The sequence below is a fragment of the Deinococcus phoenicis genome (assembly GCF_000599865.1).
Lineage (GTDB): Bacteria > Deinococcota > Deinococci > Deinococcales > Deinococcaceae > Deinococcus > Deinococcus phoenicis.
The window spans coordinates 166,537-215,000 of record NZ_JHAC01000025.1 but is presented as its reverse complement, the minus strand read 5'-3'; the positions used below and the strand labels follow the sequence as shown (position 1 = coordinate 215,000).

Genomic DNA, 48,464 nt, shown 5'->3' with positions numbered 1-48,464 from the left:
GCCAGGCCGCCGCGTTCCTGTCCCCCTGCCCCTGTCCCGCTGCCCTACACTGCGGGGCGTGTTGCGCGCCGCCTTCTGGTTGACCGCGCTGGTGTTCTTGCCAGTCGGGCTGGTCCTGTACTTTCTGCCGCCGGGGCTAGCGTCCCTCCTGGGCGTCTCGCCGCTGTGGCTCGCGCGCGCGGCGGGCGGCCTGTTCGTGGCGTGGGGCGTGTTCCTGCTCGCGGCGAGCGCCCGCCCCGACAGCCTGAGTGCCTTTGCCCTGGCCGGAGGCAACCTGCTGACGGTCGCGGCGCTGGTGCCGCCGGCGCTGCGTCTGGGCGACACGCTGCCCGCCGCCGTGCGCACGGCCCTGCTGGCGCTCTCGACCGTCCTGACCTTGACCGCCGTCGTGGGCCTTTTCATGGTGCCGGCCCGCCGGAGCCGCCTGTGACGGGCGAGGCCGGGAACGGGGGAAGCGGACCGGCCGGGGGAGAGCGCCTCCAGAAGCGCCTCGCCCGCGCCGGGGTCGCCTCCCGCCGCGCCGCCGAGGACCTCATCACGGCGGGCCGCGTGACCGTGAACGGCGAGGTCGCGGCGCTGGGCCGCACGGTGTCGCCCACCGACGAGGTGCGGGTGGACGGCGCGCTGATCGAGACGGCGGCGCTGGAAAGCGTGACCTTTTTGCTGCACAAGCCCGCCGGCTACGTGACCACCGCCCGCGACGAGTACGGTCGCCGCAACGTCCTGGACGCCATGCCTCCGGTCCCCGGCCTGCATCCCGTCGGGCGGCTGGACAAGGATTCCGAAGGGCTGCTGCTCCTGACCACCGACGGCCAGCTCACGCTGACCCTGACGCATCCGCGCTACGGCCACGAGAAGGCCTACCGGGCCTGGACCGCAGGCGACGAGGACCCCGGCGAGGCCGAATTGCGGCAGTTGCTGGACGGCACCGAACTGGACGATGGTCCCGCGCGCGCCCTGAGCGCCCGGCCCGCGCGGGGCGGCGCCTTCGTCACGCTCGGGGAAGGCCGCAACCGTCAGGTGCGCCGGATGCTGGAGGCCATCGGCCACCCGGTCACGCGCCTGCTGCGCTACCGCGTCGGCGGCCTGTGGCTGGGCGATCTGGACCCCGGCGAATATCGCCCGCTTTCGCCCCGCAACCTCCACGACCTGCTCAACCCTGGGCTGGTGCCCCGCCACGCCTGGGAGCGGGCCGAGCGGGAGACGCTGGAACGCTGGGGCTGAGCGCGCGGGCGGGGACCAGAAGCGGAAGCGTTGGCGGCGGCCCTCTGCTAGACTGTCCAGCGCGGGGAGGTTCACGGTCGCGCCCTGGCCACAGGGTGAGGAAAGTCCGGGCACCGCAGGGCAGGATGCCAGCTAACGGCTGGTCGGCGAGCCGAGCGCCTGCATGAACGCCGAAAGCGTGCGGGCAGCGGCGAAGCCGAAGGACAGTGCCACAGAAACCAGACCGCCACCCCTCGGCGTGCAGAACGTGGAGCCTCAGGCGTGGGCGGGGGGGTGGTCAGGGTGAAACGGTGCGGTAAGAGCGCACCAGGCCCCCCGGAGACGCGGGGCGCTGGTAAACCCCATCCGGTGCAAGACCCGACAGTGCGCGAGGGGCGGCCCGCCCCACTGACCGCCAGGATGGTCGCTTGAGGCGCGCGGCGACGTGCGTCCCAGAGAGATGACCGTGACCCCACCTCCCGGTGGGCCACAGAACCCGGCTTATCGCCTCCCCGCACCATCAGACAGAGGGCCACCCACCGGCATGGTGTGGGTGGCCCTCTGTCTTCTCCGGTTCCCCGTGGACTGTGGAAAAAGAGGGGTCTCTTTCCAGACCCTCTACGCTCGGCGGGCGTCCAGCGCGGCCAGCGCAAATCCCGCGATCAGCAGCACGCCGCCGATGGGCGTAACGGCCCCCAGCCACCGCTGCCCACTCAACGCCAGAATGTAGAGCGACCCGCTGAAGATCACGGCTCCGGCCAGGAGGAGCGCGGGGGCGCGGCGTTGTGCCGGTTGCGTGCCCAGAACGAGGAGCGCCAGGGCGGCATACATCTGATACCGCACGCCGGTTTCGAAGTTGGCGAGCATGGCGGGGTCGAGTCTGTTCTTGAGGGCGTGCGCGCCGAAGGCCCCCAGGGCGATGCCCAGGGCCGCGAGGACCGCGCCGGTCGTCATGGAGTTCGGGGAGCGTGGGGGCAGGTTCTGCATGGGCAGAGGCTAAGGGGGAGCCGGTGGGGAATTGTCCCACGGCCAGAGTGGGGAAGGGGGGAAAGCTGCCTCTTCCGTGTCCCCAGCCTGCTCTGGAGGGCTGAATGCCGTTCCAGACGTACTTTTCGGGTCTAAGGGTTCGGGCTTCCGCCGCATTCCTCCGCGAGGGCCGGGGTGGCCGGGTGGGAAAGAGGGGCCGAGAGCGTGGAAGAAGAGGGGAAATTGTGGGGATCGGTGGTAAATCGCGAGCTGGACTGTTACACTCGCGGCAACAGCCCAGAACTGCGCCCAGAGCGTGTCAAAGGGCTGTCAGACACGTGCCTTTCGCCGGCCCGCCCGGTGGCTGACCCGTGGGAATGAGGAGAGCATTGCCCTTTGGAGAGTACCCCTACACCATCGACGATAAAGGCCGCGTGGTCATGCCACCCGCCTTTCGGGAATTCGTCGAGGACGGGATGATTCTCACACGGGGCATGGAAGGCTGCCTGTATGTGTTCCCGCTCGCCAGCTGGCGGCGCGTGGAAGAACAGCTGGAGGGCCTGCCGATCACGGACGCCGGGTCGCGCGCGTTCGTCCGCTTCTTCTATTCCGGTGCGAACAAGGCGCGGCTGGACAACCAGAGCCGCGTCTCGGTGCCGCAAACCCTGCGGGCCTTCGCGCAGCTGGACAGCGACGTGATCGTGGCGGGCGCACCCGGACGGCTGGAACTCTGGAGTCCGCCCCGCTGGGAAGCGGCCATCCAGGCCGTGCAGGACGACCCGCCCAAACCCGACCTTCTCGCCAACTTCGTGGCGTGACCAACATGAACACTGCCTCCCCCGACCTGCCCACTTCCCCCGATTCGCTCTCTCATACCCCGGTTCTGGCCGCCGAGGTGCTGGACGCCCTGGCGCCCGCACCGGGCCGCGTGATCGTGGACGGCACCCTCGGCGGGGCCGGACACACCCGGCTGCTGCTGGAGGCGGGCGCGGCCGTGATCGGCATCGATCAGGACCCCTACGCCCTGAACCGCGCCCGTGAGGCCGGTCTGCCCCACCTGACCGTGCTGGAAGGCAACTACCGCGACATGCGTGAGCTGCTGGCCGCTTCCGGCGTCACGCAGGTGGACGGCGTGCTGCTCGACATCGGCGTGAGCAGCTTTCAGCTCGACGACGCGGGGCGCGGCTTTTCCTATCACACCGACGCGCCGCTCGACATGCGCATGGCTCAGGCGGGCGAGAGTGCCGCCGACGTGGTGAACACCTACGCCGAGGAGGATCTCGCGGCGATCATCTACGAGTACGGCGAGGACCGCCACTCGCGCCGCATTGCCCGAGCCATCGGACAGGCGCGCGAGAAGGCGCCTATCGAGAGCACCGTGCAGCTCGCGGAGATCATCAAGCGGGCCTACCCCGGGTTTTCCAAGGGCATTCATCCGGCCCGCCGGACCTTTCAGGCGCTGCGCGTTCACGTGAACGACGAACTGGGTGCCCTGCGCGACGGCCTCCAGGCTGCCGAGGCGCTGCTCGCTCCGGGAGGCCGCCTGGCGGTGATCTCCTTTCACTCGCTCGAAGACCGCATCGTGAAACGCTTCCTGCGGGGCAGCACCTGGCTGACCCCCCTGACCAAACGTCCGGTCGAGGCCAGCGAGGCCGAGCAGGTGGGCAACCCCCGCGCCCGCAGCGCCAAACTGCGCGTCGCCGAGAAGACGGCCCTTGAAAAGACGGCCCCTGGGGAGACGCCGTGATGGCCCCCCGGTTTGACCTGAGTGCCGCGACCTGGCGGGCACGGGCCATTCGCTACGTCGCCATCTATCTGGTCCTGGCGCTGATGCTGGTCGGCGCGCGGCTGCTGACACAGGATGTGCGGCCCACGCTGCGGACCGCCCAGGACCGGGAAGTGGCGCTGACCACCCAGCGCGATGAACTGGAACTGCGGGTGCAGGCCCTGGGCAATCCGCAGCGGGTGCGCGACTGGGCCTTTCAGAACGGGATGCGCCGCTTTGCCGAAGCGCCCAAGACCACCCAGGACCTGACCGGTGTGCCCGCCCCCGCCCCCGCCGCTGCCCACACCACCCTGGAGGTGACGACCGAATGGAAGTGAAGATTCACCACCGTTCCCGCCTGATGCAAGTGATCGCGCTGATCCTGTTTCTGACCCTGGTGTGGGCCTACGCCCAGCTGGAATGGAACGTGCCCCAGGGTGTCAAACGCACGGTGATGCAGGCGCGCGGCACCATCACCGCCGCCGACGGAACCGTTCTGGCCCGCAGCGTGAACGGCAAACGGGTGTATCCGCAGGGCAAACTGGCCGGGCAGGTCGTCGGCCTGATGGGCGCGACCGAGGGCCTGGAAGGTCTGGAAGCCGCCTACAACCGCGCGCTGGAGGGGGGCAAGAACCTGAAACTCACCCTCGACCCCGGGGTGCAGGCCGCCGCCGAGGCCGCGCTGGCCCAGGCGGTCCCCAAGCACCAGGGCGAGTACGGCTCGGTGGTCGTGCTGGAAACCCGGACCGGCCGCGTCCTGGCCGCCGCCAGCTACCCGCCCTTCGATCCCAATGCCTGGCGCGACTACAGCCCCGAGGCGCGGCGGAACCGGCCCTTCCTGGACGTGTTCGAACCCGGCTCGACCATCAAGGGCCTGGTGGTCGCGGCGGCCCTGAACGAGGGGCTGACCACCCCCGACACGGTCTACAACACCCCCATGCGCCGCTACGTGGGCGGGCGCTGGGGCAGCACCATCGGGGACGCGGTGCAGCACCCCGGCAGCCTGACCACCCGGCAGGTGCTGCAATTCAGCAGCAACGTGGGCATGAGCCACATCGTCGAGCACTTTCCCGCCGACCGGATGCGCGGCTACCTGAACCACTACGGCTTCGGGAACTATGTGGACCTGCCCACCGTGATCACCAGCACGGGCCGCTTGCAGCCGCTGCGCAACTGGGACGAGCTGGTGCGCGCCACCAACGCTTTCGGCCAGGGCATGAGTGGCACCAACCTGCAACTGGCGGCGGCCTACAACAGCCTGGCGAACGACGGCCTGTATGTCTCGCCCCGGCTGGTGGAGGGCGAACCGGCGGGCGAGCGGCGTGAGGTCCTGCGCCCCGAGACGGCCCGCACCACCCGCGCCATGCTCCAGGCCGTGATCGACAAGCAGATTCCCCATCAGGCCGGGATCAAGGGGTACGCGCTGGCGGGCAAGACGGGCACCGCCCAGGTGGCCAGCGCACACGGCTATTCCAGCAACCTGTTCGACAGTGTCTTCGCGGGGTTCTTCCCGGCGGATGCGCCGCGCGTCACCATCACCGTGATGGTTCATGGGGCCAAGATCGACTACCACGGCTCGATGCTGGCGGCGCCGATCTACCGCGACGTGGCTTCCGAGATCATCTCGCGCTGGGCCGCTGCCCCCAGCGAGCAGGAACAGCCCGAGGAGAAAAAATAAGAAGTCTGTGAGGACATCTCTGCGGTCAAGCGGGCGAGCGACACGGTCAGGTGTCCTCGCCCGCCGTTGTTAAGCCTTCAATGGAGAAAGGATTACGTATGGGGGGCTTCGGGCCAGAGATCTGGCCTGTGGGCAGCATTTTCCTCCGGGGATTGGGCCAGCTTTCATGAGGGAGTAAATGAGAGCATTAGAAGCCGTCTCATCTGAAGGATGCGTCTATAACGTGATGTAGCTTGCCCGACAACTCAGATGTGCGGACTGTCGGCAGACGAAATGAGAGAAATTGCCCCGTTTCCACATCAGGCTCCCAGACCTCATCTTTAGGCTCAGTCCTGAAGAGAGCCTGGCTTCAGGGCCGCTCCTTATTTCTGATTTCACTTAACGGCCGTGCCTTCCCGTACGGCCTCTGGAGATTGCATGTCCCATACGCTCTACCGCTGGATGGGTGTCATCCTGCTGACTGCTGTTGGTGCCGCGAGCGCCACCCCGCTTCTTCCTACCCCCAGTGTCGCCGCTCAGGCTGTGCGTGACGCCCTGGCCCCCGAGGCGCCTGTCCTTCCCCAGCCCTCCGTCAGTGTTCAGCCCGCTGCGCCCACGGCGGCGGTCCAGCCTTCCGGGGCCGTTCAGGCGGCGCAGACCCGGGCACTCGGGGTTCAGCTGGCTGAAACGGAACTGGCCCGGGGCACCAGCCGCACGGGGCGCAGCGCCGTGGTGCGCGCCACGGCGTACAACAGCACCCCCGGCCAGACAGACAGCACGCCCTTCATCACCGCGACGGGCACCCGCGTCCGCAGCGGGGTGGTCGCCCTCAGCCGTGACCTGCTGCGCAGCTTCCCCTACGGCAGCAAGATCATGATCGAGGACCTGAGTGGCAGGTACAACAACCTGTTCCGGGGCCGCGTCTTCACGGTGGAGGACACCATGGCCGCCCGCAAGACGGGAAGCCTGGATATCTGGATGTCCACCCGCAGCCAGGCCATCCAGTTCGGGGCGCGCCAGGTCCGGATCACCGCCGTCCGCTGAGCCTGCTCAAACGTTCACCCCGGCAGCAGCGTGGGCAGACCCGAGCGGTCGCCCACGCTGCCGTTTTGTCTGTTGGAGCGCCGCCTGGTCTGAAGGCTGGCTGCCGCACGGCCCGGGCGTTCAGGGGCCGCAACCGGGCGGGCCGGGCGGCCTCTGTTATCCTCCGCAGACGTGGCCCCCTCTCCCCCCGATCTCGCCTGGACGCTCGCCCGCGCGCACCTGTCCCGCCGGCGCACCCAGAATCTCCTGACTGTGCTGGGGATCGCGGTGGGCGTGATGGTGCTGATCGCCGCGCTGAGCCTGACCAACGGCTTCACGCGCGCCCTGGTGGACGCGACGTTGCGGGCCAGTCCGCACCTGAGCCTCACGGCCTTCACGCCGGCTCCACGCGACCCCGCCCTGGAAGCCGAGATGCGCGCCGACCCGCGCGTGACGGCGTTCGTGCCCTTCCTGGGTGACAAGGGCCTGCTGACCCGCCCGGCGGGGGCGGGAAGGCGCGCGGGCGTGGACTTCACCACCCTCTTCGGCGTGACGCCGGAGGCCGCGAACGTCCTGCAACTCAGCCCCGAGGAGGGCACGCTCTTGCGGACCCTGGGTCAGAACGAGGTGCTCCTCGGCTCGGCGCTGGCCCGCAGCGTCGGGGCCTTTACCGGCGATGAGGTCCGGCTGCTGAACAGCGGGCAGCGCCGCGCGACGTTGCGGGTGAAGGGTGTCTTCAGCACCGGCAATTACCTGATCGACTCCGGGTACGCCTTCACCAGCCTGGGCACCCTCCAGGCGCTTCAGGACACGGGCACCATCAGCGGGTATCAGTTGCGGCTGAACGATCCGGAAGCCGCTCCACAGGTCGGGGACGCCCTGACACGCACGCGGCCCTACAGCGCGGTGCCCTGGCAGAACCTCTACGGCACGCTGCTCGACCAGCTCGCCCTCCAGAAGCGGGTGATCGCCTTCGTGGTCTTTCTGATCGTGATTGTCGCGGCCTTCGGGATCGCCAACGTGCTGACGCTGGCCGTGTTCGAGAAGACGCAGGAAATCGCCATCCTGCGCGCCATCGGGGCCACGCGGGGCGTCATCCTGCGGACCTTTCTGATCGAGGGGGCGCTGCTGGGGCTGGCGGGGCTGCTGCTGGGCAACCTGCTGGGCCTGGGCATCAGCGCGTATTTCAAGGTCCGGCCTTTCCAGTTGCCGGGCGACCTGTACTTCATCACGGCCCTGCCGGTCGAGGTGCGCTGGACGGACCTGCTATGGGTCAACGCGGTCGGCCTGGGCACCACGCTGCTGGCCGCCCTGATTCCGGCGCGGCGGGCCGCCAACGTCGAACCCGCACGCATCATCCGCTGACCGCCTGCGATGTGAAAAATGTCGTGTCAGACGGGCATCACCTTCCTGACCGTGGGCTGAAGCACCATTAAGTTTCCCCCCCACCCGGCTCATGGCCCGTCAAGTTGGTCCCCGTACTCTGCTGTTCGGAGGTACCACATGAAAAAGCTTCTGATGATCCCCGCCGCACTGCTGCTCAGCACCGCGGCCGCGGCCCCCAAGATCAGCGCCCAGAGCATTATCGTGAACCCCGTGCAGCCCGACCTGAGCGTCAGCGTGCGCGTGGACAAGGACCAGAGCGGGAACAACAACCCCACCTACCGTGCCGGTGAGAACATCCGCATCAGCACCACCGTGAACCGCGACGCCTACGTGTACCTGTTCAACGTGGACGCGACCGGCGAGGTCACGCAGATTCTCCCCAACCGCCTGAGCGACAGCAACTTCGTGAAGGCCAACACCACCACCGTGTTCCCCGCCGCCGGCGCCAACTTCACCTTCACGGTGGGCAACGATATCGGCCTGAACAAGGTGCTGGCCCTCGCCAGCCTGACGCCGCTGAACCTCGACCAGATCAGCTCCTTCAAGACCGGCCAGGACCAGTTCGCCACCGTCACCGCCCGCGGTCAGCAGCAGCTCGCGCAGGCGCTGAGCATCGTGGTGAACCCCATTCCCCAGAACAGCTGGGTGAGTGACACAGCCTTCTTCACCGTGGTCGGCCAGACCCCCGTGCAGACCGGCAACCTGTTTGTGGGCACCAACGTCGCCAACGCGACCGTGATCCTGAACGGCCAGCGTCTCGGCAGCGCCAACACCACCTTCAGCAACATCCGCCCCGGCAGCTACCCGGTGCGCGTGCAGGCCCCCGGCTACCGTGACTACACCACCACCATCACGGTGCGTGCCGGGACCACGACCAACCTGAACGTCGAGTTCGCGCAGGTCGTCACGCCCGCCCCGGTCGTCAGCAACCAGTACACCCTGGCCATCCGCAGCAACGTGACCGGCGCGCGCGTCTTCGTGGACGGCGAAGAGGTCGGCACCATCCGCAACGGCGGCCTGAGCCTCACGGTCGCCCGTGGCAGCCACGAGGTCGTGCTGATCGCCCCCGGCTACCGCACCTTCGTCAACACCTACAACGTGCAGCGCGACGCCCAGATCACCGTCACGCCCGCCCGCTGAGCCAGCGGCCCGACCGGGTTCCAGCATTCACCCTCACCCCCGTGGTGGGGGTGTTTTCCTGTCTCCTGGCCCGGGTCACGGCCCATGCTGGAGGAGGTCGTGCAGAACCCGCGCCGTCATGCCCCAGATGTCGTGCCCGCGCCAGGGAAAGCGGTAGAGCGGCACCTGCTGACCGCCCGGGAGGGTGCGCGTCTCATGAATTACGTCCAGGCCGCGCAGTTCGCCCAGCGTGGGCGTGATGATCTGCGCGACCTCCGCCGTGAGGGTCAGCCGGGGTTCGGCGGGAACGCGGGCCAGCACCGGCGTGACGTGAAAGCCGACCGGGGTGAACACGTCGTCGAGTTCCCCCAGGACATGCACCGTCCGGGGATCGAGGCCCACCTCCTCCTCGGCCTCGCGCAGGGCCGCCTGGACGGGTGTCTCGGCGGCTTCCAGGCTGCCCCCCGGAAAGCTGATCTGGCCCCGGTGGGTGGGCAGGTCCGCGGACCGGACCGTCAGCAGCACGCGCGGGTCGCGCTCGCGGGTCAGGGCGACCAGCACGGCGGCGCGGCGGTAGTCCGGCAGGTGGAGGGGCGTGCGGGCGCGGCGGCCCAGCCACACGGCCCAGGGATCGTCCAGCGCCCGGTCGAGCGGGTCCGGTGTCTCGCCAGCAGACGTCACGCGTGGGTCTCCGGGTCGGGCAGGGCGGCGAGCGCGGCGTGGGTGCGCTCCCGCAGGGCCACCTCGGCCTCCACACCGGCGCGGCGTGCCCAGGCGACGACGGCGGAGAGGACCTCGGCCACCCCCACCGCCGTCTCGGGGGCCGACTGGAGCACCTCGGCCACGGCCTCCCGCCCGGTCTTCCCGCGCCCGGCCAGCTTCTGCGCCTGCGTCTCGCGGGCCAGGGCACCCAGCGCGGAGGGGACCCGCTCGGCGGCGCTGCGCGGACGGCCCGCGCGCTCGGCGGTCTTGATGGCCTCCCAGTTGGTGACCACCTCGTCCGCGCCCGACACCGTGACCTCTCCGAAGACATGCGGGTGCCGGCGCACCAGCTTCTCCACGATGCCGCGTTCCACGTCCGCATAGCTAAAGGTGCCCGCCTCCTGGGCAATCACCGAATGAAAGGCCACCTGCAACAGCACGTCACCCAGTTCCCCCGCCAGGGCGGCGGGTCCCTCGCTGACGGCGTCTACAGCCTCGGCGGCCTCTTCCAGGAGGTAGGGGCGCAGGGATTCGTGCGTCTGCTCGCGGTCCCAGGGGCAACCGTCGGGGGCGCGCAGGCGGCGCAGGGTGTCCAGCAGCTCTTGCATCTGCCCATGCTAAACCTGACCCGGAACCCTCCGTGCGCCTGACCCACGGAAGACGCCCTGTGGCGGCCCGCGACCCCTCACGCCCGCTTCACCGTTCATCAGGTGGGGTGTGCTGCACTGTGACGCATGAACAAAGGTCTGAAAGCCGGTCTCCTGACGACGTTGCTCGGTGGGACGGCCCTCCCGGCCCTGGCGCAGGGCACACCGTCCGGCGCGTGGACTTCCCCGGCCCTCGCCACCGCGAAATATGTGATTCTCGATCCGCGCATCGAGGGGAACCCCAACATCGTCAATGCCGAGCAGCGCGCGGGCATCCTCGCCGCCATGAAGCGGGACTCGGCAGGAGCCATCCGTCGCCGTTATCCCGGGGCCACCGTCATGACCGGGGGGCAGGCTGCTGGAGCTATCCGGGTGACGCCGGTCCTCGTGACCCCGGACGCGCTGGTGCCCTGGGCGAAGCTGACCGCCCGGCTGGATTTCGACCTGGCCAGCGGTCAGCGGGTCACGCTGGGCGACCAGTTCGGTCTGCTGACGCTCTGGCAACACCAGGCTGACGCCGCCACCTATCTCTACGGTGAACTCGTCAAACAGCTTCCCTGAAGGCCAGGTTCCCTGAAGGCCGGGCGTCTGCCCTGTGCCCGGACTTGAGCGCCCCTTCACCTGCCCGGAAGCGGTGAGCGGGGCGTGTTAGCTTCGCCGCATGACCCAGAGTGATCCTCAGGCCGCCAGCCGGAAAAGCGCCTTTGTCACGGGGGCCAGCAAGGGCATCGGCTTCGCGGTCGCGCGGGCGCTGGCCAACGCCGGCTACGCCGTGACCCTGACCAGCCGCCACGCAGGCGAGGTGGAGGCGGCGGCCCATGACATCGGCCGGGACGCCCGGGGTGTCGCGTGCGACGTGCGCGACCCGCAGGCACTTCAGCAGGCGGTGGACGCCCATGTGGCCGCGTTCGGTGGGCTGGACGTGCTGTTCGTGAACGCGGGGGTCGGGCGCTTTGCCAATGTCGCGGACCTGACCACCGAGCAGTGGCAGGAGGTGATCGACACCAACCTGAACGGCGCGTTCTACACCATCAAGGCGGCCCTGACGGCCCTCAAGCGGCGCGGCGGGTACATCTTCACCCTGTCCAGCCTGGCCGGGAAGAACCCCTTTGCGGGCGGAGCCGCCTACAACGCCAGCAAGTTCGGCCTGAACGGCCTCTCGGAGGTGCTGACCCTCGACCTGCGGCAGCACGGCATCAAGGTCACGCAGATCATGCCGGGCAGCGTCGCCACCCACTTCGGCGGGCACACGCCGAGTGAGGCCGACGCCTGGAAAATCCAGCCGGAAGACATCGCCCAGCTCACCCTCGACCTGCTGGAGATGCCGGAACGCACGCTGCCCAGCCGCATCGAGGTCCGGCCCAGCCGGCCGCCGAAGAAGTAGGGGAGAGCAGAGGAGCGCGCCCCTGGCCCCGGGGGCTTTGGGGGTGGCCCCGTTCCTTTCTGCGCCCTTCGTCCTTTCCGGGAGGCCCTGCTAGAATGCGCCGCGTGTACACGAACCGCCGCGCGCACCATGAATATGAACTGCTGGAGCGCTTCGAGGCGGGGATCAGTCTGACCGGCAGCGAGGTCAAGAGCGTCCGGGCAGGCGGCGTGGACTTCCGGGACGCGTTCGCGCGCCTCTCGGGCGGCAACATCGAGCTGGAGGGCCTCTACATTCCGACCTACACCGAAGCGACCTACAACAACCACGAGCCGCGCAGAAGTCGCCGCCTGCTGCTGCACCGCGAGGAGATCAGCAAACTGAGGCGCGCGCTGGAGCAAAAGGGCCTGACGCTGGTGCCCACCCGGCTGTACCAGAAGGGCCGGGTCTTCAAGGTGGAACTCGCCCTGGCGCGCGGCAAGAAGCTGCACGACAAGCGCCGCGCGGAGGCCGAGAAGACCGTGCGCCGGGAGCTGCGCGAGCTATGAGCGGACGCGCCGCGAGCAGGCGAATGGAAAAAGGCCGCCTCTCCAGACCCCTACTGCTGTCGGCGGCGTTGCTGTGCGCGGGGCTGGCGGGGGCGCAGGTTGCCTTTACCAAGCTGAATCTCGCCGGGCAGCAGGTCCAGAGCATCAACCTGTACGGCGCGGAATATGCCAGCGAGACGGTGCTGGGCCGCGTGCTGAACGTGACCCGTGACGGCGGGATCGCCCGCGTGGAGGCCTACGGGCACACGCTGCTGCTGCCCATCGACGAGGACCAGCAGCGGGCCACGACCGATTTCAACACCGTGCAGCTCGATACCGGGCGCGTCCGGGCGCGGACCGCGACCCTGGTGAACGGAAATCTCTACCTGCCGCTCGACACGCTGGCGCGCGGGCTGGGGGCCAGCTATCAGGCGGGAAACTTCCGGGTGGTGCCGGCCATCCTTCAGGGCGTCAGCAGCCGGGCGGGCAAGGACACGGACCGGCTGGTGCTGGACCTCAGCCGCGACGTGCCGGTCAGCGACGAGCTGCGCGGCACCACCGTGACCGTGACCCTCAGGGGCGCGCAGGGCGAGGCCCGGCGCTACACCACCCGGGGAGCCTTCGTGCCCCAGGCGGAGGTGACCCGCAGCGGCGACGACCTGAAGCTCAGTTTCACCCTGCCACCGGGCAGCGGGTACCGGGTCTACCGGGTGGTGCGCCCCGGCGGCGCGCGCCTGGTGGTGGACGCGGGGCCGGGCGTGCCCTACACCAGCCCGGCGCTGCTGGAACGCATCTCGCGGCCCCTGATCGTGCTGGACCCGGCCCGCGTCAGTGGCCTGGGCCGCGACGTAACGCTGGACGTGGCCCGCCGCGCCGCCGAGCTGCTGAACAAGGCCGGGTGGCAGGTCAAGCTCACCCGCGACGCGCAGACCGCGCTGGGGCTGAACCAGAAGCTGGACCTGGCCCGGCGCAGCGACGTGTATCTGGCGCTCGATCTGGGCCGCTTTCCGGGCAGCCCGCGCGGCGGCGTCACGGTGTATGAACCGACCGGCAGCTCGGCAGCGCAGATCGTGAACGCCGTGCGCGGCGGCGCGCAAGCCCCCTACATCGACCTTGCGGTGGGGAACGGCGGAGGCACCCGCCGCCTCAGCGAGTTGCTGCGCGGGGAACTGCGCGGCGGGGGCGTAACCGCCAAGGCCGAGAACGTGACCCGCACCCTGACCCTGGGAGAGGCCCCCGAGGCCGCGCTGCTGCTGGAACTCGGCTGGGTGAGCAACGCCGACGACCGCGCCAAACTCGGGGTGGATGACCGTCTTCAGGCGATGTCGGTGGCGGTGGCGCGCTCGATTGCCACCTACCTGACCGCCCGCGCCGCGAACGCGGGCCGCGCGGCCCCCGCCGCGACACCCGGGGCGGGCCAGAAAGGAGCGGGGCAGTGAGGCGGCTCTTTTCCCTCTTCAACGTGGTCACCGCCGCGCTGCTCGCCGCCGCCGCCTACGCCTATCAGGAGGTGCAGCGGCCCCCCGCGACGCCCACACCCCCGAAGCTGGAGCTGGAAGAACGGCACGACGTGAAGGTGAAGGTGTACTTCACCGATACGCAGGTCCAGTCCCTGAAACCCGAAACGCGCACGGTGCAGGTCACCGAGGAGAATCCCACGACCCTGGGTCAGGCAGCCCTGAACGTCTGGGCCAGCGGTCCCAGCGCCTCCGGTGCGTTGCGGCTGGTGCCCGAAGGCACGGCCGCCCCCAAACTCTGGATCCGCGGCCAGCACTACTACGTGAATCTGCCCGCCGCCTATCAGAAACTCCGCTACGGCACCAGCGGTGAGCGCATGCTGCTGTGTACCCTCACCCGCACCCTGCTCGACACGCGTGGCCAGGACGTGACCTTTCTGGTCGAGGGGCAGAATGTGGACACCCTGGGGCACCTCGACGTGCGCGAGCCGTACACCCGGCAGGACTGCGCGGATTAGGGTGCTGCGCACCTGTCTGACTGTCAAACCGGCTGACCGTCTAAAAGCCACTCCCTCCCCCTGCCGTCAGACGGTTGGACCGTCAGACTGTTAGACCCCCTATGCTCCAGAGCATTACCCTCCAAGGCTTCAAGAGTTTCGCGGACCGCACCCGGCTGGAGTTCGGCCCGGGCGTGTCTGCCGTGATCGGTCCCAACGGCAGCGGCAAGAGCAACGTGGTGGAGGCGCTGCGCTGGGCGACCCATCAGGCGCGGGCGCGCGAGCTGCGGGCGGGGCGCGGCACCGAGCTGATCTTTCACGGCAGCGGCGGCAAGGCTCCGCTGGGGCTGGCCGAGGTACAGGTCGAACTGCTGACTGCGGAGGGCCGCGTGAACGTGACCCGCCGGGTCTACCGCGACGGCACCGGCGAGCAGGACCTGGGCGGGCGGCCCGCCCGGGCGCGTGACGTACAGAGTGCCCTACGCGGCACCGGGCTGGGACCGGGGGGCTTGGCGGTGATCGGTCAGGGCGAGGTGAGCGGCGTCGTGCAGGCCGAGGGGCGCACTCTGCTGGGCTACGTGCAGGAGGCGGCGGGCCTGTCGCGCGCCGTTACCGCCCGGCAGGACACCGAGGCGCGGCTGCGTGAGGCCGACGGGCATCTGGCGCAACTGCGGCTGGTGCAGGCTGAGCGCGCGGCGGGGGTGGAGCGGCTCGCTCAGGCCGCCCGCGACGCCCGGTCCTGGCGCGACCTCACCTTGCGGACGCTGATGCTGGAGGACGCCCTGAAACGCGAGCGCCAGCTGGCCCTGGGGCGCGAGATCATGGCCGCCCGGACCGAAGCGGACACGTTGGACGCCCGCAGCGCCCAGCTCGCCGCCGAGGTGCAGGCCGCTGCCGCCCGGGTGGAGGCCGCCCGCGAGGCGGTGGGCGACGCCCGCGCCCGCGCCGACGCCTTCGCCGGGGCGCTCGATGCCCTGCGCGCCGCCCGCGACGCCCACGCCCAGGCCGAGCGTTACGCGGGCCACCTCCAGACCGAGGCCGAACGCCTGCGCGCCGAACTCGCCGCCCTCCCCAGCCGCCCACCCGCTGACGCCGCCCCCGATCTCCCCGCGCTGGAAGTCGCTGTGACCGCCGCCCGCACCGCTGCCGAGGCCGCTGAGCGCCGCGCCCGCACGCTGGACGCCGAGCTGACCCGCGCCCGCCAGCAGGCCGCCCGCGCGGCCGAGGCCGCCGCCCGCGTGGACGCCAGCCGGGAAACGCTGGGGGGCGAACTGGAACGCGCCGAGGGCAACCTGGAAGCCGCCTCGGAGGCCCTGGCCGCCGCCCGTGAGCGCCTGGAGGCCGCCGCCCACGCCCGCCAGCAGGCCGAGGCCGGATATGCGGCGCTGGCCGCCCGCCGCTCGGACGCGCAGGCCCACGAGCGGCACCTCACCGCCGAACTCGCCCGCCTGAATGCCGGCGCCGCGCCGCTGCGCCGCGAGCGTGAGCGGCTGGAACAGACCCTGGGTTCCTACGCCCGCTACGGGGAGGGCGCGCGCAACGCCCTACGGCTGGACCACCCCGGCATCGTCGGCTCGGTGGCGGACCTGCTGACCGTTCCCGCCGAGTACGAGACGGCGATCACCGCCGCGCTGGGCCGCCGTCTGGAGCAGATCGTGGTGGGCAGCGGCGAGGACGCCCGGACGATCATCGAGGAACTCAAGCGCGCGGGCGGGCGCGCGACCTTCCTCCCCCTCGACCTGATCCGCGCCCGGCCCCGCCGTGACGGCCCCCTGCTGCGCGAGGCCGGTGTGATCGGCAACCTGGCCGACCTGTGTCCCACCGACCCGCCACTGGTGGGCGAGGCGATTCTGGCCGACACCCTGGTGGTGGAGGACCTGCGCGCCGCCAACCGGATTGCCCGCGCGCATTCAAACCGGCCGCGCCTGGTCACGCTGGACGGCCAACTGCTGGAGGCCGGCGGCGCGATCACGGGCGGACGCCTGCGCGATACCGGTTCCAACGTCCTGGCCGACCAGCGCCGTTTTCAGGAACTGGACGCGGAACTGGAGGACACCGGCCGGCAGACGGCCCGCCTGAGTGCCGAACTGAAGAAGGTCCAGGCGACCCTTTCCGGCGATGCGGACGGACACGGCACCCTGCTGGCCGCCCGCGATCGCGCCACCCGCGAGGAACAGGATGCCGAGAAGCGTGTGACCGAACTGGCCGCCCAGGTCCGCAGCCTGAGCGCGCACCGCGACCGCCTGCTGACGCGCGTGGCCGCCCAGACGCCCACACCTTCGGAACTGGACATTCCGGCTGCCGACCCCGCCGAACTGGAAGCCGACCTGCTCGAAGCCCGCGCCTCTGCCGAGGGCCACCGCGACCAGGAACGCGCCGCCCTGGAAGCCCTCGCCCTGGCCCGCGAGCTGGACGCGGCGTGGCGGGCCTTCCGCACCGCCCGCGCCCGCGCCGCCGACCTGAAGGGGCACCTGACCGCCAACGCCGAGGCGGCCGGGGCGCAGCAAACTCACCTGAACGCTGCCGCCGCCGAGGTCCAGCGCCGCGAAACGGCCCTCGGGACGCTGGATGAACACGAGCTGTACCACGCCGAGAGGGCGCGGGACGCGGCGGCCCAGGCGTACACCTCCCTGATCGGGGAGCAGAACAAGACCCGCGCCCGCCTGGAAGACCTCCGGTTGCTGGTTGCCCGGCGCGAGGGCAGCCTGGACGCCGTTCCCGACGGGTGCAGCCCCCCCGGCACGCCCCGCGAGTGGACGGCGGACCTGAACCGGTCGCGCGCCGAGCTGGAGCGCCTCGGCCCGGTGAATGCCCGCGCGGAGGCTGACCACGCCGCCGAGCGGGCGGAACTGGAGCGCCTGACGGCCGAACTGGACGACGCCGAGAGCGCCGCCGCCGAACTGCGCGCCCACCTCACCGGGCTGGAAACCGCCGAGGGCCTCGCCACCCGCGCCGCCTTTAGCCGGGTGAACGCCGCCTTCCGCGAGTATTCCGCCGAACTGCTGGGCGGCCAGGGCGAACTGGAACCCGAGGAGGACGGGACGGGCCGCCTGACCGGCCTGCGTCTGGCCGTGCAGCCGAGGGGCAAGCGCACCCGCTCCATGACCCTGCTTTCGGCGGGCGAGCGCACGATGGCGGGGCTGGGCTTCCTGTTCGCGCTGAACCACGCGGGCGGAGAAGGCAGCGCCGGGGGACTCCCCCTCGCCGTGCTGGACGAGGTGGACGCGCCGCTGGACGAGGCGAACATCCGCCGCTTCACCGCCTTTCTGGAACGCTTCTCGGCCCGTGGGGCACAGTTCCTGCTCGTCACGCACCAGAAGGCGACGATGGAGGTCGCGCACGCGCTCTGGGGCGTGACGACCGACCAGACCGGAGCCAGCCGCGTCCTGAGCATCCGGCAGGCGGAGGAGGCGGTGGGGCGGTGAGTGCGGCTACTCCCGCACGTCTCGGAACGCCACCTCTACCCCGGCCCGGCAGAGTGGGCAGGCTTCTGCCGCAGAGGTCTGGAACGGCGCGCCGCTCAGGGTGACCAGCCGCTCACCGGCCAGCGGCGTCCGGCTGAGCCAGGCACTCACGCCGCTCACCGTGTGGCCGGCCCGCCGCAGGAAGGCGAGCACCGCGCGGGCGTCCGTGCCGGTGCAGATCAGGTCGTCCACGTAAACGGCCTGCTGACCGGGTGCGGGAAGGTTCATGCGGTGCCACCCCGGGTGCGGGCCGGTCAGGACGTAGGCCACCGGCAGGCCCAGGTGCCGCCCCACGAAGGAGGCCAGCACGGCCCCGCAGGCGGGCGCGCCCACCAGCAGCGTCGTGTCCGGAAAGGCGGCGCGGAGGCTGGCGGCCTGGGCCGCCGCGACCGCGTCCAGCGCGGCAGGATCACGGAACACGTCCCCTTTCTCGGTCCAGCCGTCCGCGTGCCGTCCATTCCGAAAGACCGTATGCCCCCGCCGCAGCGCCCCGCGTTCCTCCAGCACGTTCAGCAGGTCCATATCTACCCGTCCAGCCGCTGCACGCTGCTCCCGGCCACGCTCTTGGTCACGATCAAGCGGCTAGGCAGGCGTTCGGACAGGCTCTCGACGTGTGTGACCACGCCCACCATGCGCCCCTGCGTCCGCAGGTTTTCCAGCGCGCCCGCCACCGCCTCCAGCGCTTGCGGGTCCAGGGTGCCGAAGCCCTCGTCCAGAAAGAGCGCCCCCAGAATCTTGTTGCCCGCCAGATAATCACTCAGGGCGATGGCGAGGGAGAGGCTGGCGAGGAACGTCTCGCCGCCCGACAGGGTCTTGACCGCCCGCGTCTCCCCCGCGTTCCAGAGGTCCTGCACGACGTACTCGCCGCCCTCCAGCGCGAGGCGGTAGCGCCCGTCGCTGATGTCGTAGAGCAGCGCGCCCGCGCCGGTCAGCAGCCGCGCTTCCACCTCGGCCAGGAGGTACTGCTGGAACTCGTTGGCCCTCAGGGTGTTGGTGAGAGTCTGCCAGGTGTCGAGGGTGGCGGCCAGGCCCTTTGCCTGCTCCTCGATCTCGGCCTTGCGCTTCAGGCGCTCACGGGCGCTGCGTTCCTGCTCGGCCAGGCTCCCCGCCCGCTCGCGCGCGCCGCTGAGGGCCGCGTCGGTGGCGATCAGGTCGCGCTCGGCCTGCCGCAGCCCCGCCGGATCGAAAGGTTCCAGCCCAAGCTGCCGTTCGAGTTCCGCCAGTTGCGCCCGGAGCTGCTCCACCTGCGCGGCGTGGGTACGGGCGGCCTGTTCGAGCGCGGCGATATCGGCCTCGGGGAGGGCGGCGGAACGGGCCTGGGCGGCGTCCAGACCCAGGGACGCCAGCGCCGTGTCCAGCGCGGCCTGCGCCTCCTGCGCTTCCCGCGCCCGGCCCCCGGCGGCGTTCCGGGCCGAGGTCAGGGACGCCTGCGCCGCCGCGTGGGCGCTCTGCGCGCGGGCGAGGGCGGCCTGGGCCTCGGTCAGCCGGGTCCGGAGGGCCTTGACTTCCGTCAGGAGCTTCTGGCGTTCGCGGGCCGGGTCGCTGCCCGCCGCCCGCACCTGTTTCGCCAGCCCGGCCAGCAGGCGCAGCACCAGGTCGTGGGGATCGCCCGTGATGTGGGCCTCGAGCTGTTTTAGGTCATGTTCGCGCTGCGTCAGGGCCGCTTCCCAGTCGGCCAGTTCGGCGGTGCGGGCCTCGGTGGATTTGTTCAGGTTGCCCAGTTCCAGTCCGATTTCCTTGTAGCGCAAGCGTCGGTTTTCCAGCGTGCCTTGCCGGGCGCTCACCTGCGTTTCGAGGGCGGCGAGGTCCACCCCGGACGCTTGCGGCAGCGCCCGCACCGTCTGCTCGCACAGCGGGCAGGGGTCGCCCACGTGCAGGTGAGCGCGGTAGGCACTCAACCCCGCTTCCAGCCGCGCGGCCTGCAAGTCCGCCTGGGCGCGGTCGAAGTCCGTCTTGGCGCTTTTGCCCTCGCGTTCGACCCGCTGCTGCTCCAGCTTCAGGGCGGCCAGCTGGTCCAGCTCGGTCTTCTGGCGTTCGCGCCCCGCCTCCAGCGCCGACTTCTGCGCCTCCAGCTGAATGCGTTCCTGCCGCAGCCGGTCGAGCTTCTGGCCCGCCTCGCGCGCCGCGTGGTGCGCGTCCTCGTCCCAGGGGAGGGGAGAGGCGTGGGTGGTCTGCGGGGTGCCGCCCGCGCGTTTCAAGCGGGCCGCGTCGGCCTCGGCCTCGCGCAGGGTGCCCTCACGGGCTTCCAGGTCGGGAATGCGGGCCTCGGCCTCCCGGGCGGCCTCCAGCGTGACCGTCGCCGCTTCCACCGCCTGCCGCGCCAGGGCCTCGGCCTCGGCGGTGCGCTGGGCTTCCCCGGCTTCCCGTGCCGAGGCGATGCGGGCGCGTTCCGCCGCGTCGAGCAGGGGCAGCACGCCCGCCACCCGCCTGGCCCGCGTGGCCCGCGAAGCCCCCTCGCGCACCCCCGCCGCGCGGGCTTCGAGCGTGGTCAGGCGGCGGGCGGTGTCCTGGTGGGCGGTCCAGACGCCCTCCAGCGCGCGCAGGCGGTTGACCTGTCCCTGCAAGCTTTCCCGCGTCTCGCTCAGGCGTTCGGCTTCGGCGTCCACCGCCTCGCGCTCCGAGCGCAGCGCCTTGACCGCCTCAAGGGTCACGCCCGCGTATTCGCCGTCCAGCAGCGCGTGGAGGCTGCCCAGCGTGTGCTTGAACTCCCTGGCGCGGTCGCCCGCGAAGGTATGCATCGCCTTGACATGCTCCAGGCCCATCAGTTCGCCCAGCAGCGCCTGCCGTTCGCGGCCCGTACCGTGCAGCAGCCGTGAAAACTCGCCCTGCGGCAGCAGCACGCTGCGCGCGAAGGTCTTGAAGTCCAGCCCCACCGCGCGCTGGATGCGGTCGTTCACGGCCCGGGTGCCGCCGTCGCTGAGGTTGATCCAGCGGTCCTCCTCCCGCCGCTCCAGCCGCACCTCGTTCTCGGCCTGGCGGCGGCCCTTGGAGCGCGCCACCCGGTACGTCTCGCCGCCCACCTCGAAAGTCAGGCTGACCGACAGCCCCCGCTCGCCCTGCGAGATCAGGGCGTCCAGGCCGGTGCTGCCCAGCCGGGGCGTGTTGCCGTACAGCGCGAAGGTCACCGCGTCCAGCAAGCTGCTCTTGCCGCTGCCGGTCGGCCCGACCAGCGCGAACAGTTCCAGGTCCGAGAAATCCAGCGTGGTGTGCTGCCGGAAGGCGGTAAAGCCCTGCACTTCGAGGCTGAGGGGCCTCATGGGCGCACCTTCAGTGCGGGTCTGATGGTCAGGAGATGGGGAAGGGTTGGACGGTCAGACCGTTTGACGGTTCGACGACGAGCCAAGCGGGTCACGCCACCTCCTCCCCGCGCGCCGCCTCGTCCGCCTCGCGGAAGGCCGTGCGCAGGTCGTCCGGCAATTCGCCCCGGCGTTCCTGATGAAAGCGCTCGTACAGCTCCGTCAGGCTCAGGCCCTCGCGTTTCAGCTCCGGCAGGGCCAGATCGTCCTGCATGGCGTCCAGCTCGACCGCCAGCGCCCCCGGCACCTGACGCAGCACCCGGTCTTTCAGGCCGGGCAGGGCCGTTCCGGCGGGGGCCTGCACGACCACCTTCACCAGCCCGCCGAAGTTCGCCAGCGAGGCCAGGCGCGACTCGACCTGATCGAGACCCACGCGCACCGTGCGCAGTTCGCGCCCGCTGGTCAGCGGAATGGGCGTCACGCGGGCGGGCCGCCCGGCCTCCACCTCGACCAGATTGACCTGCTTCTTCTCGCCCGCCTCCCCGAAGTCCAGCTGGATGACGCTGCCGGGATAATGCGCCAGCGGCATCTCGCTCGACTTCTGCGGTTTGTGGACGTGCCCCAGCGCCACGTACTGCGCCTCGGTGGGCAGCTGCAAGGGCGAGAGGGTGTAGGCGTTCATCAGGTCGAACTGCATGGTGCGTTCGGAGCCGCTGGGCACCGCGCCGTCCATGGTCGCGTGCGCCATCAGCATGTTCACGCTGTTCCCCCGGAACCCTTCCGCGAGCTTCCGCAGGAAAAAGCCCATCCCCTCGCGGTACTTCTGCCGCCACGCGCCCACGTCGCCGCCCAGCAGGTCGGCGGCCTTGACCAGCCGCCGCTCGGACAGGAAGGGCAGTGCCCCCACCGTCAGCTGCTCGCCGCTCCGGGTTTCCACCGTGCGGATCAGGTCCAGCGGATTGGCGGTGGGCTGCGCGACGAGTTGCACGCCCACCCAGCCCAGCAGCCCGGCGAAGCTGTGCAGCCGCGCGGCGCTGTCGTGGTTTCCGGCGATCACGACGGCGGGAATGTCGGCGTCACGCAGGCGCAGGAAGAAGTCGAAGACGGCCGCCTCGGCCTCCGCCGACGGGTTCACGGTGTCGAAGAGGTCGCCCGAAACCAGCACGGCGTCGGCCTTCTCACTGCGGGCCAGCCCCGCGATTTCCACCAGGGCCGCGTGGACCTCCGGCGTCCGGTCAAAGCCCCTCAGATTCCGCCCGGCATGGAAATCTGCCGTGTGAAGTACGCGCATGACGGAAAAAATAGCACGGGCACGTGATTGGCGCTGTTCGGGTGGGAGCGCCTCCCCGCCGGGCGTTTCCACCGCTACTCCCCGCCGCCCCCTACCCCGTGGAGTAGCTCTGCGCCGAAGCTGGGGCATGACCGAGGCCCAGCCTGCCCCCCGACCTGGCGCGCAAACGCTCTGGAACCGCAATTTTCTCCTGTGGTGGCTGGGGGCGGCGCAGAGTGCGCTGGGGAGCGCCCTGGCGGGCATCGCCCTGAGTTTCCTGGTGCTGCACCAGACCGGCAGCGCGGGGGCGATGGGCGTGAACCTCGCGCTGGCGATGCTGCCCGCGCTGTTTGCGCCCTTGTTCGGCACGCTGGTGGACCGTCTGCCCCTCAAGCCGCCCCTGGTCGTGTGCCACCTGCTGCGCGGGGGAATGCAGCTCGGCATCGGCTTCGCGGCCTTGCGGGGGCCTGTGCCGATCGAGGCGATCTACGCGGTGTCCTTCCTGACCGGGCTGATCGGTGCCTTCTACACGTCCGCCAGTATGGGCATCACGGTGCGCCTGGTGCCGCGAGAGCAGCTTCAGCGGGCCACCGGGCTGATGCAGGGCAGCGCGCAGACCATGCAGATGGTCGGCCTGCTGGGCGGCGGCTTCCTGGTGGCGGTGCTGGGCCGGGGGGAGGCGCTGATCTTCGACGGGGTGACGTTTCTGGTCTTCGCGGCCCTGCTGCTGCCGGTGCAGTTTCCCGTCCGCGGGGCGGCAGGGGCGGGCGAACGCTTCTGGGAGTCGTTCCGGGGCGGGCTGAAGTATGTGCGGGGCAGCCTCCTGCTGACCGGTCTGCCGCTGGTGGCGCTGGTGCTGAATGCCAGCTTCGCCCCGCTGGACATGCTGATTCCCAAACGGATGCAGGTGCTGGGCGCGGGAGCCGCCGGGTACGGCCTCTTTTTCGGGATGCTGGTGGCTGGGATGGCGGCGGGCGGCTTTCTGGTGGCGTGGCTGGGCGAGCGGGTGAAGCCGGCCCGTGCGTCCGTGTGGGGCATGGCGCTGATGGGCGCGCTGACGCTGGCCCTCGCGTTCACCCACACGGCCCCGCAGATGTACGCGCTGGCCCTGCTGATGGGCCTGGCAAATGCCTTTTGCAACGCGGGGATCGGCATCCTCTTTCAGACGCGGGTGGACCCCGACTTCTACGGGCGGGTCGGCAGTCTGCTGAGCGCGGTGGGCATGGTGGGGATGCCGGTCACGCTGCTGGCGCTCTCGCCCTTCGCGGACCGGATTCCCGTCGCCATCATCTTCGCGGTGGCGGGGGGGCTGACGCTGCTGGGGGCCGCCGTGTGGGGAGGCATCCTGCGGCGCGACGGTGCCTTTACCGCTCCGGCAGTCGCCCCGGCGTGAACATCAGGCCCAGCAGGCAATCCTCGGCGTCCTCCGATTGCCGCTCCTCCTGTTCGCGGGCCAGGCTCCAGTCTTTCAGGTCACGCAGCCGCCGTTCCAGCTCAGCGCGCGTGATGGGGGAGAGGCGCACCTCCCCGATGGTCCCGAAGCCCCTGGAGGGTTCGTTTCCTGGCCTGGGGCCGCCGTAATTCACCTGAAGCTGGCCCTGACTGTTCATCACGAGCAGCACCTCATGCGCCTGCTGACGGCAATTGGCCGCCATTTGTGAGAGATAAGCTTCCAGAAAGGGCCGATGCAGCGCTGCGAGCAGGTCACGCAGGTCGTCGGCCTCGGTCAGCTCGAAGGGGACGCGGTAGGCGGGCGCGGCGGCGCGGTAGAGCTTGACCGGCCTGCCGCCGCGTTTGCGCTCGCCCGTCACCGCCACCAGCCCGGCCGCGCACAGCCGCGTCAGGCGGTGATGGGCCTGCTTGACGGTGAGTTCGGCGTCACGGGCGACCTCCCCAGCGCTGGCCTCCCCCTGCATGGTCGGCCCCAGCACGCGCTGATAGGCGAAGTCCAGCAGCAGCCGCGCCTGCTCCGGGGTGCGCGCGGTGAAGATGCCTCCGGGCCGGGTCACCCCTTCAGGATGGCGCATCCGGGCCGCCGCGCCCCATTACGCTGTATACAGAACGCTGGCCCTCGCGCTATCCTGCCTCCCATGACCGCCGCTCCCCCCACCGAGCCATTTCGCGTGACGGGCGGCGTGAACCGGGTCCGTTTCCGCGCCGACAGCGGCTTTACCGTGATGACGGCCCGCCTGCGCAACGCTGAGGGCGAGGACCCCGACGCCACCGTCATCGGCGTGATGCCGCCCCTCGAAGCCGGGGACACCTTCAGCGCCGACGTGCTGATGGAAGAACACCGCGAGTACGGCTACCAGTACCGCGTGCTGAACATGGTGCTGGAGGCGCAACCCGCCGACCTCACCGAAGCCGGGGTGGCGGCCTACCTGGAAGCCCGCGTGGGCGGCGTCGGCAAGGTCCTGGCCGGACGCATCGCCCGGACCTTCGGCCCGGCCACCTTCGACGTGCTGGAGCAGGACCCCGAAAAGCTGCTGCAAGTGCCGGGCGTCACCCAGAGTACGCTGCACAAGATGACCTCCAGCTGGAGCCAGCAGGGGCTGGAACGCCGCCTGCTCGCGGGCCTGCAAGGGCTGGGCCTCAGCATTTCCCAGGCACAGCGGGCGGTGAAGCACTTCGGGGAGGCGGCGCTGGAACGCCTGACGGCGGACCTGTTCGCGCTGACCGAGGTCGAGGGCATCGGCTTCCTGACCGCCGACAAGCTCTGGCAGGCCGGGGGCGGGGCGAACGACGACCCCCGCCGCCTGACCGCCGCCGCCGTGTACGCGCTTCAGCAGGCGGGGCAGCAGGGCGGGCACAGCTACCTGCCGCGTGGGCGGGCCGAGCGGGGCGTGGGCCACTACACGCGCGTCTCGCCGGAACAGGCCCGGATCGCGGTCGAGACGGCGGTCGAACTGGCCCGCCTCTCCGACGACCCCACCTCGGAGGGCGAGAGCCGCATCTACCTCCCCCACGTCCTGCGCGCCGAGAAAAAGCTCGCCACCCTGATTCGCACCCTGCTCGCCACGCCGCCCGCCGGCGACGAGTGGCCCGCCTATGAAGACCTGCCCCCCGGGGCCGCGAAAGGGCTGTCGGAGGAACAGGCGCAGGTGCTGGACCTGCTCGAAGACCACCGCCTGGTCGTGCTGACGGGTGGCCCCGGCACCGGCAAAAGCACCACGACCCGCGCGGTGGCGGACCTGGCCGAAAAGCTGGGGCTGGAGGTCGGCCTCTGCGCCCCCACCGGCAAGGCCGCGCGCCGCCTGGGCGAGGTGACCGGGCGCCCTGCCTCCACCATTCACCGCCTGCTGGGGTACGGTCCGGCGGGGTTCCGCCACAACCACCTCGAACCCGCGCCCTACGACCTGTTGATCGTGGACGAGGTGAGCATGTGCGGGGACGGGCTGATGCTCTCGCTGCTGGCCGCCGTGCCGCCGGGGGCGCGCGTGCTGCTGGTGGGCGATACCGACCAGCTTCCCCCGGTGGACGCGGGCTTGCCCCTGCTGGCGCTCACGCAGGCCGCCCCCACCGTGCGCCTGACCACCGTGTACCGCCAGGCCGCCGAGAATCCGATTATCCGCGCCGCGCACGGCCTGCTGCACGGCAGTGCCCCCGAGTGGGGCGACCCCCGCCTGAACCTCACCGAGACGGACCCCGACGGCGGCGCGCGCCGGGTGGCCCTGATGGTCCGCGAACTCGGCGGGCCGGGGCAGGTGCAGGTGCTGACGCCGATGCGCAAGGGGCCGCTGGGGGTGGAGATGCTGAACCAGCAGCTCCAGTCCCTCTTCAACCCCGGCCAGGGCGGTATCCGCATCGCCGACGGCGAGGCCCGCCCCGGCGACGTGGTGGTGCAGACCAAGAACGACTACGGCAACGAGGTCTTCAACGGCACCCTCGGGCTGGTCCTGAAAGCCGAGGGGAACCGCCTGACGGTGGACTTCGACGGCAACATCGTGGAACTGGCGGGGGCCGAACTGTTCAACCTGCAACTGGGCTACGCCCTCACCGTCCACCGCGCCCAGGGCAGCGAGTGGCCCACGGTGCTGGGCGTGCTGCACGAGGCCCACATGCCCATGCTGTCGCGCAATCTGGTCTACACGGCCCTCACCCGCGCCCGCGAACGCTTCTACGCGGCGGGGTCGGCCTCGGCCTGGGTGAAGGCGGCGGGGCGGCAGCGCGAGGAGCGGAATACGGCGCTGCTGGAGCGGGTGCGGGGGCGGTAGAAGGCGTATACTCCTTGTCTCTACAGGAGGGACCATGAAAGGACAGATTCAGAAGTGGGGCAACAGCCTGGCCCTAAGGATTCCCAAGGGCATCGCGGAAGAGGCTCACCTCCAGCAGAGGACGCCGGTAGAGATTCGCATGTCGGAAGGCCAGATCGTCATCACGCCCCTGCGCGCGCCCCGTTACCGGCTGGAAGAGCTGCTGGCGAACATTCAGCCTGGACAGCTGCACGGGGAAACGGACTGGGGTGTGCCCCAGGGTCGCGAAGAATGGTGAGTGACCCGGCCTATGTCCCCGAACGCGGTCACATCGTCTGGCTCAACTTCACGCCACACGCTGGGCACGAGCAGGGCGGGCGGCGTCCAGCGCTGGTGCTGACGCCCGCGAGTTACAACGGTCTGACGGGCCTGATGATCGCCGTGCCCGTCACGAGCCGCGTGAAAGGCTATCCCTTCGAGGTGGCTCTGCCCACAGGTGGAGCCGTACAGGGTGTTGTCCTCAGTGACCAAGCCCGCAGCCTGGATTGGCGTGCCCGGCGCGCGGAATACGGGGTGGATGTTCCGGAAGAGGTGCTGGACGAGGTGGGCGGCAAGCTCGCTGCCCTGCTCCATCTGGGCTGAGCGCTGTTCCTTCAGCCTCAAAAAGGAGGAAATGAAGTGAGGCAAGCCACCGTCTGTTTCCTGCTGCGCCGCCATGAGGTGCTGTTGGGACTCAAGAAAGTGCGTTTTGGGGCTGGCCGGTACGCGGGCATCGGCGGAGGTGTGGAGGCGAGGGAGATGCCCGAGCAAGCCGCCCTCCGCGAACTGGCCGAGGAAATCGGCGTGACCGTCGAGGAGGATCAGCTTCAGTTCCGGGGTGAGGTGACCTTCCTCTTTTCCGCGCGCCCGGCCTGGCATCAGCGGGTCCACATCTACACCCTGACCCGCTGGCAAGGCGAACCGCAGGAAAGCGAGGAGATGCGCCCCGAGTGGTTCTCCGTCTCGGCCCTGCCGCTGGACCGGATGTGGGCGGACGCGGCCCACTGGCTGCCGGAGGTGCTGACGGGGAAGACGGTGCGGCTGGAGTGCGTCTACGCTGACGACGGAGCCACGCTCTCCAGTGTGATGGCGCTCTGAGTCCGGTCCGCCCCCCGCCGTGCTATCCTGTAATCCCGGAGGCCGAGCGCCCCGGCTTTTCTTTTTGGCCCCTCTGACACCGGATTTTGGGGGTCAGGCGCTCGTGTTCAGACATGAAATACATCTTCGTGACGGGCGGCGTGGTCAGCAGCCTCGGCAAGGGCGTGGCAAGCGCGTCCCTGGGGGCGCTGCTGCGGGCGCGCGGGTACAAGGTCACTGCCGTTAAGATCGACCCCTACATCAACATCGACGCGGGCACCATGCGGCCCTACGAACACGGCGAGGTCTTCGTGACGGCGAGCGGGGCGGAAACCGACCTCGACATCGGCAACTACGAGCGCTTCCTCGACCTCGACATTCCGGCGGGCAGCAACATCACGACCGGCCAGGTGTACCTGGAAGTCATCCGCAAGGAGCGCGCCGGGGATTACCTCTCGCAGACGGTGCAGGTGATCCCGCACGTCACCGACGAGATCAAGCGCCGGATTCGCGCGGCGGGCGAGAACGCTGGGGCAGAAATCGTGCTGATCGAGGTGGGCGGCACGGTGGGCGACATCGAGAGCCTGCCCTTTCTGGAAGCCATCCGCCAGTTCAAGTTCGATGAGGGTGACGAGAACGTGCTGTACCTGCACCTCACGCTGGTGCCGTACCTGGGCACCTCGAACGAGTTCAAGACCAAGCCCACCCAGCACTCGGTCGCCGAACTGCGCTCGGTCGGCATCAGCCCCGACATCGTGATGGTCCGTTCCAAGGAAAAGTTGCCCTCCGACATCACCCGCAAGATCGCACTCTTTACCTCGGTGCGCGAGAACCGGGTCTTTTCCTCCTACGACGTGGGTCATGTCTACGAACTGCCGCTCGCCCTGGAGGAACAGGGCCTGGGCAAGGCGGTGGAGGACCTGCTGGGGCTGGAGCGCACGCACCCCAACCTCGGCGTGTGGCAGAACGCGGTGCGCACCATCAAGCAGCCGAAAAACGAGGTCACCATCGCCCTCGCGGGCAAGTACACCGAGATGCCCGACGCCTACCTCAGCCTGCTCGAATCGCTGACGCACGCCGGAATCGCCAACGACGCCCGCGTGAACATCAAGTGGGTGAACGCCGAGGAGCTGGCGGGGGGTGACCTGGAAGCGCAGCTCGGGGACGCCGACGGCATCCTGGTGCCCGGGGGCTTCGGCATTCGCGGGATCGAGGGCAAGGTGCGCGCCGCCGAGTACGCCCGCACGCGCGGCGTGCCGTACCTGGGCATCTGCCTGGGGATGCAGATCGCAGTGATCGAGTACGCCCGGCACGTCGCCGGTCTGGCCGGAGCCAACTCCGCCGAGTTCGACCCCTACGCGCCGCACAAGGTCATCGACCTGATGCCCGAACAGCTGGAGGTCGAGGGCCTGGGCGGCACCATGCGCCTGGGCGACTGGCCGATGGACCTGCGGGCCGGAACGAAGATCGCGGAACTGTACGGTGTCCCGCAGGGCGGCACGGTCCGGGAGCGTCACCGCCACCGCTTCGAGGTGAACCCCGCCTACACCGGGCCGCTTCAGGACGCGGGCCTGGTCATCAGCGGCGTGACGCCCGGCGTGGAGGGGCGCGGCGCGGGCCTGGTCGAGAGCATCGAGATTCCCGGCCATCCTTTCTTCGTGGCCCTGCAAGCCCACCCCGAGTTCAAGAGCCGCCCGATGCGGCCCAGCCCGCCCTTCGCGGGGTTCGTGGCGGCGGCGCTTCGGAGCGATCAGCCGTCAGCCGTCGGCGGGCAGCCGGAGAAGGCGGGAGCGTAGGCCGCAGCCTGGGAGAAAGCCTCAGCGGGTGCTGGGGCTTTTTTCTTGCTGGGGGCTGTGGATGCCCAGCCCTGCCAGCGCGGCGTCCACCTGACGTTCCAGCCCTTCGCGATCGCCGCTGTTGTCCAGCACGAAGGTCGCCCGCCTGCGTTTCTCGGCGGCGGGCATCTGCCGGCTGTCGCGGGCCAGCACGTCTTCCTCCGTCAGGCCGCTGCGGGCGACCACGCGGGCCACCCGCACGTCCAGCGGCGCGTCCACGACCAGCACGGCGTCCATCTGGGCCTCCAGGCCACCCTCGAACAGCAGCGGCACGTCCTGCACGACCCAGGCTTCGCCCCGGGCCGCCGCCGCCTGCTCCAGCGTCAGCATCCTCTGCCGCACGCGCGGGTGTGTGATCGCGTTCAGCACCGCCAGCCGCGCCGGGTCCGTGAAGGCGACCTCGGCCAGCGCCGCGCGGTCCAGCACGCCACCCTGCACCGCGCCGGGAAAGGCGGCCCCGATCTCGGCCAGCACGGCCGGATCGCGCGTGACCTCGCGGGCCGCCTCGTCGGCGTCTAGCACGGTCAGGCCCCGGGCGCGCAGCAGGGCGGCGACCGTGCTTTTGCCCGCGCCGATGCTGCCGGTCAGGCCCAGGCGTTGTGGGGAGGAGGAGGGGGGAGAGGACACCCCCCGAGTGTAAGGCCCCCACCGGCGGCAGATGCTTCGCTGGCGCGGCGGACAGCTCGTCAGAAGCCGGTCAAGCAGACCTCTTTCCCGGCGCGTATGCTTGCCCTGTCCCGGTGTGGGGCCGTTTCCCCCTCTCACAGGGGTTTCACCCCGCCGCTGGGCACGTTCCCTATCCTGTTCCCGTGATCCTTTCCATGCCGGACATCGGCTTGCACCCCCTGTGGAGCGGTGTTAGCCTCACCCCGGAGGTTTCTGAGTGAAACGACGTACCCTCGGCCTGCTCCTCGCGGCAGCCACCCTGTCCGGCGCAGCCGCGCAGACGCAACCGACGGCTCCGGCCACCGCTCAGCCTGCTCCCCCGGCGGCCGGCCCCTCCGCCCCGGCCCGGCCTATGCCCCCCGCCGCCAATTACGTGGTGCTGGGCAACTACTGGTATGGCGACGGCAAGTACGATCAGGCCTACGCGGCCTTCCGCGCCGCCACCGAGATCGACCCCAAGAACACCGACGCGCTGCTGGGCCTGGGCCGCTCGCAGATGCGGTTGCGGCTGTATGCCCCGGCCATCGAGACGCTGCGCCGCCTGACCGCGCTGGACAGCCAGGATATCAGCGGCTACCTTGCGCTGTCGCAGGCGTACCAGCAGCAGTTCATCGGGGCCGGAGACCGCTCGGCGGTGACGGGTAACCTCGCGCTGGCGCTGCGCACGCTCTCGGACGCCGAGGCGGTCGCGCAGAAGCTCGGCGGGGGCGACAGGAACCTCGGCCTCAGCAAAGTCTGGAACGAGCGCGGCTACGTCTACAAGCTTCAGGGCGACGGGGCCAGGGCCATCGACGCCTTCAAGCAGGCCAGCACCCTCAACCCCGAAAACGGCGTGATTCTCTCTAACCTGGGGGAGATGTACTACCTGACCGGCAACCTGGTCGCCGCGCTGGGCAGTCTCCAGCAGGCCGTGATCGCCGACCCGCGCGACGCCTACAACCGCGCGTACTACGCCAAGCTGCTGGCCCTGAGCGGCAACACGGTGGCCGCCAAGCCGGAAGCGGCGCAGGCCGCACGCCTCGCGCCCAGCAACGCCTACGCGGTCGGGCAGTACGGCGTGGTCAGCTATCTCAGCAAGGACAGCACGACCGCCCGCGCGCAACTGGCCCAGGCCGTCAAGCTCGACCCCCTGCGCTATCCCGAGTTCTACTACTACCTGGGCCGCCTGGACCTCGACGGCGGCGATCTCAAGGCCGCCCGCGAGAACCTGACGCGCGCCGCCGCGCTGGGCAGCACCACGCCCGAGTACATCTACTATCTGGGCCTCAGCTATGAGCGGGGGGCGGGGGCCGTCGCGCCCGACCGGATCAAGGCCCGCGAGAACTACGAGCGCGCCCTGAAGCTCAACCCGAACTACGCGCTTGCCAAAGAGGGCCTCGCCCGTCTCCGCTGAGCTGTTATGCCGCACCCTGGCCCCTTCCTGTACTGGAGGGGGCCAGTGGTGTTGGTGTCACTCGTCTTGGGCCGCCTTCCTCTGAACGTTCCCTTAAGCCCCTCCCGCCGCCTCCCCCTCACCGGGCGCAGGTAAGATGAGAACCGTTGCCGCCCCCGCCCACCGTGGGCGACGGACACGGCCCGAAAGGAGCAACACCCATGGCTTACCAACTGCCCCCGCTGCCCTACGCCTACGACGCCCTCGAACCCTACATCGACGGGCGCACGATGGAGATTCACCACACCAAGCACCACCAGACCTACATCGACAACGCGAACAAGGCGCTGGAAGGCACCGAGTTGGCCGACCTGCCCGTCGAGCAGCTGATTGGGCAGCTTGACCGCGTGCCCGAAGGCAAGAAAAACGTGCTGCGCAACAACGCGGGAGGCCATGCCAACCACAGCCTGTTCTGGACCGTCCTGCGCGGCGGCAACGGCGAAGGCAACGCGCCCAGCGGCGACCTGATGCAGGCCATCAACGACGCCTTCGGCTCCTTCGACGCCTTCAAGGAGAAGTTCGAGGACGCGGCCAAGACCCGCTTCGGCTCGGGCTGGGCGTGGCTGGTCGTGCAGCCCGGCGGCCAGCTCGCCGTGGTGTCCACCGCCAACCAGGACAACCCCCTGATGGGCGAGGCCGTCGCGGGCGTCAGTGGCACGCCGATCCTGGGCGTGGACGTGTGGGAACACGCCTACTACCTCAACTACCAGAACAAGCGCCCCGATTACCTCAAGGCGTTCTGGAATGTGGTGAACTGGGACGAGGTCGCCCGCCGCTACGCGGAAGCCAAAGCGCAGTAAGTAGCTGGCGGGTGATGATGCCATCATCACCCCGAGCGGAGCGAGAAGCCAAAAAGTGGCGGGTGGCGGAGGTGAAGCGCTTCCGGGTGTCGTTTCCCGGAAGGGCGGAACTGTAGCCGCCTGCCACTTAGGACGAAAGGTCAATGGAATGCCCCCAGTGCCACGTGGCCTGGGGGCATTCTGTTGAATTCCGTTGACGCTGAGCCGTGGGCTACGAGCGATAAGAGAGGGGGCCGGGGCAGAGCGGAAGCGCTCCGGGTGCCGGTTCACCGCTCATGGCCCAGCGCTTCTGCTTACGGGGCTGCTGTTGCCCGCCGGGCCGCCCGCGCCCTCAGCACCGGGGGCAGAATCAGGGCCAGTGCCACGACGATCAGGATGAAGGCGGTGAGGGGCTGCCGCGCGAAGATGCTGAAGTCGCCGTTGCTCTGCTGGAGGGCGGTGCGGAACTGGGCCTCGGCGGTCGGCCCCAGGATCACGCCGATGATCGCGGGCGTGACCGGGAAGTCGAAGCGGCGCATGCCGTACCCCAGGACGCCGAAGAGGGCCAGCAGGAACAGGTCGAACACGCTGTTGTTCAGCGAGTACACGCCGACCGTCGAAAAGACCAGAATCCCGGCGTACAGGAACGGGCGCGGAATCAGCAGCAGCCTCGCCCAGATCGGCGCAAGCGGCAGGTTCAGCGCCAGCAACATCACGTTCCCGATATAGAGAGAAGCGATCAATCCCCACACCAGGTCGCCGTTCGTGACGAACAGCAGCGGCCCCGGTTGCAGGCCGTACTGCTGGAAGGCGGCCAGCAGGATCGCGGCGGTCGCGCTGGTCGGCAGGCCGAGGGTCAGCAGCGGCACCAGCACCCCGGCGGCGCTCGCGTTGTTGGCCGCTTCCGGCCCCGCCACGCCCTCGATGGCCCCCTTGCCGAATTCCTCGGGGTGCTTCGTGAGCCGCTTTTCCAGGGTGTAGCTCAGGAAGGTCGGGATTTCCGCGCCGCCCGCCGGAATCGCGCCGAAGGGAAAGCCCAGGGCCGTGCCGCGCAGCCAGGGTTTCCAGCTTCTGCGCCAGTCCTGGCGGCTCATGCTGGCACCCCCTTCCAGCTTGATCACGCTGCCCTTGTCCTTGCGCAGGCGGGTGGCGACATACAGCGTCTCCCCGATGGCAAAGAGGCCGATGACCACCGTGATGAAGTCGATGCCGTCGAGCAGTTCGGGTCGGCCCAGGTCGAAGCGTGACTGTCCGCTCTGGAGGTCCGTGCCGACCAGCCCGATGGCGAGGCCCACGAACAGGCTGATCAGACCGCGCAGGGGGCTGCCGCCGAAGGTCGCACTGATGGTCACGAAGGCCAGCATGATCAGCGCGAACTTGGCGCTGGGCGGAATCTGCACCGCGATGTCCGCAATGGCGGGCGCGGCGAAGGTCAGCAGCATGGTGCCGATGGTCCCCGCCACAAAGGAACCGATGGCGGCGGTGGCGAGCGCGGCGGCGGCGCGGCCCCGGCGGGCCATCTTGTTGCCCTCCAGCGCCGTGATGATCGAACTCGACTCGCCGGGGGTGTTCAGCAAGATACTGGTGGTCGAGCCGCCGAACATCCCGCCGTAGTAGATGCCAGCGAACATGATGAAGGCGCTGACGGGCGGCAGTTTGGCGGTGACGGGCAGCAGCAGCGCCACCGTCAGCGCCGGGCCGATGCCGGGCAGCACGCCGACGAGGGTGCCCAGCGTCACGCCGACGAGTGCCCACAGCAGATTGAGGGGCGTGAGGGCCGTCTCGAAGCCCGCGAAAAGCGAATGCAGGGCGTCCATCTACAGCACCCCTTTCAGCACGCCGGGCGGCAGGGTCAGCCCCAGCCCGTGCGTGAAGACGAGGTACGTGACCAGCGCGACGGCCAGCGCGACGAACACCATCAACCCCCAGCGGCGCTCCCCGAAGGCGTAGGCCACGCTGAAATACATGATGGCGGTGCCCAGCACGAAGCCCAGCGTGGGCAGCAGCACCGCGCCCAGCAGGAATCCGCCCAGGATGATCCCGGCGGCCCCCAGGTTCACGGGCGCGTCCGGATCGGTGTCTTCCTCGGCGGCGGGTTCGGCGCGGTCGCCGCGCAGGGCGTTCACGGTCAGCAGCGCGCCCAGGGCCGTCATGCCGACGCTGACGATCAGGGGAAACACGCGCGGCCCCACGACCGCGTTGATGCCGAAGGGAATCTTGAGGCTGCCCAGGAGCAGGGCCGCGCCCAGCAAGGTGACGCCCAGGGCGACCAGCAGGTCGGGCGCACTGATGCCGCGCCGGGCCGTGGAGGGCGGGGGAGAGGGAACATCTGTCATGGCATCTCCTCACGGACGGCGGACCTTCATCCTGCCGTCAGGAATACAGGAAAAAGCGGGCGGGGCGGCTGTTTCCAGCTCGCCCCGCCGCACGGACATTACTTGACGAGGCCGATGTCCTTGAGGATGCCCTTGGTCCGGTTGGCCTCCACCTTCAGGTACACGTCGAACTTGCTGCCGCTGAGGTACAGGTCGGTCCAGTTGCGGGTCGTCAGGATGTCCTTCCAGGCCTTGCTGGCGTGCATCTTGTCCAGCGCGGCGACCAGCGCGGCCTTTTCCGAAGCGCTGATGCCGGGAGGGGCCACGATGCCGCGCCAGTTGGCGAGGTCGATGTTGTAGCCCTGCTCCTTGAGGGTCGGCACCGGAATCCCCGTCTGACGCTTGGGCGCGCTGATGCCGATGGCACGCAGTTTTCCGGCCTTGATCTGCGCCTCGAACTCGCCGTAACCGGCCACGCCCGCCGCGACCTGGTTGCCCAGCACCGCCGCCAGCGTCTCGCCGCCGCCGCTGAAGGGCACGTAGTTCATCTTGCGGGGGTCCACGCCCGCTTCCTTGGCGAGCAGGCCGACCAGCATGTGGTCCGTGCCGCCCGCGCTGCCGCCCGCGAAGGCGACCCCGCCCGGGTTGGCCTTCCAGGCGGCGGCCAGGTCCTTCATGTTCTTGTAGGGGCTGGCGGCGGGCACGACCACGACCTCGTACTCGCCGGTCAGGCGGGCGATGGGCGTGACGCGGCTGAGGTCCACCTTGCTGTTGTTGGTCTGGATCGCGCCGATCATCACCAGGCCCATCGTCATCAGAAGGTTGCCGTCGCCCTTGGCGTTGTACAGCTGCGCCAGGCCGATGGTGCCGCCCGCGCCGGGCACGTTGAACACCTGCACCGGCTTCACGAGGTTTTCCTCTTGCAGCACGGTCTGGATGGCGCGGCTGGTCTGGTCCCAGCCGCCGCCGGGGCTGGCGGGCGCCATGATTCGCAGGTTGTTCAGGCTTTGGGCGCTACTCAGGGGCGCGAGAGCCGTGAGCAGGGCGAGGGACAGCGCGGTCTGAAACGGGACTTTTTTCATGGTTCCTCCGGGGGTGCGGGCCGGGTCGGGCCGCGCAGGTGTCAGGCTGTGAGAGCGCCCTCACCTTACTCCCCGCCACCGGGGGAAGCAAGAGGTTTTTGACGTTCTGCACGCACTTTTTCCTGAGCATTATTTACAGTCCCGAACGCAATGCACGCAACGGGGGGCCGCAGCCTGCCAGCCTCTAGAATGGCCGCACCACCATGCCGCCCTTCGCCCGCACAGAACCGGGACCCGGAGCCAGACCGGGGTTGCCCAGGCCGGGCTTTTCCAGACTGGGCCTACAGGGCCGCCTGGTCTGCCTGCACCTGCTGGTCCTGGCGGCCATGACGCTGGTGCTGGTCGCGGTGCAGACCGTCTCCCTGTACGGGCAGGCGCGCGAACGCCTGGGCGAGCGGGCAATCACCACCAGCCGGCTGGTCGCCCAGCTTCCCCTGGTGGTCCGGGGCGCGGCGGCCGGTGGGCAGAACCCGGCGCTCAATGCCCAGGTCAACGCCCTGCGGGGCGCGGCGGAGGCCGATTTCATCGTGGTGGGGAACCGGCAGGGCCTGCGGCTGGCGCACCCCGTCCCGGACCGGCTGGGGCAGCCGATGGAGGGCGGCGACAACGTGGAGCCGCTGGCGGGGCACGAGGTCGTGAGCGTGGCGCGCGGCAGCTTGGGCGTCAGCGTGCGCGGCAAGGTGCCCATCTGGGAGGGCGGTGTGGCGGGTGGGCAGGTGGTCGGCGTGGTCAGCACCGGCTACCTGATGCCGCAGGCGTGGCATCTGGTGGCCCAGGCGCTGCTGAGCCTGGCCCCCTGGTTCCTGCTGGCCCTGGCGCTGGGCACGGTGGGGGCGGTCTGGACGGCGCGGCGGCTGCGGGCCGAGATTCTGAACCTCGAACCCGAGCAGATCACGGCGCTGGTGGGGCAGCACCGCGCGGTGCTCGCGGCCCTGCGCGAGGGGGTCATCGCGGTGGACGCGCAGGGCCGGGTGACGCTGACCAGCGACCGCGCCGCCGAGGCGCTCCCGGCCGGGCCGCCCCCTGACCGGCTGGCCCCCACGTGGCCCGAACTCGCCGCGCATCTGGCCGCCACCGGCCCGGTCCGGCAGCAGAACGTGGAACTCACGCTGCGGGGCCAGCCGGTGCTGGTGAATGTGGAACCGCTGGGCAGCCGGGGGGAACAGGGCGGTTTCGTCGCCAGTTTCCGCGACCGCGCCGAGGCGCTGGCCCTGGCCGACGAACTCACGCACGCGCGCGGCTTCGTGGACGTGCTGCGCGCGCAGACGCACGAGTACCAGAACCGGCTGCACGTGCTCTCCGGCCTGCTGCAACTGGGTCGCCCCGACGAGGCCCTGCGCGTGCTGGACGCCGAGATCGAGCAGGGGGCGCAGTTTCGCCAGCTGCTGCGCGACGTGCAGGTGCCCCGGCTGGTGGCCCTGCTGGCCGGAAAGCGCGAGCGCGCGCAGGAACTGGGGATCGACTTTCAGGTGGCCGAGGGGAGCAGCCTCTCACCCGCCTGGGAGCGGCACGCCGACACGCTGGTGACGGCGGTGGGCAACCTTACCGAGAACGCCTTCGAGGCGCTGGGGGGGCAGCCCGGCAGCGTCACCGTGTTGATCGGTGAGGACCCCGAGGGCGCGCAGATCGAGGTGGAGGACAGCGGCCCCGGCGTGCCCCCTTCGGTCGCCGCCCGGCTCTTTACCCGTGGCGCGAGCAGCAAGGGCGAGGGGCGCGGCTATGGCCTGGCCGGGGTCCACGCCCGCGTGCTGGCCCTGGGCGGCGAACTGCGGCACACCCGCCGGGGAGAGCGCACGGTGTTTCAGGTGAACCTGCCCCCGCCCGCCGCCCTGTCCCTCGCCGCCCCGCCCCTGGAGCGCGCATGACCCGCGTGCGCGTCCTGCTGGTCGAGGACGACCTGCGCGTCGCCCGCGTCAACCGCGACCTGTTGGAACGCGACCCCGACGTGCATGTGGTGGGCAGCGCGGCCACGCTCGCGCAGGCAGACGCGCTGGCACAGGCCCTGGCGCCCGACCTGATCCTGCTCGACGTGCATCTGCCCGACGGGAGCGGCCTGGGGCTGCTGCGCCACTGGCGCGCGCAGGGCCGCACGACCGACGTGGCCCTGATCACGGCCGCCGACGACGAGGCCTCGGTCAGGACGGCGCTGGCGCAGGGGGCCTTCGACTACCTGATCAAGCCGTTCACGGGCGCGCGGCTCGCGGAGGTGATCGCCCGGCACCGCGCCCGGCGGACCCCCCTCCGGGGAGGCAGCACGCTCGATCAGCCCCTTCTCGACCGGTTGCTGGGGGTCAGCGGGAACGTGCCCGAACCGCTCCCACGCGGCATCGACCCGCATACCCTGGAACGGGTCGGGCAGGTGCTGGAGGGCGCGGGCCACGCCCTGAGCGCCGAGGAGGTCGGGGACCGCGCGCACCTGTCGCGGGTGACGGCGTGGCGGTACCTCGAACATCTGGTGCGGGTGGGGCGGGCCACCCTCGACCATCAGTACGGTCTGGCCGGGCGGCCCGCCAAGCTGTACCTTGCCCGCACCGAAGCGCCGGAATAATGCCTTCATCCCCCTTCACCTCTCGCCGCCTAGACTGGCTCCCCGATGCGCGCCCCCCGCCTTTCCGTCCTGCTCGCCCTGTCCCTGACCCTGGGGGCCTGCGCGCCCCGCGCCACCGTGCCCACCCATACCCCGGCCCTGGACTTCGGCGGACCCGCGCCCGACGTGGTGATTTTTGCCGTGTCGGGGCGCTGCGGAACAGGCTGCGTCGCCCCGCGCGACAACTGGGACTACCTCACGGCGCGCGGAACGGCGGACGTGGTGGCCGACACCATCGCCGCCGCCGGGTACCGTGTGGAGGTCGCCGGGTACGCCTCCAGCGCGGCGGCCCAGTTCACGTCGCGCCTGACCCCGGCCCCGCAGCGCGGGTATCCGGCCCTGCTGGCCGATTATGCCCGCCTCCAGACGGCCTGGGAGGGCCAGCCGCGCCCGCGCGTGGTGCTGCTGGGGCACTCGCAGGGGGTGGCCTGGCTGCACCACCTCGCCCGCGTGACGCCGCAGCAGCCGGTGGCCCTCCAGATCGACCTCGACGGCATCTGCGCCGCGTGGCACAGCGATCACGGGGCCGCGCTGGCGGGCCTGCCGGTGGACCCGGCGCGGCCCTCGCCCCTGGAAGCCTGCAACCTCTTCCGGGTGGCCGGGCGCTCGCTGCGCGGCAAGGACATCGTGTGGCCGAACGTGGCCCGCAACCTGGAGGTGCAGAGCAAGCGCCTGCCCGCGCGGGCCGGAGACAGCGGGGGCCTGCTGTTCAACTACCTGTTCGAGGTCACGCCCAACGCGCGGGTGGACGGCAGCCAGACCGGGATCGAACGGTACGTCTCCCCCCGCGAGGACCACGGGGCCGTGTCGTTTCCGAACAGTGACGCGCTGCGCTGGGTGGTGGGCCGCACCTCGCTGATCGTGCAGGACTGGAAGCGCGAGGACGCGGCCCGGCCCCGGCTGAACTGAGCCTGAGCCGCCCTCAGGTGCCAGCGGAAAGGGACGCCAGCCAGGTGGCCGCGGCCTCCGCGCCTGCCAGCCGCGCGCCCCGTTCGGGCGGGAACCAGGCGAGCAGGGCCAGCAGGTCGCCCCCGTGATGGTCTTCCAGGGGGCCGAAGACGACCTTGTGATCCCCGTCGGCCAGGTGCAGCAGGCCGGACGGAACGGCACTGACCCGGGTTCCCACGGCCAGCGCTGCGCCCAGCCACACGGCGTCCACCTCCGCGCCGTCGGCGGGATTGAGGGTGCCGGGCAGGCAGCCGTAGTTCACCGGGGCGGGCCAGGGTTCGGTGCGGTAGGGCACGGCGGCGTCCCCGCGCCATACGAAGCGCTCCAGCGTCCCGCGCGTCCACTCCACCACGCCGACCACTTCCGGCCCAGTCGTTGTCGGCCCAGTCGCTGCCCGCCCGCTCAAGGCTGCACCTCGTACAGTTCGACCTGGCGCAGCACGGTGCCGCCGAACGAGATCACGGCCCGGTACGCGCCCGGTTTCGGGACGGGCAGCCGGAAGGTCGCGTCCCGCTGCGCCGCGTCGAGGTAGACGCTGTCGCGGCCCAGGTCGCGCGGCCCGTCGAACCACGCCACACTCAGGTAGCCCGGCTCGAACCGGCCCTCCACCCGCGCCCGCAGCACCAGGGCCTCGCCCTCGCGGGTCAGCGCGGCGGTGGTGACCCGCGCCGGAAGCGTGACCTCCACCGCCTTGGGGATCAGGGGGACATAGGCGTAGCGGCAGCCGCTCAGCGCAGGCGTGAGCAGGCACGCCAGCAGCAGCAGCCGGAGCGGGGAGGAGGCGGGGCGCATGGCCCTCATTGTAGAGAGGGGGCTGTGAGAGGGGAGAGGGAGAAGTTCAGGGGCCACGGCGGGGAGCGTTGGTCCGTGTCGGCCCACCCGGTCTGCCCCACCGCCCTAGACGCCCGTCGCCACCAGCGCCCCCAGCAGCGCCACCGGGGCCGTTTCCGCCCGCAGGATGCGTGGCCCGAGCGTCACGGCGACCGCGCCTTTTGCCGTCAATCCGGCCACCTCGGCCTCCGAGAGGCCCCCTTCCGGCCCGGTCAGCACCGTCACCGGAGCGTTCCAGGTCAAGTGGTCGGTCAGGCGGGCCGCCGCGCCGGGCTGCGCGACGAACAGCGTTCCTTCCCAGCTCAGGTCGGCCAGGGGCAGCGGGGCCAGCACTTCCGGCGTGACGGTGCGGCGCGACTGCTTGCTGGCCTCCTCGGCCACGCGGCGCAGTCTCAGCAGCTTCTGTGTGCCGATTTCGCGGGCGTCGGCGTGGCGCGTGACCAGCAGTTGCACGCGCGCCGCGCCCAGCTCGGTGGCCGCGCGGACCACGTCCGCCAATTTGTCGCCCTTGAGTAGCGCCACCGCCAGCGTGACGGGCTGCGGCGTCTCGGCGGTTCCGTTCAGGCGCTCGCCCAACGTCAGCACGGCCCGCAGGTCGTCCAGCAGGGTCAGGGTCGCTTCCGCCTCGGCCCCGCGTCCGTCGAACACGCGCAGCGGGTCGCCCTCACGCAGGCGCAGCACGTGCAGGTGCCGGGCCTCGCGGGGGCCGAGGGCCATCTCGGGGGCCAGGGCGGCCACGCGCACACGGTGGGGGGCCACGCCGCGCCTCAGTCGAGCGGCGCGCGGGCGGTGACCAGCGCCCACTCGCCGTCCAGCGTTTCCCGCACGTCACCGAACCTCTCACGTGCCAGGGCCGCGCGCACCAGCGGCAGCTTGACCGTCAGGATGCCGGTCAGGACCAGCGGCCCGCCGGGGATCAGGTGGGCGGCGTACTCCCCGGCCAGCAGGTCATGAAGCTCGGCGTAGAGGTTCGCCACCAGCACGTCGTAGGCGTCTGTCTCCTCTTCCGGCTCCTCTTCCGGCCCCCCTTCCGGGAAGTTGAGGGGATCGGCGCCCAGCGTCCCTTCCTCGAAGCGCACCCGCTCTGCCGGCACGCCGTTCTCGGCCGCGTTTTCCCGCGCAATCGGAATGGTGATGGGGTCGATATCCACCCCGAAGGCGAAGCGCGCGCCCAGCAGCGCCGCCGCGATGGCCAGCACGCCGCTGCCGGTGCCCACGTCCAGCACGCGCGCGCCCGTCCCGTCCAGCCCCAGCGTGGCGAGATTCAGGTCGGAGAGCGCCTCCACCGCCAGCCGGGTGGTCGCGTGGTGCCCGGTGCCGAAGGCCATGCCCGGCTCGATCACCAGCGGGAGTTGCCCGGCCTCCACCTCCTCCCGCAGCCAGGGCGGGATGATGGTCACGCGGCCTGCCCGCACCGGGCGGAGCGTCCGTTTGAACTCGGCCTGCCAGTCCTGATCGGTTTCCTCGCGCCACTCGCCGTCCGACACGGGGGCGGGCAGGTCGGTCCGGGCGTCGAAGTAGGCGCGGATCACGCCCGCGCGCTCCTCCAGGCCGGTCGCGCCGGCACCCCACAGCAGGTCGAGGTCGGCTTCGCGGGTGTCCAGGGTGCCGGGCAGGTGGTACACGAGCATGGGGGAGAGTGTAGGGCTTTGGGGCGCAGGGAGGTCAGGTCAGCCGGGTCCGGGACGGGACGGGCGGCCCACCGCCCCTCTACACGCCCCCGGGTCACGGGGGACGGGCCTTCCCTATACTCCCCCCATGAGACTCGCCATCGTCGGCGTCGGGAAACTCGGCCTTGCCCTGCTGGAGGGCGTCACTGCGCGCGGCGTGATGTCCGCCGGAGAGATCGGCCTGCTGGACGCGAACGCTGGCCGCGCGGCGGAGCTGGCAGAGCGCAGCGGGGCACGTGTCCTCACGCCCCCCGACCTGCGGGCCGCCGAACGCATCCTGGTCAGCGTGCAGCCGCGCGTGTTCCCCGAGATCAGCGAGTGGCTGGCGCAGGAAAACGCCGGCTACATCAGCACGATGGCGGGCGTCAGCACGGCCACCCTGACCCGCCGCCTGGGGACCAAGCGGGTGGTGCGGGTGATGCCCAATCTGGCCGCGACCATCGGCCTGAGCCAGACGGCCATCACGGCCCCGCGGGAGGCCGAAGGGGCAGGCGACCTCGCCTTCGCCCGGCAACTCTTCGGCTCGGTCGGGGACGTGTACGACCTTCCCGAGCACCTCTTCAACGCCTTTACCGGCATGAGCGCCTCCGGCCCCGCCTACGCCGCCGTCTTTGCCGAGGCCCTCGCGGACGGCGGCGTCCGGATGGGGCTGCCGCGCGCCCTGGCCCACGAACTGGCCGCCAAGCTGCTCGTCGCCAGCGGCGAACTCCTCCAGCAGCGTGCCCACCCCGGCCTGCTGAAAGACGAGGTCGCCAGCCCCGGCGGCACCACCATCGCCGGGCTGGAGGTGCTGGAGGCGGCGGGCGTGCGCGGCGCGCTGATGGGGGCGGTCGTGGCGGCCACCCGGCGCGGGAGCGATCTGGGCAAGGATCAGGAGTAGGGGAGGGAACTGGCCCAGGCCAAAAGCGTTTCCCTTGCTGGCCGCCTCCGCCCTCGCGGATGGCGGCGGGTCACGCCTCTCCCCACGGGGCATTGCCGACAGCGATGCCGTCACGCGGCATTGCCGGAGCAGACACCGCATCCTGTTCTTCGCGCTGAACACACAGGCTGTGCGGCGGCTGTACCGGGGGCAGGTAAGCCGCCTGAACTTCCGTTCTGACGCGCATTATGTCGGTCTGCCTGGTCTGCCGAACTGGGACGTACCCTGGCCCGGCACCGGTCTGGAGTAGCGCAGCCTCGGCAACTCCGGCTCCGGCTGATCCCGCCCGGGCTGCTACAGTCCGGGGCGTGCCCGGTCCCGAAGTCCTGCTCTACGGCCTCCCCCTCGCCTTTCTCGCCGGCTTCGTCGATGCGGTGGCGGGTGGCGGCGGCACCATCACGCTGCCGACGCTGTTTTTCATGGGCCTGTCGCCCGCACAGGCGGTGGCGACCAACAAGCTGCTTGCGATCTTCGGGTCGGGCAGCGCCACGGTCCAGTATTGGCGCCGGGGCCACGTGGAGCAGGGACTGGTGCTGCGGCTGATTCCGCTGGCGCTGGTGGGGAGTGCACTGGGCGCCTACCTGGTCCATTTCGTGAATCCCGACGCCTTTCGCACGCTGATCGGCGTGGTGATCCTGGGCGTGGGGGCGCTGGTGCTGGTGAACAAGCGCTTCGGGCTGGAGGACCGCTATCCTGGCCTGACCGCCCGCACGCTGGCCCTGACGCTGCCCGGCGCACTGATCATCGGCGTCTATGACGGCTTCCTCGGCCCCGGCACCGGCACCTTCCTGATGTTCCTGTTCGCGCTGGTGGGCTTCAATCTGGTCCGGGCCAGCGGCAACGCGCGCACCATCAATTTCGCCACCAATCTGGGCGCGTTTCTGTTTTTCCTGATCGGGGGGCAGATGGTGTGGTGGATCGGCCTGCCGATGGGCGCGGCCAATGCCCTGGGGGCCACCCTGGGCGCACGCATGGCGATGCTGCGCGGCAGCGGGTTTGTAAAGGTCATGTATGCGCTGATCGTGGTGCTGGTGGCGGCGCGGCTGCTGACGCAGTGATGGCGGCGCGGACGCCTCCTTTTTCAACCGTTCACGTTGTCTGAGAACCGTGCCTCACCCCTCCTTGGCCGGCTCCTCCAGACGCCAGAATCGGCCCATGACTTCACAGACGGGCGGACAGGAACAGCAGGCGATCTTGGCGGGCGGATGCTTCTGGTGTACCGAGGCGGTCATGAAGGACCTGCGCGGCGTCTCGAAGGTGGAAAGCGGATATATCGGGGGGCAGACGGAAAATCCCGACTACCGCAGCGTTTGCAGCGGCGCGACCGGACACGCCGAGGCCGTGCGCGTGACCTTCGACCCCGCGCAGGTGAGCTTCAAGGACCTGCTGAACCTGTTCTTTGCCACGCATGACCCCACCAGCCTGAACCGTCAGGGGGCCGACGTGGGCACGCAGTACCGCAGCGCCGTTTTTCCGCTGAACGCCGAGCAGGAACGCGAGACGCGCGAGGTGATCGCGGACCTGACCGGGCAGGACGTCTTCGGTCGGCCCATCGTGACCAGCATCGAACCTGCGGGCACGTTCTATGTCGCCGAGGACTACCACCAGGACTACTACGCGCAGAACGCGCGCCAACCCTACTGCGTGGCCGTGATCGCCCCCAAGGTCGCCAAGCTCCGCAAGGAATACGGCGACCGCCTGCGGGCCTGAGGGCGGCTCCAGCCTCCGGTTGAGCGGCGACGGGACCTGTTCAAGCGCGCCGGGCGCGGGGAGCTGCGAAGCAGCGGGAGAAGGAACCCGCACGAGAAGCGGGGACGCCTCCTCCCCGTCTCCCGTGCCCTACTTTGCGAGCAGCTTCTCGATCTCGCGGCGCAGCCGGATGCCCAGCGGGTAGGCCAGGTAGTGCTCCAGCGTCTCGCGGCTGGGCGCAGCCTGATACCAGAGGTCGAACACCTCGCCCACGGTGGGGGCACCGCCGGGGGCCGCCTCGCGGGTCACGTCGTCGCCCCGGCCCAGCTCCCCGGCTTCCAGAACGCGGGTATAGAAGCCGGGGCGGCGGGCTTGCGCGAACCGCTTCACGAAGCCCGCGTCCTCCATGCGTGCGCCCAGCGTGCCGCAGGGAATCCGCGCCGCCGTGACCTCCAGCAGCACGCGGCCCACCCGGAACCGCTCGCCGACCCGCCCCCCCGCCGACTCCAGCCCGCCGATCAGCAGGTTCTCGCCGAAGAGGCCCGGTTCCAGCGTTCTGCCCAGGGTATCGGTCCAGTGGTCGTAGTCTTCGCGGGTGTACACGTACACGGCCTGATCGGGGCCGCCGTGGTGCTTGCGGTTCAGCACCCGGTCGCCGTCCAGCCCCTGCGCCGTGACCTGCACCCGGCCCGGCACCGGATGCTTGCGGATGCCGGTCACGGTGGTGCGGTTGCCGACCTGCACGGCGGTGGGCTGGCCGACGTTCACGCTGAGCACCTTCATCGGGGCGTCTTTCTGCGGGGCGGGGTCTGGGGCATACCCCAGGCTAGCAGCCCGGACAAAGGGAAAGCAGGTGGGCATGATCCCCCCAGCCTCCCGTGTGTTCCGTGGGGCCTCGTTTCGGGGCGGCCCGTTGAGCTGCACTTTGGACCCGGCTCATGGTTCCGGCCTCCTGGCCCCGCGCGTCATACTCTGCGGAGGATGCGTGCTGTCCCCTCCACCCGCCTGACTGCCTGGGTCCTCACCCTCCTGGCGCTCCTGGCGGGACCCTGGCCGGACGCGCGTGCCCGGGGGCCACTGCTCGCGGCGGGAACGGAGGTGGTGAGCGGTCACCTGCCTCCGCCGGACCTCGCCGCCCTGGACGGCCTGGGCCTGAACACCTGCCCCCCGCCGGAAGCCCCGCTCGACCGCCTGCTGTACGGCCGCACGCTAGACGAGGGAGCCGCCCTGAGCTGCGGCAACCGCGTGGAAGGCCTGCTGCACTTTCCCAACGCGGACCCGGCCTACAGCACCCAGCCGCACACCCCCCAGGGCGGATTCGACGTGCTGGACACCCAGTTGCGCGAAACCCGCCGTGAACTCCTGATCGCCAACATGATCTGGGACGACGGCCCGGACGCCCCCGGCGCGCAGGTGGCGCGGGCCATCGCGGCGCTGCGGCGGGACGTGGCCGACCACCCCGAACGGCATCCGCAGGGCCTGACCGTGCGGGTGATGCTGGGCAACTCCATCCGGCTGGGTGCCCTGCTCGACCCCACCGCGAGTGCGTACAGCGCCGCCCGGCACCTGCTGGCGGCGGGCGTGCCCCTGACCGGGGACACGGTGCCCGGCTGGCGGCTGGAGATCGCCAACTACGCCTACGTGCTGCCGCACCACCACGTCAAGCTGGTCGTGCAGGACGGCGAGACGGTGCTGGCGGGCGGCTTCAACATTAGCCTGTTTCATGTCCCGGCCGACGCCCCCGGTGGGCACGGCCTGGACCTGACCGATCTGGCGATCCGGGTCCGGGGGCCGGTCGCGCGCCACGCGGTCGCCGCCTTTCACGACGGCTGGGCGCTCAGCCACCGGCTGACCTGCCGGGCAACCCCGGCCCCCGAGACACTGCGCCGCGTGTGTACCTTCACCCAGCCCACCGCGCCCCTGCCGCTGGACTGGAGCGCCCCGGCCCCCGCCGCCGGAACCGCCCACGTCTATCCCCTCTACCGCCGCAGCGGCTACACCGGCGCGGACGACACCGTGACGGCCCTGTTCGGTGCGGCCCAGACCAGCATCGACGTGATGCAGTCGCAGGTCAGCGGCACGCTCGGCTGCCTGGGGGCGCTGTTCGGGGAGGCGGGCTGTCCCCCGGCCCTGCAACTGCCGGTGTGGGAGGCCGCCGCGTGGGCCATCCGTGAACGGGGCGTCACGCTGCGGTTGCTGCTCGACTACGATCCCGTCCTGCAGGCCGAAACGCTCGCCTTCCTGCGCGGGCTGCGTGCCGAGCTGGCCCCGCTGGGCCTCGCGGACCATGTCCAGGCGCGCTGGTACGGCACGGCGGGCGGCCTGCACACCAAGGCCGCGCTGATCGACGGCCAGATGCTGATGGTCGGCAGCCAGAACCTGCACCATTCCTCCTTCGGGCGGCTCGGCCTGGGCGAGTACAGCCTCGCCACCAGCGATCCGGGGGCCGCAGAGGAATACCGCCGCATGTTCGCTTTCGAGTGGGCACGCGCGGGGGCCATTCAGGCGCCCTGGTGGCTGCCGGACGGCACCGGCTCTGCGCCCCCGCGCCCGGAGGCCCAGCCCGGCGACCGGCTCGACCGCTCAGATCCGTAAGATCAGTAAGAGAGGTGGAGTGCCCTGGCCGCGCGGTACCCCCTTCCATTCCCGCCGGGCCGCCTGCGCTAGCCTGGGCAGATGTTGGATCGTCCCCGTCGGCTGCGCCGCACCGCTGGCCTGCGTGCCCTGATGCGTGAGGTCACGCTCGCGCCGCAGCACTTCATTCACCCGGTCTTCGTGCATGAGCAGGACGGCGAAGTGCCCATCACGACCATGCCGGGCGTGAGCCGTCACAGCGTCGCCGGGGCGGTGGAGCAGGCCCGGACCGCGCGCGACCTGGGGATTCCCAGCGTGATCCTGTTCGGGATTCCCGACTACAAGGACCCCCGGGGCAGCCAGGCCTATGCGGGGGACGGCGTGATTCAGCGCGCCGCCGCCGCGATCAAGGCCGCGCTCCCGGACCTGACCGTCATCGCCGACACCTGCCTGTGCGAGTACACCGACCACGGGCACTGCGGGCCGCTGTGCCAGACCGCGGACGGCGACTGGACGGTGGACAACGACGCCGCTCTGGACCTCCTGGCGCAGACGGCGGTGTCTCAGGCGCGGGCCGGGGCGGACGTGGTGGCCCCCAGCGCGATGATGGACGGCCAGGTGGGGGCGATCCGCACGGCCCTGGACGCGGCGGGCTTCAGCCACGTGCCGGTCATGAGCTACGCCGTGAAGTACGCCAGTGCCTACTACGGCCCCTTCCGGGACGCGGCGGGCAGCGCCCCCAGCGTGGGCAACCGCGCGTCGTACCAGATGGACCCGGCGGGCGGAGAGCGTGAGGCGCTGCGCGAGGCCCGGCTGGACGTGGCGCAGGGCGCGGATTACCTGATGGTCAAGCCCGCCCTGGCCTACCTGGATATGCTGCGGCTGCTGCGGGACACCTTCGATCTGCCGCTGGTGGCCTACAACGTCAGCGGCGAGTACGCGCTGATCAAGGCCGCAGCCCAGGCCGGCTACATGGACGAGCGCCGCACCGTCCTCGAAACCCTGACCGGAATGCGCCGCGCCGGGGCCGACGCGATCATCACCTATCACGCCCTGGACGCGGCCCGCTGGTTGCGGGACGGCTGAGCGCGTGACCAGCGAGACGCACCCGATCCGGGTGGACTGGATCGACACCGGCCTGTGGCCGGGCCGCCTGGGCCTGACCTTCGCGCCCGGCAAGAAGGGTGCGAGCGTCATTCAGGCGGGCGTGACCCATGACCGCGACCTGGCCGCCGACCTGACCCGCCTCGCGCAGCAGGGGGTGGGTGTCCTGGCCCCCCTGATCGAAGCCCACGAGTACGACCTGCTGGGGATCCCGGAATACGCGGCGCTGGCCTCTGAGCGGGGCCTGACCATCCTGGCCTGCCCCATCCGTGACCGCGACGTGCCGGGAGACTTCCCGACCTTCAGTGCCTTTCTGGATGAGGTCATGGAACAGCTGCTCGACGGCCGCGCGGTGGTCGTGCATTGTCGGGGTGGCCTGGGCCGCGCGGGCCTGACCGCCGCCTGCCTGCTCACCCAGGCGGGCATGCCGCCCGAGCAGGCC

At 70.6% G+C, this 48,464-nt stretch carries 49 protein-coding genes and 1 other RNA gene (1 of these 50 running past the window's edge); 34 read left to right on the top strand and 16 right to left on the bottom strand.

Translation table 11 applies throughout. The features are described 5' to 3' along the window. Window positions 1-58: 58 nt before the first annotated feature. The 3 genes from DEIPH_RS08565 (at window position 59) to rnpB (ending at window position 1,723) form a co-directional block, all read left to right on the top strand. On the top strand, window positions 59-430 hold the full coding sequence (locus DEIPH_RS08565; protein WP_034356779.1) for a hypothetical protein: 372 nt from the start codon (window positions 59-61) through the stop codon (window positions 428-430). Next, complete coding sequence (locus DEIPH_RS08560; protein WP_034356777.1) at window positions 427-1,224, top strand: pseudouridine synthase; 798 nt, start codon at window positions 427-429, stop codon at window positions 1,222-1,224. The genes DEIPH_RS08565 and DEIPH_RS08560 overlap by 4 nt, the downstream gene beginning before the upstream one ends. A 61-nt stretch (window positions 1,225-1,285) precedes the next feature. Next, window positions 1,286-1,723: RNase P RNA component class A (gene rnpB / locus DEIPH_RS18760), an RNA gene on the top strand. 98 nt (window positions 1,724-1,821) lie between these two features. On the opposite strand, the gene DEIPH_RS08555 is transcribed toward rnpB, so the two are convergent. After that, complete coding sequence (locus DEIPH_RS08555) at window positions 1,822-2,190, bottom strand: DUF423 domain-containing protein (protein WP_034356774.1); 369 nt, start codon at window positions 2,188-2,190, stop codon at window positions 1,822-1,824. A gap of 368 nt (window positions 2,191-2,558) precedes the next feature. Between DEIPH_RS08555 and mraZ the strand changes: the two genes are divergently transcribed. The 7 genes from mraZ (at window position 2,559) to DEIPH_RS08520 (ending at window position 9,140) form a co-directional block, all read left to right on the top strand. Further along, the gene (gene mraZ / locus DEIPH_RS08550) at window positions 2,559-2,987 is read left to right on the top strand and encodes a division/cell wall cluster transcriptional repressor MraZ (RefSeq protein ID WP_034356771.1); all 429 of its coding nucleotides are present in this window, start codon (window positions 2,559-2,561) and stop codon (window positions 2,985-2,987) included. A 5-nt stretch (window positions 2,988-2,992) separates the two neighbouring features. Continuing rightward, window positions 2,993-3,916 carry a 16S rRNA (cytosine(1402)-N(4))-methyltransferase RsmH gene (rsmH, locus tag DEIPH_RS08545; RefSeq protein WP_034356768.1) on the top strand — a complete coding sequence of 308 codons (924 nt, stop codon included), beginning with the start codon at window positions 2,993-2,995 and terminating at the stop codon, window positions 3,914-3,916. After that, window positions 3,916-4,272, top strand: coding sequence for a hypothetical protein (locus DEIPH_RS08540; RefSeq protein ID WP_034356766.1), 357 nt, complete (start codon window positions 3,916-3,918; stop codon window positions 4,270-4,272). Before rsmH ends, DEIPH_RS08540 begins: the two co-directional genes overlap by 1 nt. Next, the gene (locus tag DEIPH_RS08535) at window positions 4,263-5,612 is read left to right on the top strand and encodes a peptidoglycan D,D-transpeptidase FtsI family protein (protein WP_034356763.1); all 1,350 of its coding nucleotides are present in this window, start codon (window positions 4,263-4,265) and stop codon (window positions 5,610-5,612) included. The genes DEIPH_RS08540 and DEIPH_RS08535 overlap by 10 nt, the downstream gene beginning before the upstream one ends. Before the next feature lie 417 nt (window positions 5,613-6,029). Then, entirely contained in the window at window positions 6,030-6,635 is a 606-nt protein-coding gene (locus tag DEIPH_RS08530; protein ID WP_034356760.1) for an RlpA-like double-psi beta-barrel domain-containing protein, read from the top strand. Between the two features lie 171 nt (window positions 6,636-6,806). Then, entirely contained in the window at window positions 6,807-7,979 is a 1,173-nt protein-coding gene (locus tag DEIPH_RS08525) for an ABC transporter permease (protein WP_034356757.1), read from the top strand. Between the two features lie 138 nt (window positions 7,980-8,117). Beyond that, window positions 8,118-9,140 (top strand): PEGA domain-containing protein, encoded by a 1,023-nt coding sequence (locus DEIPH_RS08520; protein ID WP_034356754.1) that lies wholly within the window; start codon window positions 8,118-8,120, stop codon window positions 9,138-9,140. Between the two features lie 75 nt (window positions 9,141-9,215). On the opposite strand, the gene DEIPH_RS08515 is transcribed toward DEIPH_RS08520, so the two are convergent. Further along, a complete protein-coding gene (locus DEIPH_RS08515; protein WP_034356752.1) occupies window positions 9,216-9,800 on the bottom strand; it encodes an NUDIX hydrolase in 585 nt (194 codons plus the stop codon). Continuing rightward, window positions 9,797-10,429 (bottom strand): MazG family protein, encoded by a 633-nt coding sequence (locus DEIPH_RS08510; RefSeq protein WP_034356749.1) that lies wholly within the window; start codon window positions 10,427-10,429, stop codon window positions 9,797-9,799. The genes DEIPH_RS08515 and DEIPH_RS08510 overlap by 4 nt, the downstream gene beginning before the upstream one ends. 126 nt (window positions 10,430-10,555) lie before the next feature. On the opposite strand from DEIPH_RS08510, the gene DEIPH_RS08505 reads away from it, so the two are divergent. From DEIPH_RS08505 to DEIPH_RS08480, 6 genes are all read left to right on the top strand, one after another. Continuing rightward, on the top strand, window positions 10,556-11,029 hold the full coding sequence (locus DEIPH_RS08505) for a hypothetical protein (protein WP_034356747.1): 474 nt from the start codon (window positions 10,556-10,558) through the stop codon (window positions 11,027-11,029). A gap of 100 nt (window positions 11,030-11,129) precedes the next feature. Continuing rightward, entirely contained in the window at window positions 11,130-11,852 is a 723-nt protein-coding gene (locus DEIPH_RS08500; protein ID WP_034356745.1) for an SDR family oxidoreductase, read from the top strand. A 95-nt stretch (window positions 11,853-11,947) separates the two neighbouring features. Continuing rightward, window positions 11,948-12,379 (top strand): SsrA-binding protein SmpB, encoded by a 432-nt coding sequence (smpB, locus tag DEIPH_RS08495; RefSeq protein ID WP_034356743.1) that lies wholly within the window; start codon window positions 11,948-11,950, stop codon window positions 12,377-12,379. Then, entirely contained in the window at window positions 12,376-13,797 is a 1,422-nt protein-coding gene (locus DEIPH_RS08490) for an N-acetylmuramoyl-L-alanine amidase family protein (RefSeq protein ID WP_235183203.1), read from the top strand. The genes smpB and DEIPH_RS08490 overlap by 4 nt, the downstream gene beginning before the upstream one ends. After that, on the top strand, window positions 13,794-14,333 hold the full coding sequence (locus DEIPH_RS08485) for a GerMN domain-containing protein (RefSeq protein WP_034356739.1): 540 nt from the start codon (window positions 13,794-13,796) through the stop codon (window positions 14,331-14,333). The genes DEIPH_RS08490 and DEIPH_RS08485 overlap by 4 nt, the downstream gene beginning before the upstream one ends. Before the next feature lie 101 nt (window positions 14,334-14,434). Further along, on the top strand, window positions 14,435-17,737 hold the full coding sequence (locus tag DEIPH_RS08480; RefSeq protein ID WP_034356738.1) for an AAA family ATPase: 3,303 nt from the start codon (window positions 14,435-14,437) through the stop codon (window positions 17,735-17,737). Window positions 17,738-17,743: 6 nt separating this feature from the next. On the opposite strand, the gene DEIPH_RS08475 is transcribed toward DEIPH_RS08480, so the two are convergent. From DEIPH_RS08475 to DEIPH_RS08465, 3 genes are all read right to left on the bottom strand, one after another. Next, window positions 17,744-18,298, bottom strand: a complete 555-nt coding sequence (locus DEIPH_RS08475; RefSeq protein WP_034356735.1) for a type I phosphoribosyltransferase — start codon at window positions 18,296-18,298, stop codon at window positions 17,744-17,746. A 2-nt stretch (window positions 18,299-18,300) separates the two neighbouring features. After that, a complete protein-coding gene (locus tag DEIPH_RS08470) occupies window positions 18,301-21,033 on the bottom strand; it encodes an AAA family ATPase (RefSeq protein ID WP_034356732.1) in 2,733 nt (910 codons plus the stop codon). Between the two features lie 91 nt (window positions 21,034-21,124). Continuing rightward, entirely contained in the window at window positions 21,125-22,303 is a 1,179-nt protein-coding gene (locus tag DEIPH_RS08465) for a metallophosphoesterase family protein (RefSeq protein ID WP_034356730.1), read from the bottom strand. Window positions 22,304-22,430: 127 nt separating this feature from the next. Here DEIPH_RS08465 and DEIPH_RS08460 point away from each other — a divergent pair, with 127 nt between their 5' ends. Further along, window positions 22,431-23,675 carry an MFS transporter gene (locus tag DEIPH_RS08460; RefSeq protein ID WP_051517247.1) on the top strand — a complete coding sequence of 415 codons (1,245 nt, stop codon included), beginning with the start codon at window positions 22,431-22,433 and terminating at the stop codon, window positions 23,673-23,675. On the opposite strand, the gene DEIPH_RS20165 is transcribed toward DEIPH_RS08460, so the two are convergent. Next, window positions 23,647-24,291: a helix-turn-helix domain-containing protein gene (locus tag DEIPH_RS20165; protein ID WP_161636049.1), complete on the bottom strand. Its 645-nt coding sequence runs from the start codon at window positions 24,289-24,291 to the stop codon at window positions 23,647-23,649. The two genes, DEIPH_RS08460 and DEIPH_RS20165, sit on opposite strands and share 29 nt — an antisense overlap. Before the next feature lie 81 nt (window positions 24,292-24,372). Here DEIPH_RS20165 and recD2 point away from each other — a divergent pair, with 81 nt between their 5' ends. The 5 genes from recD2 (at window position 24,373) to DEIPH_RS08430 (ending at window position 29,387) form a co-directional block, all read left to right on the top strand. Continuing rightward, on the top strand, window positions 24,373-26,496 hold the full coding sequence (gene recD2 / locus DEIPH_RS08450) for an SF1B family DNA helicase RecD2 (protein WP_034356727.1): 2,124 nt from the start codon (window positions 24,373-24,375) through the stop codon (window positions 26,494-26,496). Window positions 26,497-26,530: 34 nt separating this feature from the next. Further along, window positions 26,531-26,773, top strand: a complete 243-nt coding sequence (locus tag DEIPH_RS08445; RefSeq protein ID WP_034356724.1) for an AbrB/MazE/SpoVT family DNA-binding domain-containing protein — start codon at window positions 26,531-26,533, stop codon at window positions 26,771-26,773. Beyond that, entirely contained in the window at window positions 26,767-27,117 is a 351-nt protein-coding gene (mazF, locus tag DEIPH_RS08440; RefSeq protein ID WP_034356721.1) for an endoribonuclease MazF, read from the top strand. The genes DEIPH_RS08445 and mazF overlap by 7 nt, the downstream gene beginning before the upstream one ends. A 36-nt stretch (window positions 27,118-27,153) precedes the next feature. Further along, entirely contained in the window at window positions 27,154-27,612 is a 459-nt protein-coding gene (locus DEIPH_RS08435; RefSeq protein ID WP_034356718.1) for an 8-oxo-dGTP diphosphatase, read from the top strand. A gap of 113 nt (window positions 27,613-27,725) precedes the next feature. Continuing rightward, window positions 27,726-29,387 (top strand): CTP synthase, encoded by a 1,662-nt coding sequence (locus DEIPH_RS08430; RefSeq protein ID WP_034356715.1) that lies wholly within the window; start codon window positions 27,726-27,728, stop codon window positions 29,385-29,387. Between the two features lie 21 nt (window positions 29,388-29,408). Here DEIPH_RS08430 and coaE read toward each other — a convergent pair whose 3' ends face one another. Continuing rightward, window positions 29,409-30,053, bottom strand: a complete 645-nt coding sequence (gene coaE / locus DEIPH_RS08425; protein ID WP_034356713.1) for a dephospho-CoA kinase — start codon at window positions 30,051-30,053, stop codon at window positions 29,409-29,411. A gap of 256 nt (window positions 30,054-30,309) precedes the next feature. Here coaE and DEIPH_RS08420 point away from each other — a divergent pair, with 256 nt between their 5' ends. Continuing rightward, window positions 30,310-31,485, top strand: a complete 1,176-nt coding sequence (locus DEIPH_RS08420; protein WP_034356710.1) for a tetratricopeptide repeat protein — start codon at window positions 30,310-30,312, stop codon at window positions 31,483-31,485. A gap of 200 nt (window positions 31,486-31,685) precedes the next feature. Beyond that, window positions 31,686-32,324 carry a superoxide dismutase [Mn] gene (gene sodA / locus DEIPH_RS08415; protein WP_034356705.1) on the top strand — a complete coding sequence of 213 codons (639 nt, stop codon included), beginning with the start codon at window positions 31,686-31,688 and terminating at the stop codon, window positions 32,322-32,324. A 293-nt stretch (window positions 32,325-32,617) separates the two neighbouring features. On the opposite strand, the gene DEIPH_RS08410 is transcribed toward sodA, so the two are convergent. The 3 genes from DEIPH_RS08410 to DEIPH_RS08400 form a co-directional block, all read right to left on the bottom strand. After that, window positions 32,618-34,120 carry a tripartite tricarboxylate transporter permease gene (locus DEIPH_RS08410; RefSeq protein ID WP_034356702.1) on the bottom strand — a complete coding sequence of 501 codons (1,503 nt, stop codon included), beginning with the start codon at window positions 34,118-34,120 and terminating at the stop codon, window positions 32,618-32,620. Further along, window positions 34,121-34,639 carry a tripartite tricarboxylate transporter TctB family protein gene (locus DEIPH_RS08405; RefSeq protein ID WP_034356699.1) on the bottom strand — a complete coding sequence of 173 codons (519 nt, stop codon included), beginning with the start codon at window positions 34,637-34,639 and terminating at the stop codon, window positions 34,121-34,123. Between the two features lie 98 nt (window positions 34,640-34,737). Continuing rightward, entirely contained in the window at window positions 34,738-35,700 is a 963-nt protein-coding gene (locus tag DEIPH_RS08400; RefSeq protein WP_034356696.1) for a Bug family tripartite tricarboxylate transporter substrate binding protein, read from the bottom strand. Between the two features lie 203 nt (window positions 35,701-35,903). Between DEIPH_RS08400 and DEIPH_RS08395 the strand changes: the two genes are divergently transcribed. The 3 genes from DEIPH_RS08395 to DEIPH_RS08385 are packed head-to-tail and all read left to right on the top strand — an operon-like array spanning window position 35,904 to window position 39,196. Next, complete coding sequence (locus DEIPH_RS08395) at window positions 35,904-37,565, top strand: ATP-binding protein (RefSeq protein WP_081790842.1); 1,662 nt, start codon at window positions 35,904-35,906, stop codon at window positions 37,563-37,565. Next, window positions 37,562-38,248, top strand: coding sequence for a response regulator (locus DEIPH_RS08390; protein ID WP_034356691.1), 687 nt, complete (start codon window positions 37,562-37,564; stop codon window positions 38,246-38,248). The genes DEIPH_RS08395 and DEIPH_RS08390 overlap by 4 nt, the downstream gene beginning before the upstream one ends. 45 nt (window positions 38,249-38,293) lie before the next feature. Next, a complete protein-coding gene (locus tag DEIPH_RS08385) occupies window positions 38,294-39,196 on the top strand; it encodes a hypothetical protein (RefSeq protein WP_034356688.1) in 903 nt (300 codons plus the stop codon). 13 nt (window positions 39,197-39,209) lie between these two features. Here the strand turns inward: DEIPH_RS08385 and DEIPH_RS08380 are convergent, their stop codons facing one another. The 4 genes from DEIPH_RS08380 to DEIPH_RS08365 all read right to left on the bottom strand — a co-directional run bounded on the left by DEIPH_RS08380 (window position 39,210) and on the right by DEIPH_RS08365 (window position 41,697). Further along, on the bottom strand, window positions 39,210-39,641 hold the full coding sequence (locus DEIPH_RS08380; protein ID WP_235183202.1) for an inorganic diphosphatase: 432 nt from the start codon (window positions 39,639-39,641) through the stop codon (window positions 39,210-39,212). After that, window positions 39,638-40,027, bottom strand: coding sequence for a hypothetical protein (locus DEIPH_RS08375; protein WP_034356683.1), 390 nt, complete (start codon window positions 40,025-40,027; stop codon window positions 39,638-39,640). The genes DEIPH_RS08380 and DEIPH_RS08375 overlap by 4 nt, the downstream gene beginning before the upstream one ends. Before the next feature lie 105 nt (window positions 40,028-40,132). Beyond that, a complete protein-coding gene (locus DEIPH_RS08370) occupies window positions 40,133-40,825 on the bottom strand; it encodes a 16S rRNA (uracil(1498)-N(3))-methyltransferase (protein WP_034356681.1) in 693 nt (230 codons plus the stop codon). Window positions 40,826-40,833: 8 nt separating this feature from the next. Then, window positions 40,834-41,697 (bottom strand): 50S ribosomal protein L11 methyltransferase, encoded by an 864-nt coding sequence (locus DEIPH_RS08365; RefSeq protein WP_034356678.1) that lies wholly within the window; start codon window positions 41,695-41,697, stop codon window positions 40,834-40,836. Between the two features lie 127 nt (window positions 41,698-41,824). Here DEIPH_RS08365 and proC point away from each other — a divergent pair, with 127 nt between their 5' ends. From proC to msrA, 4 genes are all read left to right on the top strand, one after another. Further along, window positions 41,825-42,616, top strand: a complete 792-nt coding sequence (gene proC / locus DEIPH_RS08360) for a pyrroline-5-carboxylate reductase (protein WP_034356675.1) — start codon at window positions 41,825-41,827, stop codon at window positions 42,614-42,616. 34 nt (window positions 42,617-42,650) lie between these two features. Continuing rightward, complete coding sequence (locus DEIPH_RS19785) at window positions 42,651-42,905, top strand: hypothetical protein (RefSeq protein WP_152544861.1); 255 nt, start codon at window positions 42,651-42,653, stop codon at window positions 42,903-42,905. Window positions 42,906-42,963: 58 nt separating this feature from the next. Further along, on the top strand, window positions 42,964-43,713 hold the full coding sequence (locus DEIPH_RS08355) for a TSUP family transporter (protein WP_034356672.1): 750 nt from the start codon (window positions 42,964-42,966) through the stop codon (window positions 43,711-43,713). A gap of 97 nt (window positions 43,714-43,810) precedes the next feature. After that, the gene (msrA, locus tag DEIPH_RS08350) at window positions 43,811-44,365 is read left to right on the top strand and encodes a peptide-methionine (S)-S-oxide reductase MsrA (protein WP_034356669.1); all 555 of its coding nucleotides are present in this window, start codon (window positions 43,811-43,813) and stop codon (window positions 44,363-44,365) included. A gap of 129 nt (window positions 44,366-44,494) precedes the next feature. On the opposite strand, the gene DEIPH_RS08345 is transcribed toward msrA, so the two are convergent. Next, window positions 44,495-45,127 carry an MOSC domain-containing protein gene (locus tag DEIPH_RS08345; RefSeq protein ID WP_034356666.1) on the bottom strand — a complete coding sequence of 211 codons (633 nt, stop codon included), beginning with the start codon at window positions 45,125-45,127 and terminating at the stop codon, window positions 44,495-44,497. Window positions 45,128-45,325: 198 nt separating this feature from the next. Here DEIPH_RS08345 and DEIPH_RS08340 point away from each other — a divergent pair, with 198 nt between their 5' ends. The 3 genes from DEIPH_RS08340 to DEIPH_RS08330 form a co-directional block, all read left to right on the top strand. Then, complete coding sequence (locus tag DEIPH_RS08340) at window positions 45,326-46,939, top strand: phospholipase D-like domain-containing protein (protein ID WP_081790841.1); 1,614 nt, start codon at window positions 45,326-45,328, stop codon at window positions 46,937-46,939. Window positions 46,940-47,020: 81 nt separating this feature from the next. After that, the gene (gene hemB / locus DEIPH_RS08335) at window positions 47,021-48,004 is read left to right on the top strand and encodes a porphobilinogen synthase (protein WP_034356665.1); all 984 of its coding nucleotides are present in this window, start codon (window positions 47,021-47,023) and stop codon (window positions 48,002-48,004) included. A 4-nt stretch (window positions 48,005-48,008) separates the two neighbouring features. Then, window positions 48,009-48,464 carry the 5' portion of a cyclin-dependent kinase inhibitor 3 family protein gene (locus DEIPH_RS08330; RefSeq protein ID WP_034356662.1) on the top strand. Its footprint extends 84 nt past the window's final position, so only the first 456 of its 540 coding nucleotides appear in the window; the start codon lies at window positions 48,009-48,011; the stop codon falls past the right edge of the window.

Excerpts from the sequence above, each read along its gene's own strand:
- DEIPH_RS08555 (WP_034356774.1), bottom strand. The coding sequence starts at position 2,190 with ATGCAGAACCTGCCCCCACGCTCCCCGAACTCCATGACGACCGGCGCG.
- rsmH (WP_034356768.1), top strand. The coding sequence starts at position 2,993 with ATGAACACTGCCTCCCCCGACCTGCCCACTTCCCCCGATTCGCTCTCT.
- DEIPH_RS08540 (WP_034356766.1), top strand. The coding sequence starts at position 3,916 with ATGGCCCCCCGGTTTGACCTGAGTGCCGCGACCTGGCGGGCACGGGCC.
- DEIPH_RS08535 (WP_034356763.1), top strand. The coding sequence starts at position 4,263 with ATGGAAGTGAAGATTCACCACCGTTCCCGCCTGATGCAAGTGATCGCG.
- DEIPH_RS08530 (WP_034356760.1), top strand. The coding sequence starts at position 6,030 with ATGTCCCATACGCTCTACCGCTGGATGGGTGTCATCCTGCTGACTGCT.
- DEIPH_RS08520 (WP_034356754.1), top strand. The coding sequence starts at position 8,118 with ATGAAAAAGCTTCTGATGATCCCCGCCGCACTGCTGCTCAGCACCGCG.
- DEIPH_RS08510 (WP_034356749.1), bottom strand. The coding sequence starts at position 10,429 with ATGCAAGAGCTGCTGGACACCCTGCGCCGCCTGCGCGCCCCCGACGGT.
- DEIPH_RS08505 (WP_034356747.1), top strand. The coding sequence starts at position 10,556 with ATGAACAAAGGTCTGAAAGCCGGTCTCCTGACGACGTTGCTCGGTGGG.
- DEIPH_RS08500 (WP_034356745.1), top strand. The coding sequence starts at position 11,130 with ATGACCCAGAGTGATCCTCAGGCCGCCAGCCGGAAAAGCGCCTTTGTC.
- smpB (WP_034356743.1), top strand. The coding sequence starts at position 11,948 with ATGCGCCGCGTGTACACGAACCGCCGCGCGCACCATGAATATGAACTG.
- DEIPH_RS08490 (WP_235183203.1), top strand. The coding sequence starts at position 12,376 with ATGAGCGGACGCGCCGCGAGCAGGCGAATGGAAAAAGGCCGCCTCTCC.
- DEIPH_RS08480 (WP_034356738.1), top strand. The coding sequence starts at position 14,435 with ATGCTCCAGAGCATTACCCTCCAAGGCTTCAAGAGTTTCGCGGACCGC.
- DEIPH_RS08475 (WP_034356735.1), bottom strand. The coding sequence starts at position 18,298 with ATGGACCTGCTGAACGTGCTGGAGGAACGCGGGGCGCTGCGGCGGGGG.
- DEIPH_RS08470 (WP_034356732.1), bottom strand. The coding sequence starts at position 21,033 with ATGAGGCCCCTCAGCCTCGAAGTGCAGGGCTTTACCGCCTTCCGGCAG.
- DEIPH_RS08465 (WP_034356730.1), bottom strand. The coding sequence starts at position 22,303 with ATGCGCGTACTTCACACGGCAGATTTCCATGCCGGGCGGAATCTGAGG.
- DEIPH_RS08460 (WP_051517247.1), top strand. The coding sequence starts at position 22,431 with ATGACCGAGGCCCAGCCTGCCCCCCGACCTGGCGCGCAAACGCTCTGG.
- recD2 (WP_034356727.1), top strand. The coding sequence starts at position 24,373 with ATGACCGCCGCTCCCCCCACCGAGCCATTTCGCGTGACGGGCGGCGTG.
- DEIPH_RS08445 (WP_034356724.1), top strand. The coding sequence starts at position 26,531 with ATGAAAGGACAGATTCAGAAGTGGGGCAACAGCCTGGCCCTAAGGATT.
- mazF (WP_034356721.1), top strand. The coding sequence starts at position 26,767 with ATGGTGAGTGACCCGGCCTATGTCCCCGAACGCGGTCACATCGTCTGG.
- DEIPH_RS08430 (WP_034356715.1), top strand. The coding sequence starts at position 27,726 with ATGAAATACATCTTCGTGACGGGCGGCGTGGTCAGCAGCCTCGGCAAG.
- sodA (WP_034356705.1), top strand. The coding sequence starts at position 31,686 with ATGGCTTACCAACTGCCCCCGCTGCCCTACGCCTACGACGCCCTCGAA.
- DEIPH_RS08410 (WP_034356702.1), bottom strand. The coding sequence starts at position 34,120 with ATGGACGCCCTGCATTCGCTTTTCGCGGGCTTCGAGACGGCCCTCACG.
- DEIPH_RS08405 (WP_034356699.1), bottom strand. The coding sequence starts at position 34,639 with ATGACAGATGTTCCCTCTCCCCCGCCCTCCACGGCCCGGCGCGGCATC.
- DEIPH_RS08400 (WP_034356696.1), bottom strand. The coding sequence starts at position 35,700 with ATGAAAAAAGTCCCGTTTCAGACCGCGCTGTCCCTCGCCCTGCTCACG.
- DEIPH_RS08395 (WP_081790842.1), top strand. The coding sequence starts at position 35,904 with ATGCCGCCCTTCGCCCGCACAGAACCGGGACCCGGAGCCAGACCGGGG.
- DEIPH_RS08390 (WP_034356691.1), top strand. The coding sequence starts at position 37,562 with ATGACCCGCGTGCGCGTCCTGCTGGTCGAGGACGACCTGCGCGTCGCC.
- DEIPH_RS08385 (WP_034356688.1), top strand. The coding sequence starts at position 38,294 with ATGCGCGCCCCCCGCCTTTCCGTCCTGCTCGCCCTGTCCCTGACCCTG.
- DEIPH_RS08375 (WP_034356683.1), bottom strand. The coding sequence starts at position 40,027 with ATGCGCCCCGCCTCCTCCCCGCTCCGGCTGCTGCTGCTGGCGTGCCTG.
- DEIPH_RS08365 (WP_034356678.1), bottom strand. The coding sequence starts at position 41,697 with ATGCTCGTGTACCACCTGCCCGGCACCCTGGACACCCGCGAAGCCGAC.
- proC (WP_034356675.1), top strand. The coding sequence starts at position 41,825 with ATGAGACTCGCCATCGTCGGCGTCGGGAAACTCGGCCTTGCCCTGCTG.
- msrA (WP_034356669.1), top strand. The coding sequence starts at position 43,811 with ATGACTTCACAGACGGGCGGACAGGAACAGCAGGCGATCTTGGCGGGC.
- DEIPH_RS08345 (WP_034356666.1), bottom strand. The coding sequence starts at position 45,127 with ATGAAGGTGCTCAGCGTGAACGTCGGCCAGCCCACCGCCGTGCAGGTC.
- DEIPH_RS08340 (WP_081790841.1), top strand. The coding sequence starts at position 45,326 with ATGCGTGCTGTCCCCTCCACCCGCCTGACTGCCTGGGTCCTCACCCTC.
- hemB (WP_034356665.1), top strand. The coding sequence starts at position 47,021 with ATGTTGGATCGTCCCCGTCGGCTGCGCCGCACCGCTGGCCTGCGTGCC.